At 73.3% G+C, this 54,857-nt stretch carries 61 protein-coding genes and 1 riboswitch (2 of these 62 cut by a window edge); of the genes, 45 read left to right on the top strand and 16 right to left on the bottom strand.

Annotation, left to right across the window (positions count from 1 at the left end):
- The 25 genes from HUT06_RS25010 to HUT06_RS24890 form a co-directional block, all read left to right on the top strand.
- A protein-coding gene (locus tag HUT06_RS25010; protein ID WP_176197957.1) for a xanthine dehydrogenase family protein subunit M crosses the window boundary here: on the top strand, nt 1-7 show its end. It extends 794 nt beyond the left edge of the window; the window shows 7 of its 801 coding nt (coding positions 795-801); the start codon falls outside the window, past its left edge; it ends in the stop codon at nt 5-7.
- 23 nt (nt 8-30) lie between these two features.
- Nucleotides 31-603, top strand: a complete 573-nt coding sequence (locus tag HUT06_RS25005) for a (2Fe-2S)-binding protein (protein ID WP_176197956.1) — start codon at nt 31-33, stop codon at nt 601-603.
- Entirely contained in the window at nt 603-1,988 is a 1,386-nt protein-coding gene (locus HUT06_RS25000; RefSeq protein WP_176197955.1) for a xanthine dehydrogenase family protein molybdopterin-binding subunit, read from the top strand. The genes HUT06_RS25005 and HUT06_RS25000 overlap by 1 nt, the downstream gene beginning before the upstream one ends.
- A complete protein-coding gene (locus tag HUT06_RS24995; protein WP_176197954.1) occupies nt 1,985-3,001 on the top strand; it encodes a xanthine dehydrogenase family protein molybdopterin-binding subunit in 1,017 nt (338 codons plus the stop codon). The genes HUT06_RS25000 and HUT06_RS24995 overlap by 4 nt, the downstream gene beginning before the upstream one ends.
- A complete protein-coding gene (locus HUT06_RS24990; protein WP_176197953.1) occupies nt 3,001-3,867 on the top strand; it encodes a MoxR family ATPase in 867 nt (288 codons plus the stop codon). The genes HUT06_RS24995 and HUT06_RS24990 overlap by 1 nt, the downstream gene beginning before the upstream one ends.
- Nucleotides 3,854-5,062 (top strand): VWA domain-containing protein, encoded by a 1,209-nt coding sequence (locus HUT06_RS24985; RefSeq protein WP_176197952.1) that lies wholly within the window; start codon nt 3,854-3,856, stop codon nt 5,060-5,062. The genes HUT06_RS24990 and HUT06_RS24985 overlap by 14 nt, the downstream gene beginning before the upstream one ends.
- A complete protein-coding gene (locus HUT06_RS24980) occupies nt 5,055-5,981 on the top strand; it encodes an amidohydrolase (RefSeq protein ID WP_176197951.1) in 927 nt (308 codons plus the stop codon). The genes HUT06_RS24985 and HUT06_RS24980 overlap by 8 nt, the downstream gene beginning before the upstream one ends.
- Nucleotides 5,974-7,077 carry an XdhC family protein gene (locus HUT06_RS24975; RefSeq protein ID WP_217711434.1) on the top strand — a complete coding sequence of 368 codons (1,104 nt, stop codon included), beginning with the start codon at nt 5,974-5,976 and terminating at the stop codon, nt 7,075-7,077. The genes HUT06_RS24980 and HUT06_RS24975 overlap by 8 nt, the downstream gene beginning before the upstream one ends.
- 23 nt (nt 7,078-7,100) lie before the next feature.
- Complete coding sequence (locus HUT06_RS24970) at nt 7,101-7,946, top strand: fumarylacetoacetate hydrolase family protein (RefSeq protein WP_176197950.1); 846 nt, start codon at nt 7,101-7,103, stop codon at nt 7,944-7,946.
- A gap of 67 nt (nt 7,947-8,013) precedes the next feature.
- Nucleotides 8,014-8,289, top strand: coding sequence for a YciI family protein (locus tag HUT06_RS24965; RefSeq protein ID WP_176197949.1), 276 nt, complete (start codon nt 8,014-8,016; stop codon nt 8,287-8,289).
- 97 nt (nt 8,290-8,386) lie between these two features.
- Complete coding sequence (locus tag HUT06_RS24960; protein WP_254715368.1) at nt 8,387-10,006, top strand: GAF domain-containing SpoIIE family protein phosphatase; 1,620 nt, start codon at nt 8,387-8,389, stop codon at nt 10,004-10,006.
- Nucleotides 10,003-11,094, top strand: coding sequence for a B12-binding domain-containing protein (locus HUT06_RS24955; protein WP_176197948.1), 1,092 nt, complete (start codon nt 10,003-10,005; stop codon nt 11,092-11,094). Before HUT06_RS24960 ends, HUT06_RS24955 begins: the two co-directional genes overlap by 4 nt.
- 71 nt (nt 11,095-11,165) lie before the next feature.
- Nucleotides 11,166-11,369 carry a hypothetical protein gene (locus tag HUT06_RS24950; RefSeq protein WP_176197947.1) on the top strand — a complete coding sequence of 68 codons (204 nt, stop codon included), beginning with the start codon at nt 11,166-11,168 and terminating at the stop codon, nt 11,367-11,369.
- A 59-nt stretch (nt 11,370-11,428) separates the two neighbouring features.
- Complete coding sequence (locus HUT06_RS24945; protein WP_176197946.1) at nt 11,429-12,547, top strand: Ldh family oxidoreductase; 1,119 nt, start codon at nt 11,429-11,431, stop codon at nt 12,545-12,547.
- Nucleotides 12,544-13,272, top strand: a complete 729-nt coding sequence (locus HUT06_RS24940) for an SDR family NAD(P)-dependent oxidoreductase (protein ID WP_176197945.1) — start codon at nt 12,544-12,546, stop codon at nt 13,270-13,272. The genes HUT06_RS24945 and HUT06_RS24940 overlap by 4 nt, the downstream gene beginning before the upstream one ends.
- Nucleotides 13,273-13,279: 7 nt before the next feature.
- Nucleotides 13,280-14,896: an FAD-dependent monooxygenase gene (locus HUT06_RS24935; protein ID WP_176197944.1), complete on the top strand. Its 1,617-nt coding sequence runs from the start codon at nt 13,280-13,282 to the stop codon at nt 14,894-14,896.
- 4 nt (nt 14,897-14,900) lie between these two features.
- Nucleotides 14,901-15,254 (top strand): hypothetical protein, encoded by a 354-nt coding sequence (locus HUT06_RS24930; protein ID WP_176197943.1) that lies wholly within the window; start codon nt 14,901-14,903, stop codon nt 15,252-15,254.
- Entirely contained in the window at nt 15,247-15,762 is a 516-nt protein-coding gene (locus HUT06_RS24925; RefSeq protein ID WP_217711433.1) for a cupin domain-containing protein, read from the top strand. Before HUT06_RS24930 ends, HUT06_RS24925 begins: the two co-directional genes overlap by 8 nt.
- A 34-nt stretch (nt 15,763-15,796) precedes the next feature.
- Nucleotides 15,797-16,204, top strand: a complete 408-nt coding sequence (locus HUT06_RS24920; RefSeq protein ID WP_138635098.1) for a RidA family protein — start codon at nt 15,797-15,799, stop codon at nt 16,202-16,204.
- 1 nt (nt 16,205) lies between these two features.
- Nucleotides 16,206-17,090, top strand: coding sequence for a fumarylacetoacetate hydrolase family protein (locus HUT06_RS24915; protein WP_176197942.1), 885 nt, complete (start codon nt 16,206-16,208; stop codon nt 17,088-17,090).
- Between the two features lie 54 nt (nt 17,091-17,144).
- The gene (locus HUT06_RS24910) at nt 17,145-18,131 is read left to right on the top strand and encodes an amidohydrolase family protein (protein ID WP_176197941.1); all 987 of its coding nucleotides are present in this window, start codon (nt 17,145-17,147) and stop codon (nt 18,129-18,131) included.
- Between the two features lie 42 nt (nt 18,132-18,173).
- Nucleotides 18,174-19,178, top strand: a complete 1,005-nt coding sequence (locus tag HUT06_RS24905) for an ABC transporter substrate-binding protein (protein ID WP_176197940.1) — start codon at nt 18,174-18,176, stop codon at nt 19,176-19,178.
- Nucleotides 19,179-19,187: 9 nt separating this feature from the next.
- Complete coding sequence (locus HUT06_RS24900) at nt 19,188-19,961, top strand: ABC transporter ATP-binding protein (protein WP_176197939.1); 774 nt, start codon at nt 19,188-19,190, stop codon at nt 19,959-19,961.
- Nucleotides 19,958-20,773 carry an ABC transporter permease gene (locus HUT06_RS24895; protein ID WP_176197938.1) on the top strand — a complete coding sequence of 272 codons (816 nt, stop codon included), beginning with the start codon at nt 19,958-19,960 and terminating at the stop codon, nt 20,771-20,773. Before HUT06_RS24900 ends, HUT06_RS24895 begins: the two co-directional genes overlap by 4 nt.
- Complete coding sequence (locus HUT06_RS24890; RefSeq protein WP_217711432.1) at nt 20,770-21,468, top strand: GntR family transcriptional regulator; 699 nt, start codon at nt 20,770-20,772, stop codon at nt 21,466-21,468. The genes HUT06_RS24895 and HUT06_RS24890 overlap by 4 nt, the downstream gene beginning before the upstream one ends.
- A 77-nt stretch (nt 21,469-21,545) precedes the next feature.
- Here HUT06_RS24890 and HUT06_RS24885 read toward each other — a convergent pair whose 3' ends face one another.
- From HUT06_RS24885 to HUT06_RS24875, 3 genes are read right to left on the bottom strand one after another with little or no spacing between them, the layout of a single operon-like run.
- Entirely contained in the window at nt 21,546-22,481 is a 936-nt protein-coding gene (locus tag HUT06_RS24885) for a hypothetical protein (RefSeq protein ID WP_176197937.1), read from the bottom strand.
- Complete coding sequence (locus HUT06_RS24880; protein ID WP_176197936.1) at nt 22,478-22,963, bottom strand: hypothetical protein; 486 nt, start codon at nt 22,961-22,963, stop codon at nt 22,478-22,480. The genes HUT06_RS24885 and HUT06_RS24880 overlap by 4 nt, the downstream gene beginning before the upstream one ends.
- A gap of 3 nt (nt 22,964-22,966) precedes the next feature.
- Nucleotides 22,967-24,196, bottom strand: coding sequence for a macrolide family glycosyltransferase (locus tag HUT06_RS24875; protein WP_217711431.1), 1,230 nt, complete (start codon nt 24,194-24,196; stop codon nt 22,967-22,969).
- Between the two features lie 183 nt (nt 24,197-24,379).
- On the opposite strand from HUT06_RS24875, the gene HUT06_RS24870 reads away from it, so the two are divergent.
- Nucleotides 24,380-25,615: an amidohydrolase family protein gene (locus HUT06_RS24870; RefSeq protein ID WP_176197935.1), complete on the top strand. Its 1,236-nt coding sequence runs from the start codon at nt 24,380-24,382 to the stop codon at nt 25,613-25,615.
- A 6-nt stretch (nt 25,616-25,621) separates the two neighbouring features.
- Here the strand turns inward: HUT06_RS24870 and panB are convergent, their stop codons facing one another.
- The 5 genes from panB to HUT06_RS24845 form a co-directional block, all read right to left on the bottom strand.
- Nucleotides 25,622-26,458 (bottom strand): 3-methyl-2-oxobutanoate hydroxymethyltransferase, encoded by an 837-nt coding sequence (panB, locus tag HUT06_RS24865; RefSeq protein ID WP_176197934.1) that lies wholly within the window; start codon nt 26,456-26,458, stop codon nt 25,622-25,624.
- A 296-nt stretch (nt 26,459-26,754) separates the two neighbouring features.
- Entirely contained in the window at nt 26,755-27,054 is a 300-nt protein-coding gene (locus tag HUT06_RS24860) for a hypothetical protein (RefSeq protein ID WP_176197933.1), read from the bottom strand.
- 295 nt (nt 27,055-27,349) lie between these two features.
- Nucleotides 27,350-28,138: an ABC transporter ATP-binding protein gene (locus tag HUT06_RS24855; protein WP_176197932.1), complete on the bottom strand. Its 789-nt coding sequence runs from the start codon at nt 28,136-28,138 to the stop codon at nt 27,350-27,352.
- Nucleotides 28,135-29,214 (bottom strand): iron ABC transporter permease, encoded by a 1,080-nt coding sequence (locus HUT06_RS24850; RefSeq protein ID WP_176197931.1) that lies wholly within the window; start codon nt 29,212-29,214, stop codon nt 28,135-28,137. The genes HUT06_RS24855 and HUT06_RS24850 overlap by 4 nt, the downstream gene beginning before the upstream one ends.
- A gap of 5 nt (nt 29,215-29,219) precedes the next feature.
- Nucleotides 29,220-30,209, bottom strand: coding sequence for an ABC transporter substrate-binding protein (locus HUT06_RS24845; protein WP_254715367.1), 990 nt, complete (start codon nt 30,207-30,209; stop codon nt 29,220-29,222).
- Nucleotides 30,210-30,337: 128 nt separating this feature from the next.
- A riboswitch (cobalamin riboswitch) is annotated at nt 30,338-30,468 on the bottom strand.
- Between the two features lie 132 nt (nt 30,469-30,600).
- On the opposite strand from HUT06_RS24845, the gene HUT06_RS24840 reads away from it, so the two are divergent.
- The 7 genes from HUT06_RS24840 to HUT06_RS24815 all read left to right on the top strand — a co-directional run bounded on the left by HUT06_RS24840 (nt 30,601) and on the right by HUT06_RS24815 (nt 36,056).
- Nucleotides 30,601-31,707: an iron ABC transporter permease gene (locus HUT06_RS24840; RefSeq protein ID WP_176197930.1), complete on the top strand. Its 1,107-nt coding sequence runs from the start codon at nt 30,601-30,603 to the stop codon at nt 31,705-31,707.
- A 7-nt stretch (nt 31,708-31,714) separates the two neighbouring features.
- Entirely contained in the window at nt 31,715-32,494 is a 780-nt protein-coding gene (locus HUT06_RS24835) for an ABC transporter ATP-binding protein (RefSeq protein WP_176197929.1), read from the top strand.
- Nucleotides 32,495-32,533: 39 nt separating this feature from the next.
- A complete protein-coding gene (locus HUT06_RS24830; RefSeq protein ID WP_176197928.1) occupies nt 32,534-33,520 on the top strand; it encodes an ABC transporter substrate-binding protein in 987 nt (328 codons plus the stop codon).
- A gap of 5 nt (nt 33,521-33,525) precedes the next feature.
- Entirely contained in the window at nt 33,526-34,272 is a 747-nt protein-coding gene (locus HUT06_RS43980) for a class I SAM-dependent methyltransferase (RefSeq protein WP_217711430.1), read from the top strand.
- Between the two features lie 35 nt (nt 34,273-34,307).
- Nucleotides 34,308-34,850 carry an SDR family oxidoreductase gene (locus HUT06_RS24825; protein WP_217711807.1) on the top strand — a complete coding sequence of 181 codons (543 nt, stop codon included), beginning with the start codon at nt 34,308-34,310 and terminating at the stop codon, nt 34,848-34,850.
- 69 nt (nt 34,851-34,919) lie between these two features.
- A complete protein-coding gene (locus HUT06_RS24820) occupies nt 34,920-35,288 on the top strand; it encodes a VOC family protein (protein WP_176197927.1) in 369 nt (122 codons plus the stop codon).
- 204 nt (nt 35,289-35,492) lie between these two features.
- The gene (locus tag HUT06_RS24815; RefSeq protein WP_176197926.1) at nt 35,493-36,056 is read left to right on the top strand and encodes a DoxX family membrane protein; all 564 of its coding nucleotides are present in this window, start codon (nt 35,493-35,495) and stop codon (nt 36,054-36,056) included.
- Here HUT06_RS24815 and HUT06_RS24810 read toward each other — a convergent pair.
- Complete coding sequence (locus HUT06_RS24810) at nt 35,945-36,547, bottom strand: MerR family transcriptional regulator (RefSeq protein ID WP_254715366.1); 603 nt, start codon at nt 36,545-36,547, stop codon at nt 35,945-35,947. The genes HUT06_RS24815 and HUT06_RS24810 overlap by 112 nt on opposite strands.
- A 44-nt stretch (nt 36,548-36,591) precedes the next feature.
- Between HUT06_RS24810 and HUT06_RS24805 the strand changes: the two genes are divergently transcribed.
- Nucleotides 36,592-37,614, top strand: a complete 1,023-nt coding sequence (locus HUT06_RS24805) for a TIGR03617 family F420-dependent LLM class oxidoreductase (protein WP_176197925.1) — start codon at nt 36,592-36,594, stop codon at nt 37,612-37,614.
- A 16-nt stretch (nt 37,615-37,630) separates the two neighbouring features.
- Here HUT06_RS24805 and HUT06_RS24800 read toward each other — a convergent pair whose 3' ends face one another.
- Nucleotides 37,631-38,536 carry a helix-turn-helix domain-containing protein gene (locus HUT06_RS24800; RefSeq protein WP_176201593.1) on the bottom strand — a complete coding sequence of 302 codons (906 nt, stop codon included), beginning with the start codon at nt 38,534-38,536 and terminating at the stop codon, nt 37,631-37,633.
- A gap of 256 nt (nt 38,537-38,792) precedes the next feature.
- Here HUT06_RS24800 and HUT06_RS24795 point away from each other — a divergent pair, with 256 nt between their 5' ends.
- The 6 genes from HUT06_RS24795 (at nt 38,793) to HUT06_RS24770 (ending at nt 44,603) form a co-directional block, all read left to right on the top strand.
- On the top strand, nt 38,793-40,913 hold the full coding sequence (locus HUT06_RS24795) for an Imm49 family immunity protein (protein WP_176197924.1): 2,121 nt from the start codon (nt 38,793-38,795) through the stop codon (nt 40,911-40,913).
- An 86-nt stretch (nt 40,914-40,999) separates the two neighbouring features.
- A complete protein-coding gene (locus tag HUT06_RS24790) occupies nt 41,000-41,824 on the top strand; it encodes an MOSC domain-containing protein (RefSeq protein ID WP_176201592.1) in 825 nt (274 codons plus the stop codon).
- Nucleotides 41,825-41,918: 94 nt separating this feature from the next.
- Nucleotides 41,919-42,500, top strand: coding sequence for a helix-turn-helix domain-containing protein (locus HUT06_RS24785; protein WP_176197923.1), 582 nt, complete (start codon nt 41,919-41,921; stop codon nt 42,498-42,500).
- A 29-nt stretch (nt 42,501-42,529) separates the two neighbouring features.
- Nucleotides 42,530-42,901: a hypothetical protein gene (locus tag HUT06_RS24780; protein ID WP_176197922.1), complete on the top strand. Its 372-nt coding sequence runs from the start codon at nt 42,530-42,532 to the stop codon at nt 42,899-42,901.
- The gene (locus HUT06_RS24775; protein ID WP_176197921.1) at nt 42,898-43,806 is read left to right on the top strand and encodes an ABC transporter ATP-binding protein; all 909 of its coding nucleotides are present in this window, start codon (nt 42,898-42,900) and stop codon (nt 43,804-43,806) included. The genes HUT06_RS24780 and HUT06_RS24775 overlap by 4 nt, the downstream gene beginning before the upstream one ends.
- Nucleotides 43,806-44,603, top strand: coding sequence for an ABC transporter permease (locus HUT06_RS24770; protein WP_176197920.1), 798 nt, complete (start codon nt 43,806-43,808; stop codon nt 44,601-44,603). Before HUT06_RS24775 ends, HUT06_RS24770 begins: the two co-directional genes overlap by 1 nt.
- A 48-nt stretch (nt 44,604-44,651) precedes the next feature.
- Here the strand turns inward: HUT06_RS24770 and HUT06_RS24765 are convergent, their stop codons facing one another.
- Nucleotides 44,652-45,317: a PaaI family thioesterase gene (locus HUT06_RS24765; RefSeq protein ID WP_176197919.1), complete on the bottom strand. Its 666-nt coding sequence runs from the start codon at nt 45,315-45,317 to the stop codon at nt 44,652-44,654.
- 114 nt (nt 45,318-45,431) lie between these two features.
- On the opposite strand from HUT06_RS24765, the gene HUT06_RS24760 reads away from it, so the two are divergent.
- Complete coding sequence (locus tag HUT06_RS24760) at nt 45,432-46,106, top strand: TetR/AcrR family transcriptional regulator (protein ID WP_176197918.1); 675 nt, start codon at nt 45,432-45,434, stop codon at nt 46,104-46,106.
- Nucleotides 46,107-46,177: 71 nt separating this feature from the next.
- Here the strand turns inward: HUT06_RS24760 and HUT06_RS24755 are convergent, their stop codons facing one another.
- Together HUT06_RS24755 and HUT06_RS24750 are read right to left on the bottom strand one after the other, a co-directional pair.
- Nucleotides 46,178-47,383 (bottom strand): glycoside hydrolase family 6 protein, encoded by a 1,206-nt coding sequence (locus HUT06_RS24755; RefSeq protein WP_176197917.1) that lies wholly within the window; start codon nt 47,381-47,383, stop codon nt 46,178-46,180.
- 190 nt (nt 47,384-47,573) lie between these two features.
- A complete protein-coding gene (locus tag HUT06_RS24750; RefSeq protein WP_176197916.1) occupies nt 47,574-48,158 on the bottom strand; it encodes a TIGR03086 family metal-binding protein in 585 nt (194 codons plus the stop codon).
- A gap of 76 nt (nt 48,159-48,234) precedes the next feature.
- Here HUT06_RS24750 and HUT06_RS24745 point away from each other — a divergent pair, with 76 nt between their 5' ends.
- Complete coding sequence (locus HUT06_RS24745; protein ID WP_176201591.1) at nt 48,235-49,005, top strand: helix-turn-helix domain-containing protein; 771 nt, start codon at nt 48,235-48,237, stop codon at nt 49,003-49,005.
- Here HUT06_RS24745 and HUT06_RS24740 read toward each other — a convergent pair.
- A complete protein-coding gene (locus HUT06_RS24740) occupies nt 49,000-49,710 on the bottom strand; it encodes a DUF4386 domain-containing protein (protein WP_217711428.1) in 711 nt (236 codons plus the stop codon). The genes HUT06_RS24745 and HUT06_RS24740 overlap by 6 nt on opposite strands.
- Before the next feature lie 256 nt (nt 49,711-49,966).
- Between HUT06_RS24740 and HUT06_RS24735 the strand changes: the two genes are divergently transcribed.
- Together HUT06_RS24735 and HUT06_RS24730 are read left to right on the top strand one after the other, a co-directional pair.
- Nucleotides 49,967-51,589, top strand: coding sequence for a GMC family oxidoreductase (locus HUT06_RS24735; RefSeq protein WP_176197915.1), 1,623 nt, complete (start codon nt 49,967-49,969; stop codon nt 51,587-51,589).
- Nucleotides 51,586-52,386, top strand: coding sequence for an enoyl-CoA hydratase/isomerase family protein (locus HUT06_RS24730; protein ID WP_217711427.1), 801 nt, complete (start codon nt 51,586-51,588; stop codon nt 52,384-52,386). The genes HUT06_RS24735 and HUT06_RS24730 overlap by 4 nt, the downstream gene beginning before the upstream one ends.
- A gap of 502 nt (nt 52,387-52,888) precedes the next feature.
- Here HUT06_RS24730 and lexA read toward each other — a convergent pair.
- Both lexA and HUT06_RS24720 read right to left on the bottom strand, forming a co-directional pair.
- The gene (gene lexA, locus HUT06_RS24725; protein WP_176197914.1) at nt 52,889-53,551 is read right to left on the bottom strand and encodes a transcriptional repressor LexA; all 663 of its coding nucleotides are present in this window, start codon (nt 53,549-53,551) and stop codon (nt 52,889-52,891) included.
- A gap of 72 nt (nt 53,552-53,623) precedes the next feature.
- Nucleotides 53,624-54,379: an SDR family NAD(P)-dependent oxidoreductase gene (locus tag HUT06_RS24720; protein WP_176197913.1), complete on the bottom strand. Its 756-nt coding sequence runs from the start codon at nt 54,377-54,379 to the stop codon at nt 53,624-53,626.
- Between the two features lie 91 nt (nt 54,380-54,470).
- On the opposite strand from HUT06_RS24720, the gene ligA reads away from it, so the two are divergent.
- Nucleotides 54,471-54,857: the beginning of an NAD-dependent DNA ligase LigA gene (gene ligA, locus HUT06_RS24715; protein WP_217711426.1), read on the top strand. 1,605 nt of this gene lie beyond the right edge of the window; only the first 387 of its 1,992 coding nucleotides appear in the window; the start codon lies at nt 54,471-54,473; the stop codon falls past the right edge of the window.

Genomic DNA, 54,857 nt, shown 5'->3' with positions numbered 1-54,857 from the left:
CCACTGACGGCGAACGAGGACGGAGCCGCCATGACGGTCAAGATCGTGAACCTGAAGGTCAACGGCGTCGACAAGGCGCTGATGGCCGAGCCCGGAACGACCCTGCTCCTCGCCCTGCGCGAGCACCTCGGCCTGATGGGGGCCAAGCGCGGCTGCGCCCAAGGGGCGTGCGGGTCGTGCACCGTCCTGCTGGACGGAGACCCCGTGGTGTCGTGCCTGGTCCCCGCCGTCACCGTCGACGGCGCCGAGGTGGGGACGGTCGAGGGGCTCGCCGACGGCCGGAAGCTCAGCGACGTCCAGCGGGCGTTCGTCGACGGGTTCGCCACCCAGTGCGGCTTCTGCACGCCGGGAATGATCATGTCGGCGGAGGCCCTGCTCGACCGGAACCCCGACCCGACCGACGACGAGATCAACGAGGCGATCAGCGGCAACGTCTGCCGGTGCACCGGATACGAGCCGATCGTCAGCGCCATCCGGGACGCCGCGGCGGCCCGGCGCCGCGCGTCGGCGGACACGGCATCGGCGGACACGGCATCGGCGGACACGGCGTCGGCGAGCACGGCGTCGGCGAACACCGGGGCCGGGCAGGAGGCGCAGGTCTGATGGCGCGCATCAACCCCATCGACGAAGAGTTCTTCAAGGACGAGCGCAAGTCCGACTTCACCGTCATCGGAACCACGGTCCAGCGCTCCGACGCGCTGGGGCACGTGACCGGCCGGACGGAGTTCTTCGAGGACCGCACCTTCCCGGACCTCGCCCACGTCAAGATCCACCGCTCCGTCCACCACCATGCGCTCATCGACGACGTCGACTACTCCGAGGCGCTGAAGGTGCCGGGGGTGCTCCGCGTCATCACCCACAAGGACGTCCCGTCCAACTGGTACACCGTGCTGCGGCTCATCGGGATCGAGCCCAATGACGAGCCCGTGCTCGCCGAGGACCGCGTCATCTACGCGGGGGAGCCGATCGTGGCCGTGGTGGCCGAGTCCGAGGCCGCCGCGATCGAGGGCGCCGGCCGGGTGAAGGTCCGCTACACCGAGCTGCCCGCGGTCTTCGACGTCGAGGAGGCGATGTCCCCGGACGCGCCGGTCATCAAGAAGGCCGGCACGAACTACTTCGTCTACGAGGGCCACCACGCCCGGCGCATCCGCTTCGGCGACGTCGAGGAGGGCTTCGCCCGGGCCGACCGCGTCTTCGAGTGGCGCTACAGCTCGGCGCCGATCGAGCACGCGCCGACCGAGACCACCGGCTGCGTCGTCGTCCCGCAGGCCGGCGGCCGGCTCGTCATCCACACCAACACCCAGGCCGCGTTCTTCACCCTCGACAACACCGCGCTGATCCTCGACCGCCCGTTCACCGACCTGCGGGTCAAGGGCGGGACGGTCGGCGGCGGCTTCGGCGGCAAGGTCGACGTCATGGTCGAACCGCTCGCCTGCGTCGCGGCGATGCTGACCAACAGGCCCGTGAAGTTCGTCTACACGCGCGAGGAGGAGATGCAGGTCTCGTCGCCGCGGGCGGCGGAGCGCATCTACATCAAGGACGGCGTCATGAACGACGGCCGCATCGTCGCGCGCAAGATCATGCTCTACGTCGACGCCGGCGCCTACTCCCGCCACTCGCCCTACGGGACGACGAAGGCCGCCGCGCACCTGCCCGGTCCCTACACGATCCCGAACGTCCACGCGGACTGCCACTGCGTCTACACCAACCGGACGCCGTCGAGCGCGATGCGCGGATTCGGCGTCACCATCGCCGACTTCGCCATCGAGTCCCAGATGGACCGGATCGCCCGCGCGCTCGACATCGATCCGCTGCAGTTCCGGCTCAGGAACGCCTACCGCGACGGGGATCTGAAGGCGCACCGCAAGGTCGCCTCCGGCACCGCCCTCATCGAGGTGATCCAGCGGGCGGCCGCCCTCGTCAGGCACGAGCTGCCCGAGGAGTACCTGGCCATGTCGTCGTCCACCCGGGGAGAAGCCCGCTCATGACCCTCCGCTACGGCCGCGGATACGCCTCCGTCAACTACCCCACCGGCATGAACCTGGGCGGCGACCCCTCCCAGGCCCTCGTCCACGCGACCACCACGGGGGGCTTCGTCGTCACCCTCTCGTCGGTGGACCTCGGGCAGGGGCTCAAGACCGTCGCCGCCCAGTGCGCCGCGGAGACCCTCGGCATCCCGATGGGGAACGTCATCGTCGACACCGCGGACACCGACACCGGCCCGCACTGCATGGGCACCTTCGCCAGCCGCGGCACCCACCGCGTCGGCAACGCCGTCATCATGGCCGCCCGCGAGGCCCGGGAGGTGATGCTCCAGGTGGCGGCCGACGAGCTGGAGGTCGACGCCGGCGACCTGGAGACCGACGGCACCGGATACGTGCGCCTCAAGGGCAGCCCCGACCGGAGGATCCATGTCGAGGACATCGCCATGGCGGCCCACTTCAAGCAGGGCAGGACCATCTCCGGACGGGGGATCTTCCTCAAGGAGCGGAGCTACCCCGTCCCGGAGACCGGCGAGATGGACCCGGACTCCTGCCAGGCCCACGCCTGCACCGTCGCCGAGGTGGAGGTCGACGACGAGACCGGCGTGGTCACCGTCCTGACCCTGCACAACGCCTACGAGATCGGCCGGGCCCTCAACCCCGCGATGGCGACCCAGCAGGTCGAGGGCGGCGCGTGGATGGGGGTGTCGCACGCCGTCTTCGAGTCGACCGAGCCCTACTACCCGGCCTCGCGGGCGCACGGGCCGATCGACTTCTGCGAGTACCTCATGCCCGGCCCCGCCGAGATCCCGGTGCAGACCAGCGTGATCCTCGAACGGCCCGCCGACACCGGGCCGTTCGGCGCCAAGGGCATCGGGGAGATGACCGCCAACGCCCCGATCCCGGCGATCGCCAACGCGATCTTCGATGCCTGCGGCGTCCGGCTGACCACGATGCCCTTCACCCCCGAGTCGGTCCTGCGGGGGCTGGACGCGCTGCGCGACGAGGGCCGGGGCTGATGCTGATCGACCACGACTCCTTCAGCCGCGACCTGAGGGACCGGAGGTACTTCGCGGACGAGGGCCTGCTGACCGCGGTCCGGCTGGCGATGGGCCTCGGCCGCCCCCTGCTGCTGGAGGGTGAGCCGGGAGTCGGCAAGACGCAGGTCGCGCACGTCCTCGCCGAGGTCCTGCGACGTGAGTTCGTCCGGCTCCAGTGCTACGAGGGGATCGACGTCTCCCAGGCGCTGTACGAGTGGGACTACCCGAAGCAGCTGCTGAGCCTCCGGTCCGCCGAGGCCGGGGGCACGCCGGCCGGCGACCTCTACACGGCCGAGTTCATCCTCGAACGGCCGCTGCTCCGCTCGCTGCGGTCCGCCGCCGGCGCGGTGCTGCTCATCGACGAGATCGACCGGGCCGACAGCGAGTTCGAGGCGTTCCTCCTGGAGTACCTCGACGGCTTCCAGATCACGATCCCCGAGATGGGCACCGTCGCCGCGGCCGTGCCGCCGGTGGTGGTCCTCACCTCCAACCGGACGCGCGAACTGCACGACGCCCTCAAGCGGCGCTGCCTCTACCACTGGATACCGTTCCCCGAACCCGAGCGCGAACGGATGATCGTGGAGGCGCAGGCTCCCGGGCTCAGTGCCCGGAGCGCGGCGCAGCTGGTGCGTTCGGTCAACGTCATCCGCTCCCTGGGGCCGATGAAGCGCCCCGGCATCGCCGAGACCATCGCCTGGGCGCAGGGCTCGCTCGCGCTCGCGGACGAGGGCGCCGACTGGGGCGATGCCCTGCGGGCGTCCCTCGGGCTGGTGCTGAAGAACGAGGAGGACGGGGCGCTGATCGCGGCCCATGCCAGCGAGGTCTTCGCCGATGACGGCCGATGACCCCGGTACCGGGTCCGCGCGACCGGACGTCCGGCTGGTCGCGCGGGCTCAGGACCACCTGTTCCTGTTCCTGCGCGCGTTGCGCGCGGAGGGCGTCGGCGTCCCGGCCAACAAGCAGCTCGACTTCCTGGCGGGCATCGAACTGCTCGCGCCGTCGACCCCCGGCCGGCTCTACTGGGTGGGCGCCGCCACCCTCGTCAGCGCGGAGGCGGACCGGCACGTCTACGACGAGGTCTTCCAGCGCTTCTTCGGGACGGCCGCCGACGCGTTCCTCATGACCGGCGAACCCGCCGCCGAGGCGGAGGACGAGGAGGACGACCAGGACGACGAGTCGGCGACCGCCGGCGGAGCGGACGACGACGCCGCTCCCGTCCTCGACCAGGCGGGAGGGACCGGCCTGGAGGCGAGCCGGGTGAGCCCCGAAGCCGCGCGGCACTTCGCCGCCACCGGCCCGGAGGCCCGGGAGACCATGCGGCGGATCTGCCGCGAGCTGCCCGGGGCCGTCCCCGCGGTCCGGTCCCGCCGGTGCCGTCCCAGCGGCCGCCGGAACCGCCTCGACCTGCGCGCGGTCTACCTCGCCTCCCGGCGCACGCACGGCGAGTTCGTCCGGCTGCGCTGGAGGGACCGGCCGCACCGCCGGCGGCGCGTCCTGCTCCTCATCGACGTGTCCGGGTCGATGAAGCAGTACAGCCCGGACTACCTGCGGTTCGCGCACACGGTGGTCGCCGCGTGCGACCGGGCGGAGGTGTTCACGTTCGGCACGCGCCTCACCCGGGTGACCGCCGTCCTCCGCGACCCCGACGTCGACGCCGCCCTCGCCGCGCTGGCGCGGGTGGTCCTGGACGCCGACGGCGGCACCATGATCGGGAGCAGCCTGGAGACGTTCCTCGGCAACGCCCGCTTCGCGACGATGGCCAGGGGAGCGCTGGTCCTCGTCCTCTCCGACGGCCTCGAGCGCGGGGACTGCGCGGCCATGGCCGCGGCCACGCGGCGCCTCGCGCGCCTCGGCCACCGGCTGAGCTGGTGGTCCCCGCTCGCCTGCCACCCCGAGTACCGGCCGCTGACCCGCGGGATGTCGCTGGTCCTGCCCGACATCGACGCGCTCACCGGCGTCCAGGACCTCGACACGGCCCTCGTCGCGGTCCGCGAGAGGTTCGCCCCCACCCCGAGGACCGGAAGGGAAGCCCATGTCTGAGAGCCCGCTCTACTCGGGCGACATCGTCGACTCGCACCACCATGTCTGGCGGAAGGCGGACATGCCCTGGCTGTCCGGCCCGATGGTGCCGCGGATCTTCGGACCCTACGCACCCATCCAGCGGGACTACCTGATCGAGGAGTACCGGGACGACGCCGCCTCGGCCGGCATCGCCGCCTCGGTGTACGTCCAGCCGAACTGGCCGCTGGACCGCGTCGTCGACGAGGTGCGCTGGATCGCCGGGCTGCATGAGCGGACCGGCTGGCCGATGGCCATGGTCGGGTGCGCGGACCTGTTCTCCGAGGACGCGATCGAGGTCATGCGGACCCAGCAGGAGCTCAGCCCGCTCGTCGTCGGCACCCGGCTGCAACTGCACTGGCACGAGCGGCCGGAGTTCCGCTTCGCGGACGGACCCGACCGCATGAAGGACCCGGTCTTCCGGCGCAACATCGCCGCGCTCGCGGAGCTGGGATGGCTGTTCGAGCTGCAGGTCTTCGCCGGGCAGATGCACGACGCGGCGGCGCTCGTGGCGGACAACCCCGGCGTGCGGTTCGTGCTGGTGCACGCGGGGATGCTCACCGATCCCGGCGATCCGGCCACCGTCGCCGAATGGCGGGCCGGCATGCGGGAACTGGCCGCCTGCCCGAACGTCGTCGTCAAGCTGACCGGCCAGGGGACCTTCGTCCACCGGGTCGACGACGGGCTCCTGCGGTTCGTGGCGGACGAGGTGCTCGACGGGTTCGGGTCGTCCCGGGCCATGTTCGGGACCAACCTGCCGGTCGAGCGGCTGTGGACGTCCGCCGCCGAGCTGACCACCGCGTGGCGGCGCGCGCTGGGCCACCGGACCGGCCAGGAGCAGGCGGACGTCTTCTCCCGCACGGCCCGCCGGGTCTACGGGCTCGGAGACGCCGGTGCGTGACATCCTCGCCTCGCTCCAGGAGTGGATGGACGGCGGTGACGACTTCGCGATCGGGACGGTCGTCGGCACCTGGGGTTCGGCGCCCCGGCAGCCCGGCGCCTCCATGGCGGTGCGGGCGGACGCCGAGGTCGTCGGCAGCGTGTCCGGCGGCTGCGTCGAAGGCGCCGTCTACGAGGAGTGCCGCGAGGCGATCGAGACCGGGCAGCCGCGGCTGCGCCGGTACGGCGTGTCCGACGACGACGCGTTCGCGGTCGGCCTCACCTGCGGCGGGATCCTGGACGTCTTCGTCCAGCCGGCGACCGCCGAACGCCGGGCGGCCATCGGCCATGTCGCGGAGGCCGTCGGGGAACGCCGGGCGGTATGCGTCGCGACCGTGGTCTCCGGCCCCGGCACCGGCCGGCACGTCGTCGTCACCCCCGACGACGTGATCGGCGACCTCGGGGACGACCGGCTCACCCGCGCCGTGGCCGACGACAGCCGGGGACTGCTCGCGCGGGGCATCAGCACCACGATCGACCTCGGCGCGAACGGCGAACGCCGGAGGGACGACCTGACGGTCTTCGTCGAGTCGTTCGCTCCGCCGCCGCGGCTGATCGTCTTCGGCGCGATCGACTTCGCCTCGGCGGTCGCCCGCATCGGCAAGTTCCTCGGCTACCACGTCGTCGTCTGCGACGCCCGGCCCGTCTTCGCGACGGCCACGCGCTTCCCGGAGGCCGACGAGATCGTCGTCGAGTGGCCGCACCGGTACCTGGAGCGGGCCGGCGTGGACGCCTCGACGTCGCTGTGCGTCCTCACCCACGATCCGAAGTTCGACGTCCCGCTGCTGGTGGCCGCGTTGGAGACGCCGGCCGCCTACATCGGCGCGATGGGCAGCCGCCGCACCCATGAGGACCGGCTCGGGCGCCTGCGGGAGGCCGGGGTCGCCCCCGAGGCCCTCGCCCGCCTGCGGTCGCCCATCGGACTCGACCTGGGAGCGCGCACTCCCGAGGAGACCGCGGTCTCCATCGCCGCCGAGCTGATCGCGAACGCCTGGGGCGGTACCGGCCGGCCGCTCACGACCACCACGGCACCCATCCATTCCCCCGCCACGACCTGACGACGAACTAGGAGACGACGAGCATGGAACTCCTGCGACTGGGCCCGCCCGGCGCCGAGACGCCGGCGCTGCGCGCCGCCGGGAAGACCTACGACCTGAGCCCCGTCGCCGGCGACATCGACCCGGACTTCTTCGCCGCGGGAGGGATCGGGAAGGCGCGCGACGCCCACCGCGAGGGGCGGCTGCGCGAGCTCTCCGGAGCGGCGGACCTGCGGGTCGGCGTCCCCGTCGCGCGGCCGGGCGCCGTGCTGTGCATCGGCCAGAACTACGCGGCCCACGCCGCCGAGTCGGGAAGCGAGCCGCCACGGGAGCCGATCCTCTTCTTCAAGCACCCGAGCTGCCTCGTCGGCGCGTACGACGACGTGGTCCTCCCTCCGGGCAGCGTCCAAGCGGACTGGGAGGCCGAACTCGTGGTCGTCATCGGGAGGCAGGCCGACCGGCTCGCCTCGCCCGCGGACGCGCCCGCGGTCATCGCCGGCTACACGATCGGCAACGACGTCTCCGAGCGCGCCTGGCAGCTCGGGAAGGACGGCGGCCAGTGGTCGCAGGGCAAGTGCTTCCCGACGTTCGGCCCGCTCGGCCCCTCCGTCGCCATCGGCCCGGTCGACCCGACCGGTCTCGGGATCAGGTCCCGGATCAACGGCGAGGCCCGCCAGGACTCGGTCACCAAGGACATGATCTTCGCCGTCGACCACCTCGTCTGGTACCTGTCGCAGGCGATGACGCTCCGCCCGGGCGACCTGGTCTTCACCGGCACCCCGGAGGGCGTCGCGCTCTCCGGGCGCTTCCCCTACCTCCGGGCCGGCGACGTCATCGAGATCGAGATCGACGGCCTCGGGCGGCAGCGCCAGCGGGTCACCGCGGGCTGACCGGCCCTCTGGAACCCTCCCCGGCCGGCAGGCCGCGGGACCAACCCGACACGAAAGGACAGGCCACATGGCCCACTTCATTCTGACCTACGGCTACAACGACACCCCGCTGCGCGCTGAACGCCGCCCCGAGCACCTGGAGCACCTCGGCAAGCTGGAGGCGGCCGGCTCGCTCGTCCTCGCCGGGCCGCTCGCCGACCTGAGCGGAGGCATCATCGTCCTCGCCGCCGACGACCTGGAGGCGGCGCAGGCGCTCGTCGAGCAGGACCCCTACACCCGGCTCAACGTGACGAAGGACCGAGAGCTGAAGGAGTGGAAGATCACCGCCGGGCTCAAGGGCTAGCCCGCGACCGGGCAGGTCGGGCGCGGACCGGGGAGATCGCTCATCTCGCGGGTACGGGGTGAGGAGGCAGTGGAGCGATCTTCTCGGGGGCCATGGCGTGACGGAACCGACCCAGGGCGAAGGCGGCGGCGCGCGGGACGTGCTCGATCCGGTGCTGCGCGCCGCTCCCTGCGCGGTCCTGTCCGTCGACCGGGCCGGGGTCGTCGTCCAGGCCAACGACGCGGCGCGGCTGCTGCTGGGCGTCCCGCCCGGTGGGGCGGCGGCCGTGGCCGTCCCGGAATGGCTGGCCCGTGCCCGGCGGCCGATCGGCGGACGAGCCGGTCCGGTCGCGCGCGGGCCGATCGGCGGCCGGGTGGTCGAGGCCCACCCGGTACGGGAGGGCGGGACGCCGGAGGACCCGGCGGGGGCGGCCTGGTGGCTGGTGGACGTCACCGAGCGGGAGCGCACGGCGTTCCTGATCGAGATGTCCGAGGAGCTGCCCGAGTCGCTCAACCTGGAACGGTGCATGGAGGTGACGGCGCGGCTGGCCGCCCGGCACCTGGCCGACGCGGCGGTGGTGATCGTCCCGCGGTCCGCGCGGGGCCATCCCGTCGCCTGCTCCGGGCCCGGCGGGCGGGTCGAGCACCGGGAACTGCCGATCGACCCGGCGGAGGTCGAGGGCCTGGCGGACGCGCTGCGGGGCTTCCCGCCGGTTCCGCCGCGCTGGATCGATCCGCGGACCGCTCCCGCCTGGCTCGCGCGCCTCGCGCCGGGAAGGCCGGCGGCGATCGCGGTCATCTCGCTCCCCGGCCACGGCGTTCCGGCCGGCGCGCTGGTGCTGCTGCGCCTGGCGGGCCCGGAGGCGTTCTCGGCGGGGGAGGAGCCGACCGTCCGCCTCTTCGCCGGCCGTGCGGGCGCGATGCTGTCGGCCGCGCGCCTCTACGCCGAGCAGGCGTCCATCACCGCGACCCTGATGCGCGAACTGCTGCCGCCTCGCACGGACGAGCTGGAGGGGGTGGAGCTGGCGGCGCGGTACCGGCCGTCCGGTGACGAGGACCTGGTCGGAGGCGACTTCTACGACGTGTTCCCCGCGGGCGCGGCCGACTCGCGGGCCGAGTCGCTGGTGGTCCTGGGGGACGTGTGCGGCAAGGGCCTGGAGGCCGCGGTCCTGACCGGCAAGATCCGCACCACGCTGCGGGCGCTGCTGCCGATGGCGGGCGACCACCGGCGCGTGCTGGAACTGCTCAACGGGGCCCTGCTGCTGGACGATCCGGCGCGGTTCGTCACGCTGGTGCTGGCCTCGGCCCGCCGGGAGGGCGCGCGGGTGCGGCTGCGGCTGACCAGCGCGGGCCACCCCGCCCCGCTGCTCGTCCGGGCCGGCGGGGCGGTCGAGACGGCGCGGACCGGTGGCTCGCTGATCGGCGTGCTCGAGGAGATCGACTCGACGACCGCGGAGGCGACGCTCGGTCCCGGGGACACCTGCCTGCTGTACACCGACGGCATCACCGAGGCCATGGGCGGACCGCGGGGCGGCGAGATGTTCGGCGACGAGCGGCTGCGCGCCGAGCTGGCCGAATGCGGCGGCATGCCCCCGGAAGCGCTGGTGGAGCGGGTGCACATGCTCGCCGCCGAATGGGTCGGGACGGGCCGGCACGACGACATGGCGGTGATCGCGATCACCGCTCCCGGGCGCGCCGGGGCGGGCGCCGCCCCGGAACCGGAAGGGGGACCGCCATGACGCGCTCGGCGCGGCCGTCCGGCGGGACGGCGGGGGCGGACGCGCTCTGGACGGCCGTCATCGACGGGGACGAGTACGCCGCCACCGACATCGTGATGGCGGCCCTGGACGACGGGATGGATCCCGAGGACCTGCTGCTGGACGTCATCGCGCCACTGCAGGCCCGCGTCGGGCGGGAGTGGGCGGCCAACCGGATCACCGTCGCGCAGGAGCACACCGCCACCGCCGTCAACGAGCGCGTGATCGGCGCGGTCGCGCACCATCCGGCCGTCCGGCGGCGGGCGGCGGCGGCCCCCGAGCGGCCCGGCCGGATCGCGGTGGCCTGCATCGACGGCGAGTGGCACGCCCTGCCCGCCCGGCTCCTGGCCGAGGTGCTGCGGCTGCGCGGCCGGCAGGTCGACTACCTCGGCGCCCAGGTGCCGACCCCGCACCTGATCTCCCACCTGCACCGGACCGCCCCGGCCGCGGTGGCGCTGTCGTCCTCGATCGCCACCCGGCTCCCGGCCGCGCACGCGGCCATCACCGCGTGCCAGTCGACCGGCACCCCGGTCATGGCCGGCGGCGCCGCCTTCGGCCCCGGCGGCCGCTACGCCGACCTGCTGGGCGCGGACGCGTGGGCACCCGACGCCCGTGCCGCCGCCGACCGGCTGGCCCGCGGCCCGCTGCCCCGGCCGCACCCCCACCGGGTCGTCGACGACCTGCCGCACCTGGCCGACCATACCTACGCCCATGTCACCAGCACGGCGCCCCGGCTGGTCCGGCACGTCCTGGACGGGCTGCGGTCGCGGATCCCGGCGATGGCCGGCTACACCGACGAGCAGCGGGACCGGGCGGCCGAGGACGTCTCCCACATCGTCGAGTTCGCCGCCACCGCCCTCTACCTGGACGATCCCGGACTCTTCACCGGTTTCATGACGTGGACCATCGACATCCTCGCCGCCCGCGACGTCCCCGCGCGGTTCCTCCTGCCCGTACTCGACCTGCTCGACGAGCAGCTCACCGACTACCCGCGCGCCACAGACCTGCTGTCACGCGCCCGCACCACCGTCCAGGAGCGCATCGCGAACACGCCACCCGGCGGCGCTTGACCCGCGAAGCGCGCCGCCGCGTCCCGTGACCGCGCCCGCGGGTCGACGGGCGTGGTGGCGTTGAGCCCCGGATGCACGAGGTTCTCGGGCAGCTCGTTGATCCGGTCGGCCGGTTCCTCGACGGGATGAGGGCGGCGCCGGACATGTGCCCGGCAAGGTACCCGGCCGCGGGGCCGCACGTCCAGTACCACCACGTCACCCACCACGGCCGGACGCCCGGACCGGCCTTCCCGCTCACTGTGCCGTTCCTGCCCGTTCACGGCGGCGAGTTCTGATAGTTGACATTTGATATGAGATATCGGCAAGCTTCGGTCCGTGATGCGTGGAGAGATACATGAGTGATTCGAGCCAGCGGGGGCGCGTGCCCGTCGACGGGCTGCGGCGCACGGTCGGCGCGGTCTTCCGTGCCGTCGGGTTCAGCGACGCCGCGTCGTCGACGGTGGCGGAGGCCCTGGTCGACGCCGACATGCGCGGCGTGGCCTCGCACGGGAGCATGCTCGTCCCGATGTACGTCGACCGCGTGCGGGCCGGCTCCGTCAGCCGCAAGGAGCGGGCGGACGTCGTGGTGGACCTCGGCGCGATGGCCGTCCTGGACGCGGGGCACGCGCTCGGCCAGCTCACGGGGGACCAGGCGATGGGGATCGCCGTCGCCAAGGCGAAGCGCTTCGGCGTCGGGGCGGTGGCGGTCCGCGACGCCTTCCACTTCGGGGGCGCGTTCCGCTACGTCGAGGCGGCGGCGCGGGAGGGCTGCGTCGGGCTGGCCGCGGCGAACACCCGGCCGCTGATGCCCGCCGTCGGCGGGGCGGCTCCCGTGGTCGGCAACAACCCGCTCGCCGTCGGCGTGCCGATGCCCGACGGGCCTGCCGTCGTGCTGGACATGGCGCTGTCGGAGGCGGCCCTCGGCAAGATCCGCATCGCGGCGGCGGAGGGCCGGGAGATCCCGTCCACCTGGGCCTCGGACGCGGAGGGCCGGCCCACCACCGACCCCCGCGCGGCCCTGGGCGGCATGCTCCTGCCCGCCGCCGGGCACAAGGGCTTCGCGCTGGCGCTGGTCATCGACGTCCTCACCGGGGTGCTGTCCGGCGGAGGGTTCGGGCAGGCCGTGCGGGGGCTCTACAGCGACGTCACGGTCCCCAACAACTGCGCGCACTTCTTCCTGGCCGTGGACGTGGCGGCGTTCGGCGACCCGGCGGACTTCGCGGAGCGGATGGGCCGGCTGGCCGCCGAGGTCACCGGGTCTCCCACCGCGCCCGGCGTGGAGCGGCTGTACCTGCCCGGCCAGATCGAGGCGGAGAACCACGCGGCCGCCCTCGCCGGAGGCGTCCGGATCGAGGGCAGCGTCCTCGAGGCGCTGCGCCGCACGGCCGGCGAGGTCGGCGCCGTCCTGCCCGACTCGCTGGCCCTGGCCGGAGCCGACGTTCCGGTCCGCGCGACGGGAGGCACCACCCGATGAGAGCCAGCTTCGACGCGACCGGGCAGGTCGTCATCGTCACCGGCGGCGCCAACGGGATCGGCGCGGCCCTCGCGCGCGGCGTCGGCGCCGCCGGCGGGACCGCCGTGGTCTTCGACATCGCGCCCGCGGCCGGCCTGGACGCGGCGCCCGGGGTCGAGCAGGTCGCCGTCGACGTGGCCGACCGCGACGCGGTCTTCGCGGCCGTCGAGCAGACCCTCGCCCGGCACGGCCGCGTCGACGGCCTCGTGGCGGGCGCGGCCGTCCAGCCCCGCGCCGAGGTGGCCGGCATGGCGCCCGAGGAGTGGCGCCGTGTCCTCGGCGTGAACCTCGACGGCGTCGTCTGGTGCTGCCAGGCCGTGCTGCCCGCGATGGCCGAGCGCCGGTCCGGGTCGATCGTGGTCTTCAGCTCCGGCCTGGCGCACATGGGCCGGGCCGAGGCGTCCGCCTACGCCGCCAGCAAGGGCGCGCTGGTCTCGTTCGCCAAGTCGCTGGCCGCCGAGGTGGCCGAGCACCGGATCCGGGTGAACGTCCTCGCGCCCGGCGTCATCGACACCCCGCAGTTCCAGGCCGCCAACCCGGCGGGCGGCGAGCGGGAGCACTGGGCGCGCACCACGGGGATCGGCACCCCCGAGGACGTCGTCGGCCCCCTGCTGTTCCTGCTGTCCGACGCGGCGACCATGACCGGCTCGCAGCTCACCCGCGACCGCGCCTACCCGAAGGAGTGACCTCCCAGTGACCGAGACGACGACACCCGAGGGGGAGGTCCTCCCCGTCGCGGTCGTGGGCGCCGGGCCCATCGGCCTGATCACCGCGCTGGGGCTGACCCGCTACGGCGTCCCGGTGGCCGTCTTCGAGGAGGACGACCGGCTCTCGCTGGACACCAAGGCGGGGACCGTCCTCACCCGGACCCTGGAGGTCCTGCACCGGTACGGCGCGCTGCCGGAGGTGCTGCGCGCCTCGCTGCGGATCGACGAGATCGGCGAGATCGACCGGGTCACCAACGAGCCCACGCTGAGCGTCCGCACGGGCGAGCTCACCGAGGACACCCGGTTCCCCTTCGTCATCAACATCCCGCAGCACCACCTGGAGCCGGTGCTGCGCGACAGCTTCACCGGACGCGAGCACGGCACCCTGCACATGGGGCACCGGTTGACCGCGTTCAAGCAGCACGACGACCACGTCGAGCTGACGTTCGACACCCCCGGGGGCGAGCGGCACGTCAAGGCCCGCTACCTGCTGGCCTGCGACGGCGGACGCTCGCAGGTGCGCGAGCAGCTCGGCATCACCGTGGAGGGGCGCACGCTCGACGAACGCTACATGCTCGTCGACCTCAAGGCGGACCTGGACGTCGCCAACCCGCGCGACTACCCCTACCTCGCCTACTTCTCCGACCCCTCGGAGTGGATGATCCTCGTCCGCCAGCCGCACTGCTGGCGCTTCCTCTACCCGCTGGCCAAGGGGGCGGGGGAGCCGACGCACGACGAACTGCGCGACAAGGCGCTGCGGTTCATCGGCGAGGTCGAGGGCATCGAGGTGCTCGGCACCAACGTCTACACCGTCCACCACCGGGTGGCGGAGCAGTGGCGCGACGGCCGCGTGTTCCTGATGGGCGACGCCGCGCACCTGATCACGCCGATGTGGGCGCTCGGCCTCAACACCGGGGTGCTGGACGCCTCCAACCTGCCGTGGCGGCTCGCCTGGGTGCTGCGCGGCTGGGCCGACGACTCCCTGCTCGGCGGCTACGAGGTGGAGCAGGCGCCGGTCGCGGTCAAGGGCTCGGGCCAGATGGCCGAGGCCGCCCGCACCTACATGAGCGGGCAGGGCGGGGCCGTGGACGCGATGACCGACGGGAACTGGGGCAACGCGTTCACCCGCGGCCTGCTCGGAGTGCGGCTCGACGTCGACGACACCGGCGACTGGTCGATGGTCAAGACGGGCTCGGGGCCGCTGCCGGTGCGCACCGGCGACCGCGCCCCCGACCTGCCGCTGTTCGGCCCGGAGGGCTCCGTCCACCTGCACGACCTGGCCGCCGAGTCCTTCGTGGCGCTCTACTTCACCGACACCAGGCGGCGGCCGCGGATCCCCGCCGAGGCCGGCCCGGCGCTGCGCCGCTTCGCGGTGTCGCGCTGGGACGCGCCGCACGACTCGGGCCTGCGCGACCGGGCCCTGTTCGACCCCGGCGACCGGGTGCGCCGCCGGTTCGGCGTGGACGGCGACACCGTCGTGCTGATCCGGCCGGACGCCCATGTCGCGGCGATCCTTCCGTTCGACCCCGCCTCCGGACAGGACCCGGCGGCGGCCGTGTACCAGCGCATCTGCGGACGCGCTCCGATCACCGCACAGGAGTAAGGGCATGACCGATGGCAAGACCGCGACCGGACCGGACGGGCGGCCCGTGGAGCTCGGCCCCGTCGGCCAGGAGATCGTGTTCGAGAACGAGCAGATCCGGGTCTGGGAGATCGAGCTGGAGCCGGGCAGGGCACAGCCCTGGCACCACCACCAGAACCCGTACGTGGTGATCGCGCTGGAGGCGGCCGACAACCGCATCGACTCGCTCAAGGGCGGCGAACCGCGCCTGGTGCACGAGCCGGTCGGCGGCGTCGTCTACCGCGAGCCCGGCGAGATCCACATGCTCACCAACCGGGGCGAGAGCCGCTACCGCTGCCGTCTCGTCGAGCTGAAGTGCCTGGGAGAGAACCTTGTCTGAGCAGCCGTGCCCTCCGGGCGTCCCGGAGGAGGAGTGGGAGAACAACCTCTCCGAGCCCGCCGCCTACAGCGGGGAGGCTCCGGACCGTTCCCGCGAGCAGGACGTCGCGGGCCCCGACGGCGAGGTCATGGGCCGATTCCGGGAGATCCTCCTCAACACCGGCGACCTCGACTGGGTCGACAAGACCCTCGCCGGCCTCTCGCAGAAGATGCTGTGGCGCAACGACGAGACGGGGGCGTCGATCGCCCTGGTCCGCTTCAAGAAGGGCGCGGGCATCCCGTCCCGGCACTCGCACGCCTCCAACCAGTTCATGTTCTGCCTGCAAGGCCGCTACACCTACGTGCCGACCGGGCTGACCCTCACGTCCGGGTCCCTCTACTGGAACCCCAAGGGCAGCCTGCACGGGCCGACGCTCGCCGAGGAGGACACCGTCCTGCTCGAGATCTACGACGGCCCCCACTACCCGACCCAGCCCGACTGGTACGACAGCGCGGCCGACGCCCGCTGACCCGCGCCGCCCACCCGACATCAGAGGAGGACCCATGCCCAAGCAAGAGATCAGGACCGCCGAGCTGGCTCCGCCCAACGGCCACTTCGCGCAGGCGACCATGGCCGAGGCCCGCGGCCGCCTGGTCTTCATCTCCGGAATGACCGCGCGCAACAAGGACGGCGGTGTCACCGGGGTCGGCGACGTCTCCGCCCAGACGCACCAGGTGTGCCAGAACCTCAAGGCCGCGGTCGAGGCCGCCGGCGGCACCCTCGACGACATCGCCCGGGTCGACGTCTACGTCCGCAACATGGAGGACTTCGCCGCGATCCACGAGGTCCGCAGGCAGTACTTCACCGGGGTGTCGCCCGCGTCGACGCTGGTCGAGGTGGCGAAGTTCGTCAACAAGGACTACCTCATCGAGATCAACGCGATCGCCGTGGTCGCGGACGGGGACGGCTGAGATGCGGCTGGCCGCGATCCGCTTCGAGGGCGGGATCCGCACCGCCGTCGTGGAGGGCGACCACGCCGCGGTGCTGCCCGCCACGGCGCCCACCCCCGACGACGTCGTGCGCGGCGGCGCCGAAGCCCGCGAGGCCGTCTCCGCGGCCGCGCAGGTCGCGCCCCGGGAGCCGCTGGACGGCCTGGACCTGCTCGCGCCGCTGCGCAGGTTCAACCGCGACGTGCTGTGCACCGGCTGGAACTACTGGGACCACTACGAGGAGTCCATGGGGAAGCGGGAGGGGCAGGACCCCGAGCAGCCCCCGTCCCACCCGACCTTCTTCACCAAGGGCCCCGACACGGTGATCGGCCCGCGCGACGCCATCGCGTGGGACCCGGAGCTGTCCGCGAAGTGGGACTACGAGGCGGAGGTGGCGCTGGTCATCGGCCGCGACGGCAGGTCGATCCCGGAGGAGCGGGCGCTCGACCACGTGGCGGGCTACCTGGTCGCCAACGACGTCTCGCAGCGCGACCTGCAGCGGGCGCACGGCGGCCAGTGGCTGAAGGGCAAGAGCATCGACCGCACGATGCCGCTCGGGCCGTGGCTCACCACCGCCGACGAGGTCCCCGACCCGCACGACCTGGCGATCACGTTCGACCTGAACGGCAGGCGCCTGCAGCAGGCGAGCACGGCGCAGACCGCCTTCTCGTTCGCCCGGATCATCGCCGAGCTGAGCTGGGGGATGACGCTGCGCGCCGGTGACGTCGTGCTGACCGGCACGCCCAGCGGGATCGGCAACGCGCGCGAGCCGCAGATCTTCCTCGCCGAGGGGGACGAGCTGCTCACCCGCGTCGAGGGGCTCGGGGAACTGCGCAACCGCGTGGCCCGCGTGTCCCTCACGTCCTAGCCGACCCGGCACCCCCCAGTCCGACGACCACTCCGAAGGAGGCCGGCCTCACCGATGGGCGGCATCGATCTGCACACCCACCTCGCGCCCGTCCTGACCGGGCCCGAGATCGCCGGGCTGCCCGGCGTCTCCCTCGACGGCGGACGCCTCGCGGTGGACGGCTCGCACGGCGGTCCACCGCGGCTCGGCCGGCCGCACGCCCTGGAGGCGTGGCTGGGTGAGCGGTCCCTGGACGCCGCGGTGGTCTCCGCGCCGCCGCCGTTCTTCCGCCAGCACCTGCCCGGCGACGAGGCCGCGCGCTGGGTGCGGGCGCTGAACGGCGGCATGCGGCGGGCCGTGGCGGGGCGGCCGGCCCTGCTGCCGATGGCCTACCTCCCGCTGGAGCACCCGCAGGTCGCGGTGGCGGAACTCGGCCGCCTCCTCGCGGAGGACGGCTGGGCCGGGTTCGCCGCCGCGGCCGGCGGGCGGTCGGTCAGCCTCGCCGACCCGTCGCTGGAACCGCTCTGGCGGCTCCTGGCGGAGGACGGTCGCCCGGTCATGCTGCACCCGGGGCACAGCCCCGATGACCGGCTGGGCGAGTTCTACCTGGCCAACCTGCTGGGCAACCCGTCCGAGACCGCGGTCGCGGTCGCGCAGCTGCTGTTCGGCGAGGTCGTCGACCGGCACCCGGGGCTGCGGTTCCTGCTGGTGCACGGCGGCGGATGCGTGCCCGCGGTCCTCGGGCGCTGGCAGCGGGGCGCCGACACCGGGCGGCCGGGCGTGCCCGCGCTCGCCCGGCCGCTGCGCGAGGTGCTGCGCGGCAGCTTCTATACGGATTGCCTGACCCACGATCCCGACGTCGCCGACCTCGCGGTGCGCGTGTTCGGCGCGGACCGCGTGGTCCTCGGGAGCGACTGGCCGTTCCCGATGGGCAGCGACGACCCCGCCGCGCTGCTCTCGCACCGCGACGCCGGCCTCGTCCGGCGGGTCGGCGAGGACAACGCCAGGACCCTTCTCGGAAAGTCCGGACACGCGGCCGCGGGGTCCGAGCCGCGGCCATGAGTGCGCTGCCATGAGTGCGCAGAGCACGGATAAGGAGTAGCTATGAAGGTCACCTGGTTCGCCAGGAGCGTCGCGGTCGGCGGCGTCGTGCTCATGGCCGCCGCGTGCGGCGGCGGAGGCGACGGCGAGGGCGGCGGGTCCACCGACACCGTCCACTACCTGACGTCGTTCAACACCTTCGGCCGGGACGCCTTCGCCTACGTCGCCGAGGAGAAGGGGTACTTCGAGGAGGCGGGCCTCGACGTCGACATCAAGCCGGGGAGCGGCACGGTCGACGTCATGAAGCTGCTGGCGGGCGGCCGCGCCGACTTCGGCGCCGGCGACTTCACCACCGCGCTGATCACCATCGCCAAGCAGAAGCTGCCGGTGACCGCGGTCGGCATGGTGCACCAGAAGTCGCTGGCCGCGGTCGTCGCGCTGGAGGGCGGCGGCATCGCGACGCCGAAGGACCTGGAGGGCAAGACCGTCGGCGACCAGCCGGGGTCCACCAACCAGGTGACGTTCCCGGTCTACGCCAAGGCGGCCGGGATCGACGCGGGCAAGGTCAAGTTCGTCCCGTCGGCCCCGCCCGCCCTGCCGCAGCTGCTCGCGACCGGCAAGGTCGACGCGATCGGGCAGTTCGTCGTGGGCAAGCCGCTCGTCGAGAAGGCGGCGCAGGGCAAGAAGGCCGTCGTGCTGCCCTACGGGGACGTCCTGCCCGACCTGTACGGCAACGCGCTGCTGGCCTCCAGCAAGATCGCCGAGGAGAAGCCGGAGCTGGTGAAGAAGTTCTCCGCCGCGCTGTTCAAGGGCCTGCGGTACTCCATCGCCCACCCGGAGGAGACCGGCGAGATCCTCAAGAAGCGCCAGCCCACCCAGGACGCGGCCGTCGCCGCCGCGGAGGTCCGCGCGATGGCGCCCTACGTGGCGCCCGAGGGAGCCGCGGTTGGCGCGGTCGACAAGGCCCGGGTCGAGGAGAACATCCGGCTGCTCGGCGAGGCCGGCGCGATCTCCTCGAAGCCGGCCCCCGAACAGGTCGTCGACTTCGGCGCGGCCGCACAGGGTTGAGGAGGGGATGTGATCGAGCTCAAGCACGTCTCGCAGGTCTTCGCCGGACGCAAAGGCGAGGTCCACGCGCTGGACGACATCAATCTCGAGGTCCGCCGCAACGAGTTCGTGACCCTGGTCGGGCGCTCGGGCTGCGGCAAGTCGACCATGCTCCGGATGATCGCCGGACTGCTGCGCCCGACGTCGGGGACCGTGACGGTCGCGGGCGACCCGGTGACCCGGCCCCGGCAGGACGTCAGCTTCATGTTCCAGCGCTCGGCGCTGCTCCCGTGGCGCACCGTCCTGGACAACATCATGCTGCCGGCGGAGATCCTGCGCCTGGACAAGCAGGCCATGCGCGAGCGGGCGCACGAACTGCTCGGCCTGGCCGGGCTCGCCGGCTTCGAGAAGCGGCTGCCGCACGAGCTGTCGGGCGGCATGCAGCAGCGCGTCTCGCTGTGCCGCTCGCTGATCCAGAACCCGAAGGTCCTGCTCATGGACGAGCCGTTCTCCGCGCTCGACGCGCTGACCCGCGAAGAGCTGTCCATCGAGCTGCAGCGCATCAAGATGGAGCAGGAGACGACCATCATCTTCGTCACCCACTCCATCGAGGAGGCGGTGCTGCTCGCCGACCGCGTCGTGGTGCTCAGCCCCCGGCCCGGGCGGCTCCGCAAGATCGTCGACGTCGACATCCCGCGTCCGCGCACGCTCGGGCGCAACGCGCACGCGGACCGGGTCGCCGAGGTCAGCGCGGAACTGCACGAGCTGCTGATGCCGACGCCCGCCGCCGAGGGGGCCGCATGACCGCCGCGTCCACGGGCCGCCGCCAGGTCCGCCGCGCCCGTCCCGCCGCCCGGCTCAACGGGCGGGCGGCCGACTGGGGCCTGCCCGTCCTCGGGCTGGTCGCCGTGGTCGCCCTCTGGTGGCTGGCGACGATCGTCTTCTCGATCGAGAAGCTGCTGGTGCCCACGCCGAAGGACGTCTTCGACTCCTTCACCGCGCAGTCCGGGTACCTCATGGAGCAGACCTGGGTGACCCTGCTGGAGACGGTCGAGGGCTTCGCGGTCGCGGTCGTCGTCGGCATCCCGATCGCGATGCTGATCGCCGGGTCGCGGCTGCTGGAAAAGATGATCTATCCGCTGCTGCTCGCGGTGAACGCGGTCCCGAAAATCGCGATCGCGCCGATCCTGGTGGTCTGGATGGGCTTCGGGCAGCTCCCGAAGGTCGTCATGGTCTTCCTGCTATGCTTTTTCCCCGTCGTGATCTCCACCGCCGTCGGGCTGAAATCCACTCCAAGCGAGCTGACCGAGCTGATCCGCTCTTACGATGCAGGTCACATGCAGGCATTCTTCAAGGTCCGGTTCCCCTACGCGCTGCCGCAGGTGATGGTCGGGCTCAAGACGGCGATCTCGCTGGCGGTCATCGGGGCGGTCATCGCCGAGTTCGTCGGCGCGGACTCCGGTCTCGGGTTCGTCATCGTCCAGTCGGGATCGAGCGCCGACACCCCGCTCGCCTTCGCCGCGATGGTGCTGCTCGGCATCATCAGCATCGTCCTCTTCTACGGGCTCGTCGCGCTGGAGAAGGTCCTCCTCCCCTGGGCAGAGGCGAACCAGTGAGCCAGGGCGGACGCGGCATCTTCGAACTCTCCCCGGACAAACCCGGCTCGCGGCGCACCCTCGCCGACACGGCCGCGGCCGAGCTGCACCGGATGATCCTGGCCGGCGAGCTGCCGGCCGGGTCGCCGCTGCGGCTCACCGATCTCGCCGGGCAGCTCGACATGAGCCCGATGCCGGTGCGCGACGCGATGCGCCGGCTGGAGGCGCTGGGCCTGGTGGAGATCATCCCGCACAAGGGGGCGAAGGTGCGGGAGCTCAGTGAGGCCGACCTCCGCGACACCTACGAGGTCCGCGTCGAGCTGGAGTCCCTGGCGGTGGGACGGGCGGCGCTGCATTTCGACGCGGAGGCGGCCGGCCGCGCGGAGCGCGCGCTCGAAGAGCACGAGTCATTGCTGGCCAATGGCGATGTCGAGGGCGCACGGCGGGCGCACACCGAATTCCACTTCACCATTTACCACGCGTCCGGTTCGCGCTGGCTGCCGAGGGCGATCGAGCCGGTGTGGCAGAACAACGAACGGTACCGTTTCGCCTCCAAACCGGATGCCGAGCGGCGCCGCCTCAGCCACGCGGAGCATCGCGCCATTCTGGACGCGTGCATCGCGGGCGACCCCGACCGCGCCACCGCCGCCCTGCGCGACCATCTGGAAGGGGCCATGAGGCGGATCCTCGCGGGCATGGCCCGCTCGACCCCCTGAACACCAAGGCGACCGATGGGGTCCCGCCCGCCGTCTCCGGCCGGGCGGGACCCCGTCCTCGTGCCCGTAACGGGCGCTCAGGGCAGCGGGTCCGTGGCCGTGGACGTGCTGTAGCGGGCGCGGATGAGCGCGACCACGGTGTCGGCGGTGCGGTCGAGGTGGGTGCGGCCGTCGGGCAGCCGGGTCTTCGGGCTGATGTAGCCGCGCGGCCCGACGTGGGTCGCCGGGTCGAGCCGGTGCACGGTGATCTTCCCGGCGCGGCGGGCCCGGTTCCATCCGCTGCCGCGGTACAGCGGCCAGCGCTGCGGGAAGATCCAGGTGCCGACGCGCTCGATCCGGTCGCGCGCGCTGGTGAGCCGGTACAGGTGCTGGGCCCGGCCGAGGTCGCCGGTGCCGTTGTGGAACCCGCCGAGCGTGATCAGCAGGAGCGGCGCGTGCAACCGGGCGTCCAGTTCGCCGACCGCGCCGATGGCGACCTGGGCGCCGCCGCTGTAGCTGAGCAGCACCACGGGGACGCCGCTGCCGGGCCGGTGGCCGGCGAGCCGGAGCTGGGCGGCGATCTGCGAGCCGACGGCCCGGGAGTACAGCGGGCGGTATCGGTGGTCGGCGGCCACGAAGGTCTGCATGACGTTGTGCAGGAACAGCGGCAGCCCCACCCGGCGGCGCACCCACGCCCACACCGGCCGGCCGGCGAGCGGTTCGGCCAGTGGCGAGTAGGGCTGCACCTGTCCCAGTACCCGCAGCTCGGGTGCCCTGTCGAGCAGGGCCCGGACCAGCCGGCCGCCGTCCCGGCTGTCGCGGAAGCGGAACTTCCCGATGCCGTCCAGGTACACCAGGTAGGCGTCCGGAGGACGGTCCGGGTCGGCGCCCCGGGCGTAGGGCACGCCCTCCGGCAGCTTCGTGGCGGAGGCCCGCCACCCGGCGCCGTAGGCCAGCAGCTCGTGGCGGGCCAGCAGGGCCTCGGCGATCAGGGCCAGCCCCAGCCCGCCGATCCAGAACAGCAGGTCGTTCATGCGGCCGGCCTCGGTGCCCCGATCGCACTGATCGCCATGACCAGGCGCCGGACGGCCTCGACGGCGGCACCCAGCCCGACACCGGCGAGGGCGACGCAGCCCGCGGCGGTCCACCAGCCGATCCCGGCCGCGGCGGCGAGCGGTTCGGCGAGGCCGGCCCCGACCCCGATGAGGAGCAGCAGGTGGAACAGCGGGCCGAGCAGCGGGAACGCGAGCACGGCGGAGAGCGCCAGCGGGGCGGCCAGGCCCGGTGTCCAGGCCAGGCCGGTGCCCGGCGGCGGATCGGCCGCCACCAGCTCGGCGAGGGTCCACGCGGTCAGCGGCCACAGCGCGAACACGGCGCCGTCGACGAAGGCGCCGAGCAGCAGCAGCCCGGCCACGTAGCCGCGCGGCGCGCCGGGGCGGCGGGCCGCCAGGGGCAGCACGCGTCCGGCGGCCTCCGAGAGCCCGGCGACCAGCAGCAGGACGACGACGGGTGACATCGGTCAGCCCCGCCGTGACGGATCCGCGGGCACCGAGGGACTGGCCGGGCCGGTGGGCCGCAGGTACCGCTCGAGTTCGTCGGCGGCCCGCCCGGGCCCGCCCGCCTCGCGCTGGGCGCGCTGAAGGGTGGCCGCGGCGGCGCGGAACCGGGGGTCGTCGAGCAGCCGCCGGGCGAGGGTGTGGACGGGTCCCTCGTCGACGTCCTGGGGACGGAGCGACAGGCCGTTGCCGAGTTCGACGACGCGGCGGGCCACCGCCGGCTGGTCGGCGCCCTGCGGGACCACCAGCATCGGGACCCCGGCGTACATGGCCTCGTTGGCGCTGTTCATCCCGCCGTGGGTGACGAACAGCGCCGCGCGGGCCAGCACCTCCGGCTGCGGCACGGAGCGGCGGGCGATCACGTTGGCGGGCAGCGGTCCCAGCGCGGCGGGATCGGTGCGTCCGGTGGAGACGACCACGGTGCCGCCCAGCGTGGCGAGCCCGATCGCGAAGGCGCGCAGCAGCCGCGGGCCGCCCGTGAAGATCGTGCCGAGCGAGGCGTACAGCACCGGGTCGCGCAGCCGGCCGGCCGGGAACGACGGGTCGGCCGGGCGGGCCCCGATGCTCGGGCCGACGAACCGGTAGGACTCGTCGAACTCCTCGACGGACGGCTGGAACGCCCGGGAGGTGAAGACCAGGTTGAGCGGCTGGCGGATGTTCCCCAGGTCGATCGCCGGCAGTCCGCGCGTGTCGAAGCGGCGGCGCAGCTCCCGGCGCGACCGCGGGTAGCTCCGGAGGACGGAGGGCGAAGCCGCCGCCGCGGCCAGCAGGCCCAGTGAGCCGCGGGTGGGGCTGGGGACGTGCCGGTTGAACGCGAACGTGGTGAACGACGACGCCGCCGGCACCTGGAGTTCGCGGCCGGCGACCGCGCCCCACGGGCAGGCGGAGTCGTGGACGATCAGGTCGGGCCCGATGCGGCGCAGGTCGCTGAGCACGCCGGGCAGCAGGCGGACGGCGGCGGCCGCGAGCCCGTCCACCAGCGTGGCCGGCGTCGGCCGGTCGGGGAGCCGCTGGTCGCCCCCGGGGTAGAGGTGCACGGCCGCTCCGGCGGCTTCGATCTCCGCGCCGAACGCGGGCGAGGTGTGGTAGGTGACGGAGTGGCCGCGCCGCACCAGCTCGGCCACGACCGGCAGCGTCGGGTTGACGCGCCCGTGCATGGCGATGTTGAGGAACGCGATGGTGGTGCCTGGCATAACGCCTCCTTGATCGGTTCAAGTGCCGCTACGGCCGACACCTCGAACTCTGACCGGACGCGCCCTCCGCCGAATCAGGGAGGCCCACGTGCGAGCCCACGGGCGTGCCCCCGGGATGCGATTTGGGGCGTTGTTTGCCGGTGATCGGGCGTTGTGCCGGACGGCTTCGGGCAGGCACATCGAATGCCATCGACCTTGCTCAGCGGCGCGCGGGTGTGGGACGGGCTCGCCGATGAGCCGGCGGGCCCGCAGGACGTGCTGGTGCAGGACGACCGGATCCGGCAGATCGCGACGCGCATCGAGGCGCCGCCGGGCGCCGAGGTGGTCGACCTGGCCGGGCACACTCTGACGCCGGGCTTCATGGACTGCCACACCCACGTCACCATCACGCCCGACATCATGTCCGTGTTCACCGGGTCGCCCACGGCGATGGCGCTGCGGTCGCTCTCGGTCCTGCGGACCCTGCTGATGAACGGGTTCACCACCGTCCGGGACCTGATGTGCGCCGATGTCGGGTACGGCATCGTCGACCTGCGCGACGCGGTCGAAGCGGGCTGGATCACCGGGCCGCGCATGCGGGTGGCCCCGCACCTGATCTCGGCACGCGGCGGGCACGGCGACTTCAGCACGGTGCTGGCCGGCCAGTTCCAGGGCTCCCCGCCGCCGCTGGAGCTGGCGGCCGCGGACGGCCCCGACGAGATCCGCACCCGGGTGCGGCAGGAGGTCCGCGCGGGCGCCGACTGGGTCAAGTTCGCCGCGACCGGCGGCTTCTCCAGCCCCGGCGACGATCCCGGGCGGACCACCTACTCCGCGGAGGAGATGGCCGCCCTGGTCGCGGCGGCGGCCGACCTCGGCGTCCCGGCCACGCCGCACTGCTACGGCGACGAGGGGGCCAGGCGGGCCGTGCGGGCGGGCGTCCGCAGCATCGAGCACGCCAACCTGGCCTCGGCGGAGACGCTGAAGATGATCGAGGACGCCGGCGTCTTCGTCGTCCCGACCCAGTACACGATCATCACCGACGCCCGGAACGCCTTCAACGAGGGGCACTGGAGGGGCGCGCCCGCCTTCAAGCCCCGCAAGTTCCAGACCTACCAGCAGGCGCTGCTCGACGGCGCGGAGAACCTCGCCGCGAGCGAGATCAAGATCGCCTTCGGCACCGACGCCGGCATGTTCCCGCACGGCGACAACTGGCGGGAGTTCCCGATGATGGTGTCCAACGGCATCACCCCCGCCCGCGCGCTGAAGGCCGCGACCAGCGTCGCCGCCGAGCTTCTCGGGCTCGACGACCTCGGCGTCCTCGCCGAGGGCAGGACCGCCGACATCATCGCCATGCCCGGCGACCCGTTCGCCGACATCCAGGCCACCGGGCAGGTCGACTTCGTCATGAAGGACGGCGAGATCCACAAGCGCCCCGCATGAGGCGCGTCACCGGTAAGTGTGCTCCGGGGCGGGGAAGGCGCCGGTGGCCACGTCCTGGGCGTAGGCCCGCGCGACGTCGCGGAGGCTCCGGCGGACGTCGGCGTACCGCTTGACGAAGCGCGGCGCGTGTCCTTCGGTCATCCCGGCGGCGTCGGTCCACACCAGCACCTGGGCGTCGCAGCCCGGGCCCGCGCCGATCCCGACCGTGGGGATGTCCAGCGCCGCGGTGACCTCGGCTGCCAGCGTTGCCGGCACCGCCTCCAGGACGACCGCGAACGCGCCCGCGTCCTGCACCGCCCTGGCGTCCCGGAGCAGTTGCCGTGCCGCGGTCTCGCCGCGCCCCTGGACCCGGTGGCCGAGCATGTTCACCGACTGGGGCGTCAGCCCCACGTGCCCCATGACGGGGATGCCCGCGCCGGCCATCAGCGCGATCTGCGGCGCGCTGCGCTCCCCGCCCTCCAGCTTGACCGCGCCGACCCCGGCCTCCTTGACGAGCCGCGTCGCGCTGCGCAGCGCCTGGGCGGCGTCCCGCTGGTAGCTGCCGAACGGCAGGTCGCCGACGATCAGCGCGCGCCCGGTGCCGCGCACGACGGCCGCCGCGAGGAAGAGGACCTCCTCCAGGGTGACCGGGACGGTCGAGTCGTACCCCAGGTGGTTGTCGCCCATCGTGTCGCCGACCAGGATCACGGGGATCCCCGCCTGGTCGAAGGCCGACGCGGTCATCGCGTCGTAGGCGGTGAGCATGGGCCACTTCTCGCCCCGCCGCTTGGCGGCGGCGATGTCCCGTACCGTCACCCGGCCGCCGGGCGTCGCCGGTTCGAGGGCAGGCCGAAGAGATGTCATGACGACTCCGTTCACCGTCTCGAGGCGCCCCGACGGCGTCCCCGGACTCCCGATCATCGTGACACGGCCCCGAGGGCCTGTACAGCCGCGCCGAGGCCCGGCTTCGCGTCACCGAAGCCGGGCCATGGCGTGGGCCGCGGGCCGTGAGAAAAGGCTTCGTGAAAGGCCGCGCCGGCTCTCTGCTCATTACCTGCGATGTGCGCGGATAATATGCCCGACGTGAGTCACGCGGCCGTAGTTTTAGCGTCGTCGTGCAGCTCGTTCCAGGCTTTGTCCGTGCCGGAAAGAGTGCTCGCTCAGCAGGAGATGACCGTCCAGGTCTCGGGGTGGTCGTCGGTCGGGATGATCCAGCCGACGGCCTTGCCGGCGTACACGGTCTTGCAGCTTCCCAAACTGCCGTAGAGAGCGCTGAAGGGCTTGCGCTTCTGGGTCTTGCTCGTGCAGTTGTGGTAGTGCAGCGACAGCGTGCCGCCGCTCTGCCCGGCGTAGGAGACTCCGCACGGGAAGGTGGGGTCGGCGTGGGCGGGGGGCGTCGCCACGAGGCCGGCGGCCGCGGCCAGCCCCGCGACCAGCACGGAGGCGGTGGTCTTCTTCATCGCTCTTCCTTTCGCTGCCGGATGGGACGGCGGCGGTCGGCGATGCTCAATTGACCGGGCGGCCGAATGAGTAACCGCCGAGCGGTGATTGAGTCATCGTATTTCCGTGGCCGTCCCTTCCGTGGGAACATTCAGCAATGTAACACCTCCCCTCACTCATGACTAGATCAACTACGGCGGAAAGCCGCTATTGGGCAATTCCATCTTGATCTCCGCTGGTCACATCGTGTACTGCACATCGTGTACTGCGGCGGGCTTACCGGAGTGGACGTCATGTCGCGCGGCCGAGGGCGCGTCACTCGGGGAGGACGGTGATCTGCGTGAGGCCGGTGCGGGGGTGGGCGCGGACGTCGGCGTCGACGCGGTAGACCTCGGCGAGCAGGCCGGGGGTGAGCACTTCGGCTGGGGTTCCGGACGCGACCAGGCGTCCGGCGTCCAGGACGCAGAGGCGGTCGCAGTGCGCGGCGGCGAGGTTGAGGTCGTGCAGCGCGATGACGGCGGTGACGCCCAGGCGGCGGACGAGGCGCAGCGCGTCGATCTGGTGGCGGAGGTCGAGGTGGTTGGTGGGCTCGTCCAGCACGAGCGTCCCGGCGCGCTGGGCGAGCGCGCGGGCTATCAGGACGCGCTGCTTCTCACCGCCCGACAGCCGGTCGAAGGGCACGCCGGCGAGGTGTGCCGCCTCCAGTTCGGCCAGCGCCCCGGTGATGACGGCGCGGTCGGTGGCGTCGTCGCCCTGGAAGGCGCGCTTGTGCGGGGTGCGTCCCATCGCCACGACGTCGTGGACGGTCAGCTCGAAGTCGCCGGGGGCCTCCTGGAGGACGGCGGCCAGCCGCCTGGCCAGGTGCTTGCCGGGCATCCGCCAGATGTCGTCGCCGTCCAGCAGGACCCGTCCCGAGGTGGGACGCCGCGCGCGGTAGAAGGTGCGCAGCAGTGTCGACTTGCCGGCGCCGTTCGGGCCGACCAGTCCCACGACCTCGCCGGGGGCGGCCGTCAGGGAGACCCGGTCGACCAGGGGGCGCCCGCCGACGACGACGGAGACGCCCTCGGCGCGCAGACTCGCGGGGCCGGGGCCCGCCGGGGTCACCGGGCCGCCTTCCGGCGCATCAGGTAGAGGAAGAACGGTCCGCCGACTAGGGCGGTGAGGATCCCGACGGGGATCTCCTCGGGGCTGATCAGGGTCCGCGCGGCCAGGTCGGCGGCGATGAGGAAGGCCGCGCCGAGCAGCGCCGCGGCGGGCAGCGCGCGGCGGTGGTCGGTGCCGGCCAGCAGCCGGACGGCATGCGGCATGAGCAGGCCGACGAAGCCGATCGAGCCGCTGACCGCGACGACCGTGCCGATCATCAGCGCGACCAGCACGAACGCGGCCGCGCGGAAGCGGTGCACGTCCAGGCCGAGGGACGCGGCCGCCTCCTCCCCGGCCAGCAGCAGGTTGAGCGGCCGCGACAGCCCGAGCAGCACCGCGGTCCCGGCGAGGACCGCGGCCGCCGGGATCCACAGGACGGTCCAGGTGGTGCCGGCCAGCCCGCCGAGCGTCCAGCGCAGCGCCGCCTCGGCGCCGCGCGGGTCGTCGGACGTGATGATCAGGTAGCTGGCGACCGCCGACAGCACCTCGGCGGTCGCGACGCCGGCCAGCACCAGCCGCAGGGTGGGCATCCGCCCGCCGGAGCGGGCCAGGAAGTACACCAGGACCAGCGCGAGCAGCGCGCCGCCGAACGCGGCCAGCGGCAGCGAGAACATCCCGAACCAGGCCGCGTGCAGCACCACGACCATGACCGCCCCGACCGTCGCGCCGGACGACACCCCGAGCAGCATCGGGTCGGCGAGCGGGTTGCGCACCAGCGCCTGCAGCGCCATCCCGCACACCGACAGGCCCGCGCCGACCACCCCGCACAGCAGCACGCGGGGGAGCCGGACGTCCAGCACGATCGTCTCGCGGACGGGCGGCCAGTCCGGGGCGGCCAGCGCCGGATGCAGGCGGTGCAGCAGGATGCCCCAGACCTGCTCGGGCGGCAGCCGGACCGAGCCCGCCGAGATCCCCGCCGTGGCCGCCGCCAGCACCAGCGCACCCAGCAGCGCCAGGACCAGCGGGTAGGGGAGCCGGCGGCGCGGAGCGGGCGCGGCCGCCGCCGTCCGGGCGCCGGAGCCGCGGGCTTCGGTCACGCCGGTCACGCGAAGCGGTCCGGGTGCAGTTGCCGGGCCAGCGAGGCCACCGCGTCCGCGACCCTCACGCCGGTCACCGTGGACGACAGCGGCAGCACCGCGAACCGCCGGTCCCTGATGGCGGGGACGTCCTTGAGCGCGGGATTGCTCAGCAGGAACTTCTTCTTGTCCTCGGCGGACTGCTCGCCGTAGTCGTAGATGAGGACGACGTCCGGTGCGCGCTCGGCGAACTGCTCGAAGGAGACGTTCCCGTAGGGCTTGTCCACGTCGGCGAACAGGTTGGTCCCGCCCGCCAGCCGGATCATCTCGTTGCCGATCCCGGCGCCGCCCGCGGTGAAGGCGGTCTTGTCCCCGCTGTCGTAGACGGCCACCTTGACCGGCGCGGCGCCCGACAGCGCGCGCTTCACCCCGTCCAGGACGGCGCGCATCAAGGCGATCCGCCGCTCGGCCCGGTCCGGGACACCGAAGACCTCGGCGACGGCCCGGATCTCCTCCTCGGCGGTGGCCGCGGTCACCGGCCCCGCCGGGCATTCCTCGATGTTGAGACGGGTGTCGATGCCCGCCTTCCGCAACGCGGCCCGGCCGCGGCCCGCCTTCTCGTCGAAGGCGCTCTTCCAGCCCCCGTACACGAAGTCGGGCTCGGCCGCCAGCAGCGTCTCGAACGAGGGGTACTCCCTGGAGATGACCTTCACCCGGTCGTAGGCCCGCCGGAACTCCGGCAGCACCTCGTCGTCCAGGTAGCCGGTCCCCACCATCGACTTCTCCAGGCCGAGCGCCAGCATCACCTCGGTCGCGTGCTGGTTGAGCGAGACCGCCCGCCGCGGCGGCCGCTGGTACGTGGTCGTCACCCCGCAGTTGGCGACCGTCACCGGGAACCCGTCCGGCGGCGAACCGGACGTCCCGCCCGTGACGCGCTCCGCGCCGCCGCAGCCGGCCGACAGCAGCACGAGCATCGCCAGGACGGCCAGCGCCCGCCCGCCGCGCACGCCGGTCACCAAGAGCGCCTTCGAGCGTGAGATGTGCGCCGCCGTCCGGCGCGGTGCCGGGCATGCCGAACCCATGGGCATACAGCCCCTCCTCTCTGGGGAGATCCGCCCCAGTCCGATCGAGGAGGCGACCGCGTGAGTCTCCTGGCTCTCGGGTCAACGCTCGTCCCGGCCTTCCCACCCGCGTGCGCGGGCAGTGGCATGGTTCGGGATCCGCTCGCCGATCACAGTGGCGGGACCGCGCCGGATTCGCACCGGCTTCCTCGTTCCGCCGTCGCCTACTCCGCACATCGTGACACATCCGGCAGGTGAGCGCCGCGTCACATGATGATCTCCCTTGACAGGACACTCCTGCATGTCATTAGTTACTGCATATAGCTCGCAATAACTGAGGGGATGCATGGTCTCGTCATCGGCGGTCCCGTCCGTCGCGCTGCCGGACTCCGGCGGCGACGACCTGGGGGCGTCCTCCCGGCGGCGCCGGTACCTGCTGCTCCTGCTCGGGCTCGTGGCGGTCCTGCTCGCCACGGTCGTCGCCGCGGTCGCGATGGGCGCGGTGGCGGTGCCGCCCACGACCGTCCTCGACGTGGTCGGCCACCACCTGGTCGGCAGCCCGGCCGAGGTCACCTGGCGTCCGGCGCACGACTCGATCGTGTGGCGGGTCCGGTTGCCGCGCGTGCTGCTGGGGGCGGCGGTCGGCGCCGGGCTCGCCGTCACCGGCATGGCGCTGCAGGCGATGGTGCGCAACATGCTCGCCGACCCGTACCTGCTGGGCGTCAACTCCGGCGGCTCGGCGGGCGCGGCCGCCGCGATCCTGTTCGGGTTCGGCGCGGGGTGGGGCGAGCACGCGCTGCAGATCGCCGCGTTCCTGGGCGCGCTGGCCGCGTCGCTGCTGGTGTTCGTGATCGCCCGGACGGCCGGGCGGATCACCTCGACCCGGCTGCTGATGACCGGGGTGGCCGTCGGGTACGCGCTCTACGCGCTGACCAGCTTCCTGATCTTCGCGTCCGATTCGGCCGAGGGGTCGCGGTCGGTGCTGTTCTGGCTGCTGGGCACGCTGGCACTCGCGCACTGGTCGGCGCCCCTGTTCGTGGTCGTGGCGGCAGTCGTGCTGGTGACCGTCCTGCTCACGCTGTGGGGACGCCGGCTGGACGCGCTCGCGATCGGCGACGAGACCGCGCACACCCTGGGCGTCTCGCCGGCGGGGTTCCGCCTGGTGCTGCTGGTCCTGGTGTCCCTGGCGGTGGGGGTGCTGGTGGCCTCCTCGGGCAGCATCGGCTTCGTCGGGCTGGTGATCCCGCATCTGGCCCGGCGCGTCGTGGGGGCCACGCACCGCCGGGCCGTGCCCGTCGCCGCGCTCATCGGCGCGACGTTCCTGCTGTGGGCCGACCTGGCCGCACGCATGGTCCTCAGCCCGCAGGAACTGCCGATCGGCATCATCACCGCGCTGGTCGGCGCGCCGTTCCTGCTCATCCTGGTCCGCCGCCCGCACGCCGGAAGCGAGTGAGACAGCCATGATCGAAGGACGCGGGCTCAGCTACGCCTACGGCGCGGCGACCGTGGTGCGCGACGTCGACGTGCGGGCCGGGACCGGCCGGATCCTCGGGCTGCTCGGCCCCAACGGCAGCGGCAAGACGACGGTGGTCCGGATGCTCACCGGGATCGTGCCGCCCCGCAGCGGGCAGGTCCTGATCGACGGGCGCCCGCTGGACTCCCTGCCCCACCGCGAACTCGCCCGGCGGGTCGCCGTCGTGCTGCAGGAGTCGGCGGGCGACCTGCCGCTGACCGTGGCCGACATGGTCATGCTCGGCCGGGCGCCGCACCAGTCGACGTTCTCCCGCAACGGCGCCGGCGACCACCGGATCGCGGCGGCCGCGCTGCGCAGGGTCGGCGCCCGGCACCTGGCGGACCGGGTCTTCGTCCGGCTGTCCGGCGGCGAGAAACAGCGCGTGATGATCGCCCGCGCGCTGGCGCAGCAGCCCGCGCACCTGGTGCTCGACGAGCCGACCAACCACCTCGACATCCGGTTCCAGCACGAGCTGCTCACCATGATCCGCGGGCTCGGCATCACCACGGTCATCGTGCTCCACGACCTCAACCTGGCCGCCCGCTACTGCGACGACGTCCTCGTCCTCCAGCGGGGCGGCGTCGTCGCGCACGGCCCGTGCGCCGACGTGCTGACGCCCGGACTCCTCGAAGGCGTCTACGGCGTCGGTGTCGAGCGCTTGGAGACCTCCCGCGGCATCCAGTTCCTCTTCCACCCGCTCGACGCCGCGCCCGCGAGCACCGGCTGACCGGACGCCGGACGACCACCGCAAGGAGCGATGCGCCAGATGAAGCGATACCTCGCCTGGTTCGGGGCCGGGCTGCTGGCCGCCGCGCTGGCCGGATGCGGCCCGGCGGGCCGAGAGGCGGGCGGCCAGAGCGGTACGACGGTGCGCTACCCCCTCACCGTCGAGAACTGCGGGGTGGACGTCAGGGTGGGCGAGGCGCCCTCCCGCGCCATGATCGTCAACAGCGCCCCGCTGCAGTACCTGTCCTCGCTCGGCGTGCTGGACCGGCTGGGCTCGCGCGCCGGGAAGTTCCCCCCGGAGTACTACTCCGAGCAGACCCTCGCGGCGGTCGGCAGGGTGCCGTCCCTCACCGACCGGCTCGGCTCCGACGGGCACCTGAAGATCTCCACCGAGGCGATCATCGCCCGGGAGCCCGACCTGCTGCTCGGCCTGCCGGAGGGCGTCACGCGGGAGTCGCTCGCCGCGGCCGGGATCCCCGTGCTCCTCGAACCGAGCTTCTGCCCGGACGGCATCAAGGACCCCGGCTACGAGACGATCTTCAGCCAGATGCGGCTGTACGGCGAGGTCTTCGACCGGCGGGCCCGGGCCGAGCAGGCGGTGGCGGACCTGCGGAAGCGCATCAAGACCGTCGAAGCGGGACTGACCGGCCGGCAGGGCCGCAAGGTGGCGGTCCTGTGGCCCTACCGGGGCGAGGGGACCGTCGGGGCCTACGGCAGCCGGAGCATGGCCACCCCCCAGCTCGAGACGCTCGGCGCCCGCAACGTGTTCGCCGACGTCGACAAGCGCGTCTTCGAAGTCTCCATGGAGGAGCTGCTGAGACGCGACCCCGACACCATCGTCCTGCTGCACACCGACGGCACCGATGAGGAGATCAAGCAGGCCCTGCTCGACATCCCCGGTGCCAAGGACCTCCGCGCCGTCAGGAACGGCGCGGTCACGGTGCAGTTGTTCAACTTCACCGAACCGCCCACGCCCCTCGTCCTCGACGGCCTGGAACGCCTCGCCGCCTACCTCAAGGGAAAGTGAACGCCATGCCCTCGCACTCGCCGATCCAGGACCGGATCACCTGGTACTGGGACCAGCAGGCCCCCGACTACCAGCAGTTCCAGGAGCAGCGCCTGGCCCACCCCGACTACAGCGCCGCCTGGACCCGCGTCTGGCGGGACGCGCTGCCCGGCGACGCCGAGACCGTGCTCGACGTGGGCACCGGCACCGGTCACGCCGCACTGACCATCGCCGCGCTTGGCCGCCAGGTGACCGGCATCGACATCGCGCCCGCCATGCTGGACTTCGCCCGCGGCAACGCCCGTCGCCGCGGGCTCGACATCACCTTCGTCCAGGGCGACGCGGTCGAGCCCGAAGCGCCGGGCGCCCCGTTCGACGCGCTCGTCAGCCGCTACCTCCTCTGGACGCTGCCCGAGGTCGACACCGCGCTGGGCAACTGGCGCCGCCTGCTCCGCCCCGGCGGCCGCCTGGCCGTCGTGGACGCCCCCTGGCACGCCGGCGGGATGCGCCACTCCGACACCGACCCGAGAGCCCGCGCCTACGACGACGAGGCCCGCCGCGCACTGGTGCTGGCCGAGGCGGAGACCATCACCGCCTGGCAGGACCGGATCACCGCCGCCGGCTTCGTGGACGTCCGGGCCGCACCGCTGGCGGAACTCTACGACCTCGACGGCGTCCACGGCGTCGCGGCCGACCACCGCCGCACCCTGCAGCACCTGATCACCGCACGGAACCCCGAGACGGACGCGACCCGCTCCCGAGACGGGAGCTAGAGGGGCCGGTCGCGCAGGGCGGCGTCGGCCATCGCCTGGAGCTCGTCGCGGCCGACCGGGGACGGGGGCTGGACGTCCTGTTCGCCAACGCCGCCATCACCGAGTTCGCGACGCTCGAGCAGGTCACCGAGGAGCATTTCGACGCCCACTTCGGCATCAACGTCCGGGGCCTGCCGTTCACCGTCCAGAAGGCGCCGCCGCTGCTCGACCACGGCGCCTCGATCATCCTGAACGGCTCCACCGACGCGGAGGCCGGCGATGAGGCGTTCGGCGTGTACGCGGCGAGAAAGGCCGCCGTCCGGTCGTTCTCCCGGACCCGGGCCGGCAAGCTCAAGGGACGCGGCATCCGGGCCAACACCATCACGCCCGGCCCAACCGACACCCCCGGCATGTGGGGGCTCGCTCCCGACGCGGAGCAGGCCGCCGACCTCAGGCGGCAAATGGAGTCGGAGGTGCCGCTGGGCCGACTCGCGCACCCGGCGGAGAACGCCGCCGCCGTGGCCTTCCTCGCCTCCGGGCAGAGCGGCTTCATCCCCGGTTCGAGCCTGGACATCGACGGCGGCCTGAACCAGATGTGAGTGCCGGTGATCGTCACAGGCGCCACGTAGCCTCGCCACGAAGTCCGCACACCATCCGCAGGAGAGAGCATGGACGGCGAAGTTCACTTCGAAGGCGTGGCGCCTGTGATCCCGGTGCAGGACCTGGCCTCCGCGCTCGACCGCTACCGCGCCCTGGGGTTCTCGGCGCGGCAGTCCGACGAGGACTCCCACTACGGGTTCGTCGACTGGGGGCCGGTCTCGCTCCACCTCACCCAGTGGGACGAGCATGACCCCGCCCGCACCGGCGCGGCCGTCTACCTCTACGTCTCAGACGCCGCCGCCCTGCACGCCCAGTGGGCCCGCGCGGGCGTCCCAGGCCGCCTCGGCGAGCCGAACGACACGCCCTACGGACTCCGAGAGTTCGCCTACGTCGACCCCGAAGGAACGCTGCACCGCGTCGGCTCACCGATCCCGTAACCAGCCGTGGCGGTTCAGCCTCCACGGCTCACAGATCAGCCCGAGCGCGCACATCGACCGCCGTCTCGACGTGGCGCCTCGACGAGTCCTGACCGCGGGCCCTTGGTCCCTTCGATCGTGTGACGAACGGACCTACGGCGCGGGCCGCGACGGGGGTTGAGTCAGAGGTGGTGGAACCGGCGATGTGATGGAAGGTGAGAGGCGATGGCACTCTCCGAGCACAAGACCCGTGCGGGTCGGAGCACCCTGATCCGGGTGGTGGCCCCGAGGCCGCTGACCGAGTCGCCCGCGGCCCGTTACGTCTGGGCCGTGGCCCGGCTGGCGCTGGGCTGGGTGTTCGTGTGGGCGTTCCTGGACAAGCTGATCGGCCTCGGCCACGCGACCCCGGCCGGGAAGGGCTGGCTGGACGGCGCCAGCCCGACCGAGGGGTTCCTCGCGCACGCCCCCAAGGGCCCGTTCGCCGGGTTCTACAACGACCTCGCCGGCGCCGCGTGGGCGGACTGGCTGTTCATGATCGGCCTCGCCGGGGTCGGTGCCGCGCTGATGCTGGGCATCGGGATGCGGATCGCCGCCGTGGGCGGCGCGGCGCTGCTGGTCATGATGTGGACGGCCGTGCTGCCTCCGGAGAACAACGTCTTCATGGACGACCACCTGATCTACGCGGTGCTGGTCATCGGACTGGCCCTGGTCAGCGCCGGCGACACCCTGGGCCTGGGCCGCTGGTGGGCCGGCACCGCCCTGGCCAAGCGCTTCCCGGTCCTCAAGTAGCCGACGGCAATCCTCAAGGACGCCCGCCCATCCGGCGGGCGTCCTGCCGTGCGCCATGGCCGGACGTCAGGCCGGGCGGACCGGATGGCCGCCCCGATGTCCGCTTGATCGGCCGCCTTCCGCACCATCACCACCCGGCGGGCGGGTTCGCGCGTGAGCGTCACGTCCGCCTGCGGGAGTCCGTCGCCGAGTACCCGGTCCAGCGCCGCGAGAGTGCGCCTTCGGCGGGCGATGTCGGCCTCCATGCGGGCGCGTACACCGGCGAGCACCCCGTCTTGCCCGGCCAGCACCCGTCCGACCTCCGCAAGAGGTACGTCGGGCGAGCGCAACAGCCCGATCAGCAGCGCCTCGCGGGCTTGCTCCGGCCGGTAGTAGCGGTAGCCGGTGTCCGCGTCGACATGCGCCGGCGCCGGCAGCCCCAGCTCGCCGTAGTGCCTCAGCTGCTTGATGCTGAGCCGGCACAGCCGAGCGAACCGGAAAGCGATGAGCACGGTGGCCAGGAACGCGTGGCCGGAGCGACTGGCACACTGTTCCAGTGAAACTGGATGTGCAGCTGGACGGCAGGCCGGACGAGGCGGCGCGGCGGGCCCGGGCGCTGATCGCCGCCGGAGTGGACGGCCTGTTCACGTTCGAGGGCCCGCACGACGTGTTCCTGCCGCTGGCCGTCGCGGCCGGCTCGGCCGACGTACCGCCGACCGACCTGATGACCAATGTCGCGATCGCGATCCCGCGCAGCCCGATGCACCTGGCCAACACGGCCTACGACCTGCAGTTGCTGAGCGAGGGCCGGTTCCGGCTCGGGCTCGGGTCGCAGATCAGGCCGCACATCGAGAACCGGTACGGCGCGTCCTGGAGCAGGCCGGCGGCCCGGATGCGCGAGACGGTGCTCGCGGTGAAGGCGATCCTGAACTCGTGGCAGGACGGCACCCGGCTCGATTTCCGCGGCGAGTTCACCAAGCACACCCTCATGCCCCCGACGTTCGCTCCAGGGCCGAACCCGTACGGCGTGCCGCCGGTCCTGCTCGGCGCGCTGGGGCCGCTGATGACCCGGACCGCGGCCGAGGTCGCCGACGGGCTGCTGGTGATGCCGTTCCACAGCCGCCGGCACTTCCGCGAGCGCACCCTCCCGGCGGTGGCCGAGGGCCTGGAACTGGCGGGGCGCGAGCGGATCGACCTGTACCCGCAGGCGATCGTCGCGATGGGCGGCACGCCCGCCGAGATCGAGGCCGCGGCCCTCGGCGTGAAGGGACTGCTGGCGTTCTACGGCTCGACTCCGGCGTACCGGCCCGTCCTGGAGATCGAGGGCTGGGGGGATCTGCAGCCCGAGCTGAACGCGCTGTCGAAGACCGGCGACATCATGGCGATGATCGGCCTGATCGACGACACGATGCTGCGGACGCTGGCGGTCGTCGGGACGCCGGCCGAGTGCGCCGCCGAGATCGGGAGCCGGTTCGGCGACGTGGCCGAGCGCGTCTGCGCCTACTTCCCCGGCACGACCCACCCTCCGGAGACCATCACCGCCCTCGCGACCGGACTGCGGGGAGAGGCCGCCGCCTGACCCGCCGGCCGGCCGGTCACGCCGGCCGGCGGTTCGCCCGGCGGTGGTCGCTCGGCGACGCGCCATAGGCCGTGCGGAACGCGCGGGTGAAGGCCGAGTGGTGGGTGAAGCCCCAGCGGGCGCCGATGTCGCGGACCGGAACCGCTCGCTGGGCGGGGTCGGCCAGGTCGCGGCGGGCGCGTTCCAAGCGCTGCCGGCGGATCAGGGCGCCGACGGTGTCGTCCTCGTCCTCGAAGAGGCGATACAGATGGCTGAGCGAGATGTGGTGGGCGGCCGCGACCGCCTGCGGAGTCAGCTCCGGGTCGTGCAGGTTCCTGCGGATGAAGGCGCGGACGCGCAGCACCAGGGTCCGCCGGTGCGCCTCGGGGGACAGGTCCCGGTCGGCGTCGGCGGTGTGGGCGAACAGCGCGGAGGCGAGGTCGGCCAGGACGGCGCCGAGCCGGGGCCCGTCGGTCGTGAGGTAGGTGCCGGTGTCGGCGCAGAGCCGGGTGAGGAAGCCGGCGAGCAGCGCCCCGACGCCCTCGTGCCCGGAGAGCGGCCGGCCGATCGCCCGGTCGGCGCTCTTGCGCGGCAGCGTCAGGAGGTCCTTGGGGATCTCGACTCCGACGGACGTGACCGCCTGGTCGCCGCGGCCCACCCAGACCGTGCACGGCTGCGAGGAGTTCTGGCTGTGCAGGTCGAAGGGCCGGTACTCGGCCTGGTGGCCGTCCCGTTCGGCGCCCGCCGCCCCTTGGAGGATGAGCGTGAGGTTGTAGGTCTCGGGATCGGAGCGCCTGACCAGTCCGGCCGTCCGCCTGGACAGCAGGGGCTGGACGGTCGACGGCCACACGGTCACCTCGCCCAGCAGCAGGGTGCGCGTTCGGCCGCGGAAGTCCGCGGCATGGTCGCTGCTCAAGTCCACGGGGCAGTGGGTGCGCCCCATCCATTCCCGCCAGCGGTCGAATCGGTCCGCCGGTGGAAAATCCTCGGTCCGGTACACCGTCTCGATCAATGGGGCCTCCACGCTCTCAGCGGAGGACACGATACTAAGGGACTTTCTTTTACGGGCGGTTCCGTACGCTCGGCGACCTGCGCGACGACCGGCCGGTGACGCGGAGCCGCCATTCGGGGATCCGGTGTCAAGAAATCTGGGAAGCGGCGTTAAGCGCAACCGAATTGCGCAGGGGAGGGTGGGGCGCGTGTACGAGATCCTCTGTCACCAGGTCGAAAGGCGGCGCATCGACCAGGCGCTCACCGGCATCGAGAACCGGATCTTCTCGCGCTGGCACGCGATGCGCTGGGGGTACGAATTCGATCCCGAAGCGTTCGCGGGGACCTGCGACGAACTCCTGGACCATGTCGCGGCGTGCGCCCGGTCCGACCCGGCGCTGCCGGGGCAGCAGGCGCGTGCCGCACTGCGGACCGCGGCGGAGTGCGCGGCGGCCGTCCTGGACCGCAGGCTCTGGCCGAACGGCGACTTCGAGGTCGGCTTCCCCGTCCTCACCGCCCGGTACGGCACCACGAAGCTCACCAGCCCCGAAACGTCCTACTCCATGGCCGAGCCCCGGACGCCGCCGGTCGCCGAATGGGTCAGGGCGTTCGCGCTGTGCCTGGTCAGCAGTGGCTTCGCGGAGCCGTGGCGCCGGAACCTGGTCCTCAAGTTCGACACCGCGCGCGAGATCCACGCCTCCCGCAGCGAACCGGCGGCCGCGCTGGCCGAGATGGACGCGCTGGCCGGCTACCTCGTCGACGGCGACGACCCTCCGCTGGTCGTCGAACCCGGCCGGCAGGCCCGCGTGCGCGCCGCGCTCCGCCTGGACGCGGCCGGGCCGCTGACCCCTGACCAGCGGCTCCTGCGGGTGCTGCTCGACGACGACCGGTCCGCCTTCCAGCAGGCCCTGGCCGACCGCCTTGAGCGTTACCGCGAAGACATCGGCGACGACCCCGCTCCCCGGACACTGCTGCCCCTCCCCGCCATCGCCCTGGCGCACCTGGCCGTCCTCGCCCACGGATGGCGCCTCGACGTCCGCTCCGGCTACCTGCCCGAAGGGCTGCTCCCCGAGCCCCCGGCGACCGACCCGGCCGGATCCACCGGCATGCCGCGCGATCCCGACGAGCACCTCACCGGCACCCAGCAGCGGGTGCTGCGGCTGATGCCGCTCAACCCCGGACCGCAGATCTCCACCCCCGCGCTCGCCGCCCTGACCGGGCTGCCCGCCGCGGAAGCCTTCGCCACGGTGGAGGCACTGGCCGGGATGCGGCTGGTGGAGGAAGGAGAGCCGTACGGGTGGTGGCGTCCGCGCGACCCGGCCCGGACCTTCGGCACCGCTGAGGCGGGGGAGCGGGACGACGCGCTCGCGCGGCTCCTGGAGCACTACCGGGCCAGTGCCGCCGACGCCGACCGCCGACTCCACCCCACCAGCCGCGATCGCGAGCGGATGTTCACCGGACGAGCCGACGCGCTCGTCTGGCTGGACATCGAGTCGCCCACCCTGATCGCCGCGGCGCGGACCGCCGCCGACACCGGACGCCCCGGCATCACCCGCCACATCGCCCTCGCGTTGGGCGAGTACCTGAACCTGCGGCACCGCACCGCCGACGCGCTCGAAGTGTCCACCCTGGCCTTGCGGGCGGCCCGCCAGTCCGGAGACCGGCACGCCGAGGCCGACGCGCTGAACGGGCTCGGCGTCGCCCTCCGGCGGCTGCGGCGGTTCGAGGAGGCCGTCACCGCGCACACCGATGCCGCCGCCGTCCACCGGCAGGACGACGATCGGCCCGGCGAAGCCAGGACGCTGAACAACCTCGGCAGCGCCCTGCTCATGCTGCGGCGGTACGAAGAGGCCGTCACCGCCTACACCGACGCCGCCGCCATCTACCGCGAGACCGCGCAGCGACGCGGCGAGGGCCTGGCCTTGAACAACCTCGGCAGCGCCTTGCGGGACGCGGGGCGCTTCGAGGAGGCGATCAGCGCGCTCACCGAAGCCGAGCGGATCCTCAGCGAGGCCGGCGACCGGCGCCGCGAAGCGCTGGCCGTCAACAACCTCGGCAGCGTCCTCAAGAAGACGGGGCGCCCGGACGAAGCGGCCACCGCCCACGCCCGCGCCGCGGAGCTCTTCCGCCGGGCCGGCGACCGGCACGGCGAGGCGACGGCGTGGCACGGGCTCGGCCTGGCCCGGCACGCGGCGGGTCGGCCGGACGAAGCCGCGGCGGCGATCGAGAAGGCGGCCGCCGCCTACCGGGACGCCGGCGACCACCACTGGCACCGACGCGCCCTGGACCTGCTGGACCAGATCCGAGCCCGACGGCACGGCGGCGGCTAGGGGACCGCGAGACCGCGGATTCGACCGGCCGGGACGCTGACGTACCGTGTTCGTCGGTTCGATGATCGGGAGGGGACGTGGGAGAGATGGCGGGAACGGCCGTGGCGCTGTGGCGGTATCCGGTCAAGTCGATGCTGGGGGAGGAGCTGTCCTCGGCGGAGGTGGCCGCGACCGGGATCCGCGGTGATCGCGGCTGGGCGCTGCTGGACGCCGGGACCGGGCGGATCGCGAGCGCCAAGAGCCCCCGGCTCTGGCGCGCCCTGCTGACGATGTCGGCGGCGGCCGACGGTGACGGGGTCCGGGTCGTCCTGCCGGACGGCCGGACGGTGCGCGGCGGCGATGCCGGCACCGACGCGGAGCTGTCCGAGGAGCTCGGCCGGGAGGTCGTGCTCACCGACACCCGCCCCGAGGGCGCCACGCTGGCGCGCGCCGTCCCCGACCAGGTGCTCGCGGCGGGGGTCACCGCCGAGGTGGAGGACGAGGAGGTCGTGCTCGGGCAGGGCTCGCCGCCCGGCACGTTCGTCGACTTCGCGCCCGTCCACCTGGTCGGCACCGCGACGCTGGACGCGATCGCCGAGGCGGGGGAGCGCGGCGTGATGGAGGCCGCGCGGTACCGGCCCAACATCGTGCTCGGCACGGACGGGCCCGGCTTCGGCGAGAACGCCTGGGTCGGCCGCGACCTGGCGGTCGGCGAGGCCGTGCTGCGCGTCATGGCGCCGACACCGCGCTGCTCGGTGCCGACGCTGGAGCACGGCGCGCTGCCCCGCGACACCGGCGCGCTGAAGATCCCCGCGCGGCTGAACCTCGTCGAGCCGCTGCCCGGGTTCGGGGAGCGCCCCTGCGCCGGCGTCTACGCGCAGGTCGTGACGCCGGGCAGGGTGAAGGCGGGGGATTCGTTCCGCCTCCTGTGAGAGCGCGGCCGGACGGCGGCCCGTCCCGGGTGCCGTCCGGAGCCGGTCCCGCACGGGTTGTCATTCTCATTATCAAGAATGATAACGTGAGGGTGTGAGCATATCCAAGGAGCGCTGGGCGGAGCTGGCGCTGCACCCGGTGCGGATCCGGATCCTGCGGTCGGTCGCCGGCGGGCGCCGCACCGCGCGCGACGTCGCGAGCCTGCTGCCGGACGTCCCGCAGGCGACGCTGTACCGGCACCTGGCCGCCCTGGTCAAGGGCGGTCTGCTGGACGTGGTGGAGGAGCGCAGGGTCGGCGGCGCGGCCGAGCGCGTCTTCGCCCTGGCCCCCGGCGGCGCGACGCTCGGAGGGGACGCGCTGGCCGCCGCGACGCCCGCCGACCACGAGCGCTACTTCACCGTGTTCGTCTCCAGCCTGCTCGCCGAGTTCGCCCGCTACCTGGCGCGCGAACGGGTCGACCTGGTCGCCGACGGGGTCGGCTACCAGCAGGTCGTGCTGCATCTGGACGACGCCGAGTTCGCCGAGTTCGCCCGCGGCTTCGGCGAACTCCTGCAGCCACTGCTCGGCAACGAGCCGCGCGAGGGGCGGGTGCCGCGGCTGCTGGCGACCGTGCTCCTGCCCCTGGACTCCCCGCCCCCGCCGCCCCCGCCGCCGAACGACAGCGCCGGCCCCTGAACGGCCGGCCGGACAGAAAGGGCCATGCCATGGCAGAAGTGACGATCGCCGAGAACAGCGTCGACATCGAGTTCGACGCCTGGGAGCGGCTCTGGACGCGGCGCGGGCGGGTGAGCGTCCCGCTCGCCGCCATCACCCGGGCCGCGCGCGTCGACGCGCCGCTGCGGGAGGCGCGCGGGTCCCGCCGCGGGCTGGCCGTCTCGGGCTTCGCCAAGATCGGCGTCTGGGGACTGCTGCGCGGCCCCCGGCTGCTCGTCTCGGCACGCCGCGGAGGCCCCGGCCTGCACCTCGCCCTGAACCGCGCGATCAGCGGGGACGAGTTCGACGGCATCGTGCTGTCCCACCCGGACGCGTCCCGGCTCGCCGGCCGCATCCGCGCCGCCACGGGGGTGCGGACGTGACGGGCGGGCTCCGCGTCGAGGCCGCCGGCCTCACCAAGCGGTTCGGCGACGTCACCGCCGTGGACGGGGCCGGCTTCGCCGCCGAACCCGGCCGGATCACCGGGTTCCTCGGCCCGAACGGCGCCGGGAAGACCACGACCATGCGGATGATGGTCGACCACGTCGTCCCCACGTCCGGCTCGGTGACCATCGGCGGCCGGCGCTACCGGGACCTCCCGCGCCCCACGTCGACGGTCGGCGCCGCCTTCGGCGCGGGCTCGTCGCACCCCGGCCACTCGGCCCGCGCGCACCTGCGGGTGTACGCGGCGATGGGCGGCCACCCCGACTCCCGCGTCGACGAGCTCCTCGCCCTCGTCGACCTGGCCGGGGTGGCGCACCGCAGGACGGGCGGCTTCTCGACCGGCATGCGTCAGCGCCTCAACCTGGCGACCGCGCTGCTCGGCGACCCCCGCGTGCTGCTGCTGGACGAACCGGGCAACGGCCTGGACCCCGCGGGCACGGCCTGGCTGCGGTCGTTCCTGCGCCACCTGGCCGGCGAGGGGCGGACGATCCTGGTGTCCAGCCACATGCTCGGCGAGGTCCGGCGGCTGGTCGACGACGTCGTGATGATCAGCGCGGGGCGCGTGGTGGCGGCCGGTCCGCTGGCGGACGTCGCCGGCGCGGCCCCGGCCGTGCTCGTCGAGTCCCCGGACGCCGACGCGCTCGCCGGCGTGCTGGCCGGGGAGCCGCCGGCCGGGCCCGCGCGGCGCGTCGAGCCCGCCGGACCGGGGCGGCTGCGGGTGCACGGCCTGGACGCGGCCCGGGTCGCCGACCTGGCCGCCGCGCACGGGGTCCGCGTCCACGGGCTCGCCGCCGAGGAACCCGACCTGGAACGACTCTTCTTCGAACTGACCGGGGGCGCGTGATGGCAGGGCTGGTCAAGGGCGAGTTCCGCAAGCTGCTGGCGACCCGGGCGTGGCTGCTCGTCCTGCTGGCGGGCGGCCTCCTCGGCGGCGGGCTCGTCGGGACGATGACCCTCGTCGGGCCGGAGAACTTCGACCCCCCGATGCCGGGACTGGACACCGAGGAGGGCGTCCGGGGGATTCTCGGCATCCTCGGCTACACCGCGTTCGTCCCCGCCGCGATCGGGACGCTCGCCATGACGTCGGAGTACCGGCACCGGACGGCCGGCGTCACCTTCCTCTTCGAGCCGCGCCGCTGGCGGGTGCTCGCCGCGAAGCTGCTGGCCCACGGCGTCGCCGGCGCCGCCTACGGGGTCGTCCTCGCCGGTACCGCCGCCGCGGCCTTCTTCGGCGCCTCGGCCGCGCGCGGCCTGACGCTGGGGATGCCCGCCGCCGACATCGCCGGCATCCTCGCCCGCATCGGGGTGGCGATGGTGGCCTACATGCTGCTCGGCACCGGCATGGGCGCGCTGATCCGCAACCAGGCCGCCGCGCTCGTCGTGGTGATCGGCTACCTGTACGCGGGGGAGATGGCGCTGCTGGTGATCCCGGGCGTCCGGGAGCTGTACCCGTGGCTGCCCGGCGGCGCGACCGCCGCGCTGACCGATTTCACGGCCGTCACCGACGCGATGTCCGAGCAGCTGTCCGCCGACCCGGTGCACCTGCTCTCGCCGGCCTCGGGCGCGCTGCTGCTGCTCGCGTACACCGCGCTGGCCGCGACCGCCGCGATCGTCCGCCCGATGCGCCGCGACATCACCTGAGCGACGGGCATAGCGGGCTCTATGTGTTTCGAAGCCCTCGCGGGGGCGTCAGCCGGCCGCGCTCGGCGCTCCCGCGGGCTCGATGAACACCCCTTCGGCCTCGACGGTCACGCCGTCGGCGTCGGAGATCGACGCGACCACGAACACCTTGCGCCCCTCTTCGCGGACGATGCTCGCCTCCAAGCGGAGAGGGCCGAGGGGAGTGCCGCGCCGGTAGCGCATGGTGAGCGTTCCGGTGAAGGTCGTCCGGTGCGTCGCGGACGCCGTCACGCCCATGATGTGGTCGAGGAGCATGGCGGAGACTCCGCCGTGCACCAGCCCGGGAGGCCCCTCGTACGCCGCGCCGAGGACGACGTCGGCGTGGCACCCCGACGGGCCGTGGACGACGTCCAGCGGCGGGGCGACCGCGTTCGCCGCGCCGACGACCGCATTGCCCCAGTTCCAGGCGCGCAGCTCGGAGTTGTACCGGACGCCGGCGGGACCGGGCAGCCGCGCGGCGCGCAGCCGGTCGACGAGCAGGGCGAGCTCGTCGCGGACCCGGTGCACCTCGTCGTCGGCGACCGTCGTGCGGATCGTGGCGTCGACCAGCTCGCGGACGGTTCCGGCGAGCGAGGCCAGCACCGCTTCCCGGCGGTCCACCTCGGGGGTCGGCGTCTCGTCGCGGACGAACCCGCCCACGCCCACCGCGCCTGCATCGGGAAAACGGCTCGTCATGCGCCGACCGTATACCGGAAGGACCGGTGCCGCCAATCATCACATAGAGGTCTCTATGTATAAAACGAGCGCTGCGGACGCCCTCTCCCGGGGCGCCGGATCTACAATCGGCCCGTGACCGAGCCCTCGACCGGCCGGGGCGCGGCGGGCTCCGGCGGCACCGGCACCCCGCTGAACGCGCGGGGCGCCCGGCTCAACCGGCGCGGTCTGGAGACGCGCGCCCGGGTGATCGGGACCGCCGCCGCCATGCTCGCCGACGGCGGGCACGGCGGTGAGATCAGCGCCAACCTCGTCGCGAAGCGCGCCGGAGTCACCTGGGGCACGGTCCAGCACCAGTTCGGGGACGTCGACGGGCTCTGGGCGGCCGTCCTGGAGGAACTGGGAAACCAGGGCGACATGCTGCCGTGGAAGGAGATGGACGACGGGTCCGTCACCGAGCGGATGACCCGGATCGTCGACGCGCTCTGGGCGGGGCTCGACTCGCCTCCCGGACGGGCGGTGGCGACCCTGCGCGGCCTGCTGCCCCGCGACACGGCCGAGTTCGCCGCGACCTACCCGCGCACGGCCGAGCAGCTCAACCGGTGGGACCGCCGCTGGCGGCGCGCCTACGCGCGGGCGTTCCGCGGGCTCGTCGTCGACGCCTACCGGCTGGAGCGCGTGCGCCACCTCCTGCCGGCCGCCGTCCACGGCCTCTACATGGAGCAGCGGCTGAGCACGTGGACCGACATCGACGAGGCGCGCGCCGTGCTGGCCGAATCGGTCGCCGGCTACCTGGAGTCCCGGCGGTGACGACGCGGGACGTTCCGGCGCCGCCGTCGCGGGCGGCGGCGCCGGAACGTCCGGATGCGGCCCGTGTCCGGTCAGCGGAGGGGAGGGACGGCGCGCTGGGAGAGGCCCAGGGCGTACTCGGCCCACCAGGCGCCGGCCGCCGGGTCGACCGCGCCGTACTCGGGATCCTCGGGCCCGGCGGTGCCGCGGGTGCACTGGCCGTCGGACTCGCCGGGGCGCTTGACCCAGAGGAAGGCGTCGACCAGGGGGTCGCCGGTGCGGGTCGAGGGCCGCTCGCCCAGGCCGCGGCCCGGCGGGTTGCACCAGACCTGCGGGTCGGAGTACTCGCCCGCGGGAGGCGTCCACGGCCCCCGGCCGTTGCGGCTGGTGTCCAGGACGAAGTGCGTGAGCCTGCGCGGGTCCTCCGGGACGGTGGCCAGGGCGGCGTCGGAGCAACTGGCCGCGCCCGTCGTCCGGCGGAGGCGCAGGCACTTGGACAGCCGGGTGCCGTACGCGACCAGTTCATCGGTACTGCGGTAGTTCGAGACGTTCAGCGCGAAGCCGTCGGCCTTGGCGATGCCGCCCTTCAGCAGGCGGCTCGCCATGCCGAGCTGGGCGCGCGGTTCGCCGTACCCGGCGTCGTAGTCGTCGAGCGGCTGCCAGTCGGAGTGCCCGGAGTCCACGTAGACGCCGGTGCGCGGCAGCCGCTGCAGGGCGCCGATCGCGTAGTTGATCTCGCGGAAGCGCTCGTCGACCCGGGCGGGGTCCTCGGGGGTGCCGGTGGTGCCGCCGCCGCCCTCGTTGCACCACGGCTCGCTGGACAGCAGCGCCAGCCCGTCCGGCTCGACGATCACCACGGCCCGGCCGCCGCCGACGCCCCTCGCGAACGCGTCGATCCAGGCGCGGTAGGCGGCCTCGTTCGCGGCGCCGCCCGCCGAGTACTGCGAGCAGTCACGGCCCGGCACGTAGTAGGCCACGAGCACGGGGACGGCGCGCTGCCGGGCGGCGCTGACCATCGTCCGCCGCACCGCCGTCCGCACCTCGGCGGGAGTGCCGCCGGTGAACCAGATCGCCTGCGAGACCTTGGACAGGGCCCGCATGTGCGCGGCGTCGTCACCGCGCCCCTCGGCCGCCCAGATCTCGGCCTGCCGCGCGGCGTTGCCGTCGGGCTCGACATAGAACGTGGCCTTCCGCGCCAGTGGATCGTCGTGCCCTAACGCCTGCGCCGGCGCAGGCGCCGTGAGAACCGCGACGATGCCCGCCGCGGCGGCGGCGAGCATCCCGATGCGTCGTCTCATCCGGTAACTCCAGAGTCTGAGGGGGTGGGGGAGGCGCCGGTATGCATGGGAGCGCTCCCATGCTCGGAGTCTGATCACCCTCTGGAGATCCGTCAAGGCCCAACATCAGGACCCGGCCCCGCGTCCGCGCGCGGCCCCGCGTCGGAGCACTTCGCAGCGGACGCGAGGCCGCGCCGGACGGTGCAAAGGTTCAGGCCGGGGGCGTCCAGCCGGGGTCGCGACCGGAGAGCGCGACCGCCCGCCGGAACGCCCCGGCGTCCGCGCCCACCGGGACCGGGTCGGCGAACCCCTCGTACCGCCGGTACATTTCGGCCTGCGCCTCGACGACCCCCAGCAGGAACTCGCCGGCCTCGGCCGAGACGCCGAACTCCTGCCCCGTCGCGGCCGCCACGTCGAAGCCGTGCAGGGCCGTCTCCAGGATGAGCAGCGAGGCGATCTCGGACGCGGGCGACGCCGCCGGGCCCGACCCGATCTCGCCCTCCCACACGGCGGGGTCGGCCCAGGCCGCCACCGCCCGGTCGAGTTGGGCGGCGTACTCCTCCGCCCAGGACGGGTCGGCGGTGAAGTCGCGTTCGACGAGTTCCTGTGGAAGCTCCTCGCGCAGCGCGCGGTGCTCAAGCCCGTGCGAGGTGTAGACCACCCAGTGGTTCACCAGCGCCCGCAGGTCGAACTCCGCGCACGGGGTCGGGCCCGCCATCCCCTCCCGGTCCACGCCGCGGGCGATGCGGGCGGCCTCGGCGGCGCATTCCTTCATGTATGCGTGCAGTTCGTTCATGGTCTCCACGCTAGGGAGACCCGCGGGTGCGGGTCTTGGAGGAACGCGCCAAAGTACCCTGGTGCCCGTGGGAGAGATGGGGCGCGGCGTGCTGTTTCCGCACCTGAACGCGTCCGTCGCCGAGCTCGACCGCCGTCCGCCGGGCCCCGCTCTGGCCCGGTCCGTGGAGCTCTACTGGCGCGTCCGCTGGCACACGGCCGAGCCGTACGAGACCAAGGTGCTCGCCCATCCCAATGTGCACCTCGTCTTCGAAGAGCCCCGCGCGCTCGTGTACGGGGTCGACCGCGGCCTGTTCGTGCGGCGCCTCGAAGGGCGGGGCCAGGTCCTGGGGGTGAAGTTCCGGCCCGGAGGCTTCCGGCCGTTCGTCGACGGGCCGGTCAGCGCCCTGGCCGACCGCAGGATCCCGGCCGCGGAGCTGCTCGGCCCGGCCGTCGACGAGGTCAACCGGGCCGTGCTCGGCGGCGCCGGCACGACCGAGATGGTCCGCCTGGCGGAGGCTTTCCTGGAGCCCCTGCTCCCCGAGCCGGACCCCGCCGCCGAAGAGGCCGCGGCCATGGTCGGACGCATCACCGCGGACCCCGGGCTGTTCCGCGTCGACCAGGCCGCCGAGCAGCTGCACGTGTCCGTCCGGACCCTGCAGCGGCTCTTCGCCGAGTACGTGGGGGCGAGCCCGAAGTGGGTGCTGCGCCGGGCCCGCCTCCACGAGGCGGCCACGCGCGCCGACGAGGGCGCACGCATCGACTGGAGGGCGCTGGCGGGCGATCTCGGCTACTACGACCAGGCCCACCTGACCCGCGACTTCACCGCAGCGGTAGGCGTCTCCCCGGCCCGCTACGCGCGCTCATAGCGCGGCCGACGGGCGGAACCCCTTGGCGAGGAGCCAGATGCCCAGCGACAGCTCCCAGGCGATCTCCGGCGCGGTGAACAGGAAGTTCACCGGGGACTGCTGCTCGTAGGCGCCGAGCAGGACGGCGGTCGCGGTCGCGCAGGCGATGGGGCCGCCGATGAGCCCGATCAGCGCCATGGGGCGCGGCACCAGACCCGACCGGTACATCAGGTAGCCCAGCAGCAGCCCGTTGCCGAAGCCCGCGCAGAAGGCGGGGCCGAGCAGGAACGTCTGGTCCTTGAACGCCACCAGCGACCGGCCGAGCAGCACCGCGTCGGCGCCGCCCTCGCCGGCCAGGTCCTGCCGCAGGGTCACCACGGCGAGCACGCAGGCGATGCCCATCACGATCACGGTCGATTCGAGGATCCGCAGGCCGACGTAACCGAGGGCGATGCTCTCGCTCTGCCGCTTCAGGACCGGGAACAGCACGACCGCGGTGGCGACGTTCGCGACGGCGGTCAGGATCTCAAGGAGGGCTCCGAGCTGCACCCGCCCGTCCGCGCCCCCGCCCAGGATGTAGTCCGCGTCGTTGAGGACCGGGTCGTACAGCAGCACCGCCGGGATCGAGAAGACGAAGGTCAGGACGAACCAGACGCCGGCGATCCTGGCGGTGCGTTGAACGGCGTCCACCGGGGTCTCCGGCATCCGGGAACTGGTCGCTTCCACGTGGCTCTCCAAGGCTCGGCCCGGCGCCGCCCGCTTGCCGGGTAGCCGTAGAGAACCACGTCGGACGGGCGCTGTCCCCGCCCGCCGGTGGCCGGTTCCAGCCGCGCGCTCGCCGTGCCGCAAAGGTCGCCGGAGGAGTGCGCGGGGAACTCGGCGTACGGGTGGCGTGGCGCGGAAGGTAGAACGTGTTCTACTCTTGGGCTGGAACGCTGACTGGACAGCTGTCCACTACCCCTTGGTGTGCGCGGAGGTGCTCGTGGTTCGGGCCGATTACGTCGTGGTGGGCGCGGGCAGCGCCGGATGCGCGGTGGCGCGCCGCCTCGCCGAGAGCGGGGCGAGCGTGGCGGTGCTGGAGGCCGGGGGGCGGGACACCGCGCGCGGGGTGAAGAACCTGCTGGAGATCCCCGGCGCGGTCGCGGTGATGCTGTCCACGCCGCAGCTGAAGAAGCTCGTCGACTGGGGCTACAAGTCGGTGCCGCAGACCGCGGCCTGGGGGCGGGTGATCCCGCAGACGCGCGGCAAGGTGCTCGGCGGGTCCAGTTCGGTCAACGGCATGCTGTTCGTGCGCGGCAACCGGCAGAACTTCGACGACTGGGCCGCCGACGGCGCCACCGGCTGGTCGTACGACGACGTGTTGCCGTACTTCAAGCGCCTTGAGGACTGGGAGGACGGCGCCGGCGAGGTGCGCGGGGCCGGCGGGCCAGTCAGGGTGCGGCGGCAGCAGAACCTCACCGACGCGTCCCGCAGCTTCATCGACGCCGCGACCGGCAAGCTCGACGTCCCGTTCCTGGACGACTACAACGGCCCCGAGCAGGAGGGCGTCGGCGTCTTCCAGCTCAGCGCGGACGGCGGCGTCCGCTACTCGGCCGCCCGCGCCTACCTGCGCACCGACCCGCCGGACAACCTGCTCGTCCTCACCGACGCCAGGGCGACCCGGGTCGTGGTCAGCGGCGGCCGGGCCACCGGCGTGGAGGTGATCGGGCCGGACGGGGACCGGCACGTGGTGGCGGCCGACCGGGAGGTGATCGTCTCGGCGGGCGTGTTCGACTCGCCCAAGCTGCTCCAGCTGTCGGGGATCGGCCCGGCGGCGCTCCTGCAGCGGCACGGCATCGAGGTGGTCGCGGACCTGCCGGTGGGCGAGAACCTGCACGACCACCTGTTCGTCCCGGTCTCCTTCCGGATGGACTCCGCGCAGCGGCGCCCGACGCCGGCCTACTTCCTGCGCGGTCTCGCCCAAGCGCGGCTGCGCCGCTCCGGCTGGGCGAGCGGCTCGCAGTTCGAGGCCACCGGGTTCGTCCGCACCTCGCAGGCCGGCGCGATCCCCGACCTGCAGCTGCACGCGCTGTACTGGGTCTACCCGTTCCCCAACCAGGACGGCGACAAGCCGGTGCGCCCGCCCACGAGCAAGCCGGGGTTGAGCGTGTTCCCGACGCTGATCTACCCCGAGAGCCGGGGCACGGTCCGGATCGCCGGGCCGGATCCGGAGCTGGCGCCGCTGATCGACCCGGCGTACCTGTCGGCGGGCAAGGACGCGGAGGTCCTGCTGGAGGGCATGGCGATGGTCCGCGAGGTGATGGACGGGATCGGCGACAACCAGGGCGAGATCGTGCCCGGGCCCGACTACGCCGACCCCGCCGAACTGCGCCGGTTCCTGCCCAACATCGTCCACTCGGTCTACCACCCGGCCGGCACCTGCCGGATCGGATCGGACGAGCGGGCCGTCGTCGACCCGAAGCTGCGGGTCCTGGGCGTGGAGGGCCTGCGGGTCGCCGACGCGTCGGTCATGCCGTCGGTCACCGGCGGCAACACCAACGCGCCGTCGATCATGATCGGCGAGCGCTGCGCGGACCTGGTCCTCGGAACGGAGGCCCGGCGGTGACCGAGGAGACCGAGATCCTGCTCGTCGAGGACGCCGACCGCGTCCGGACGATCACGCTGAACCGGCCCGCCGCGCTCAACGCGTTCAACGAGGCCCTCTACGACGCGCTCACCGAAGCGCTCCACGCCGCGGCCGAGGACCCGGCGGTGGCCGTGGTGCTGCTGACCGGCGGCGGCCGCGCGTTCAGCTCCGGCACCGACCTGGTCGAGATGGCCCAGCGCGTCACCGACCCGGACTTCACGCCCGGGAAGCACGGCTTCATCGGCCTCATCGACGCGCTGGCCGAGTTCGACAAGCCGCTGGTGCTGGCGATCAACGGCCTGGGCCTCGGCATCGGGCTGACGGTCATCGGGTTCGCGGACCTGGTACTGATGTCCGAGGACGCGCGGCTGAAGACCCCGTTCACCAGCCTGGGCGTCGCGCCGGAGGCCGCGTCGAGCTACCTGCTGCCCCGCCTGGTCGGGCGCCAGAACGCCGCCTGGATCCTGCTGTCCGCGGAATGGATCTCGGCGGCCGAGGCCAAGGAGATGGGACTGGTCTGGCGGGTCTGCGCGCCCGCCGGCCTGATGGCGGAGGCGCGGCGGGTCGCGGTCACGCTGGCGGGCCGCCCGGTCTCCAGCCTGCGGGAGGTCAAACGCGATATGACCGCGCCGCTCCGCGAGGAGATCCAGCGGGCGCGGGAGCGGGAGAACGACGGGTTCGCGCGGCTCATGGGCGGTCCGGCGAACGCCGAGGCCCTGGCCGCGTTCGCCGAGGGCCGCGACCCCGACTTCACCTCGCTGCCACCGGGCTGGTGAACCCCGGCGGCCGGGTCAGCGGACGCCGAGTATCAACTCGTGCCCGGCGCCCGGTTCCGGCTGCGCGACGATGCGGACACCGTCCTCCTGGTGCCAGCGGAAAGCCAGGATGACCGCGGCGGCGAGACCGAGGATCCATACGATCGGGCCCCGATGGACAGGACCAGCGGGTCCCCGTAATGGCCCGACTCCAGACGGACGATCTCCCAGGTCCCCGCCGCGATGGCCAGCAGGGCCAGCGCGATCAGGCCCAGCCAGCGGCGCCGTGCCCTCTTGGTGCGCTGAACGGAATGGACGCGCAGTCGAACCACCCTGTCGCACGCCCGGCAGCGCACGTCGCTGACGGCGCTTCCCTCCGAGGGCCGACGGACGTGTATCCGGGAGACCCGGTACTTGACCACGGTCGCGTCGCCGAACCGGCGCGTGTCCACGATGTGGTGCAGCAGCACGGAGTGGTGCCTGCTCACCGCACGCAATTCCCGGCCTCCTGACGTCCGCCGCGTCAGAGGCTGCGGACCACCGAGACGACGATGCCGAGCACGGCCGCCTCGTCGCCGTCGATGACATCGTAGGCGGGATTGCGCGGTTCGAGGAGGACGTGGCCGTTCCGGCGGCGGTACACCTTCACGGTGGCCTCGCCGTCGATCATGGCCGCGACGATCTGCCCGGAGTGGGCCTCCTGCTGCTGCCGGACCACGACGATGTCGCCGTCGCGGATCGCGGCGTCGATCATCGAGTCACCGCGGACGCGCAGGCCGAAGACGGTGCCGCGCCCGGTGATCTCGCGGGGCAGCAGCAGTGCGCCGTCGGCGTGCTCCTCGGCGGAGATGGGCGTGCCGGCGGCGATGTGCCCCACCAGCGGGACGGCCACCGGGCCGTCCGAGGACCCTCCCGCCGGACGCTCCCCGAGGAACACGCGCACGTCGATCGGGCGCGACACCGCCGTGCCGCGCCGCAGGAACCCCTTGTCCTCCAGGCTCGCCAGGTGGCGCGACACCGACGAGGTCGACCGCAGGCCCACGGCGTCCCCGATCTGGCGCGTGCTCGGCGCGTACCCGTACCGGACCGCCCAGTCGCGGATCATGGCCAGTATCCGCTGCTGGCGCGGCGGGAGGGCGGAGGCGTCCAGGTCTCCGAACACGTCGGGATCACGGTAGGCGGTCACCCCGGAATCATAGGGTGCCGGGGCGGGCGGCACCCCCGGCGCGCGCGTCCCCGGCGGCGCCTCGCCGCGGCGTCAGCGCAGCTTGATCGCGCCGCCGTCGGCCATGACGGTCTGGCCGGTCATGTACTGGGCGTCGTCACTGGCGAGGAAGGCGATGATGGGCGCGACATCGCGGTCGGGATCGCCGAAGCGGCCCAGGGGCACCTTGGCGGCGGACTGCGCGTACTGTTCGGGGCGCGCCTCGGCCCACGCCGCCACGCCGGCCGTCAGCGCCATCGGGCAGACCACGTTGACGCGGATGTTGAGCGGTGCCCATTCGTTGGCCACCACCCGGCTCAGGCCGCGGATGGCCTCCTTCGCCGCCGCGTAGGAGGCCTGGTTGCGCTGGCCGTCGAGCCCGGCGCCGGAGCCGAAGTTGATCACGGAGGCGTTGCCGGTCCTCCGCAGCTCCGGCAGGGCCGCGAGCATGAAGTTGCGGGTGGCGTAGAGGCCGGTGTCCATCGCGAGGTCCCAGTCGTCGTCCGTCTGCTCCTCGAACGGCTTCTGGCGCGACGCGCTGGCATTGTTCACCAGCGTGTCGAGCTTCCCGAAGCGCTCGGCGGCCGTCGCGACGGCGCGGTCGGCGACGGCGCGGTCGGAGACGTCGCCGCGCAGGAAGACGACGGCGTCGCCCAGCTCGCGGGCGAGCGCCTCCCCGGCCTCCTGCTGGAGGTCGACGGCGACGACCCGCGCGCCGCGTGCGACGAAGAGCTTCGTGATGGCGCCGCCGATGCCGCTGGCGCCTCCGGTGACGATGGCCGACTTTCCTTGCAGGCTGAGAGAGGTCATGACCTGCATCCTTTCGTGCGCTCTGCGGCGGGCCGGAGTCACCCCCGGCCGGCCGGTGAAGAGTGTCGGTGGCTTCGCGTTTAATCGGGGTGTGGACGTCGAGGAGCGCATCGCTGAGCTGGCCGCCGAGGTCAAGCGGCTGAACGACCTGTACTACGGCGCCGGTGACAGCCCGTTGCCGGACGCCGACTACGACGCGTTGAAGGACGAGCTGGCGGCGCTCGTCGCCGAGCATCCCGAGCTGGAGCCGGCCGACAGCCCGCTCGGCAGGGTCAACGCGCCCGCGGAGCTCGCCGGGCCGACCGTGCGGCACGCGCGTCCGATGCTCTCGCTGGCGAAGGCGACCGGCGAGGAGCAGATCCGCGCATTCTGCGAGCGCTTCGGCGGCCAGGTGTTCCGGGTGTCGGAGAAGCTCGACGGGCTCTCGCTCAGCGTCGTCTACACCGGCGGGAGGCTCGACTACGTCGCCACGCGCGGC

Source organism: Actinomadura sp. NAK00032, from assembly GCF_013364275.1.
Taxonomy (GTDB): Bacteria; Actinomycetota; Actinomycetes; order Streptosporangiales; family Streptosporangiaceae; genus Spirillospora.
This window is presented reverse-complemented; position numbering and strand designations above follow the sequence as displayed.

What these genes read in the sequence shown, in the direction of transcription:
- HUT06_RS24750 (WP_176197916.1), bottom strand. Translation starts at nt 48,158, where the DNA reads ATGAACGAACTGCACGCATACATGAAGGAATGCGCCGCCGAGGCCGCC.
- HUT06_RS24965 (WP_176197949.1), top strand. Translation starts at nt 8,014, where the DNA reads ATGGCCCACTTCATTCTGACCTACGGCTACAACGACACCCCGCTGCGC.
- HUT06_RS24720 (WP_176197913.1), bottom strand. Translation starts at nt 54,379, where the DNA reads ATGACCTCTCTCAGCCTGCAAGGAAAGTCGGCCATCGTCACCGGAGGC.
- HUT06_RS24930 (WP_176197943.1), top strand. Translation starts at nt 14,901, where the DNA reads ATGACCGATGGCAAGACCGCGACCGGACCGGACGGGCGGCCCGTGGAG.
- HUT06_RS24895 (WP_176197938.1), top strand. Translation starts at nt 19,958, where the DNA reads ATGACCGCCGCGTCCACGGGCCGCCGCCAGGTCCGCCGCGCCCGTCCC.
- HUT06_RS24910 (WP_176197941.1), top strand. Translation starts at nt 17,145, where the DNA reads ATGGGCGGCATCGATCTGCACACCCACCTCGCGCCCGTCCTGACCGGG.
- HUT06_RS24860 (WP_176197933.1), bottom strand. Translation starts at nt 27,054, where the DNA reads ATGAAGAAGACCACCGCCTCCGTGCTGGTCGCGGGGCTGGCCGCGGCC.
- HUT06_RS24950 (WP_176197947.1), top strand. Translation starts at nt 11,166, where the DNA reads ATGCACGAGGTTCTCGGGCAGCTCGTTGATCCGGTCGGCCGGTTCCTC.
- HUT06_RS24835 (WP_176197929.1), top strand. Translation starts at nt 31,715, where the DNA reads ATGATCGAAGGACGCGGGCTCAGCTACGCCTACGGCGCGGCGACCGTG.
- HUT06_RS24870 (WP_176197935.1), top strand. Translation starts at nt 24,380, where the DNA reads ATGCCATCGACCTTGCTCAGCGGCGCGCGGGTGTGGGACGGGCTCGCC.
- HUT06_RS24840 (WP_176197930.1), top strand. Translation starts at nt 30,601, where the DNA reads ATGGTCTCGTCATCGGCGGTCCCGTCCGTCGCGCTGCCGGACTCCGGC.
- HUT06_RS24990 (WP_176197953.1), top strand. Translation starts at nt 3,001, where the DNA reads ATGCTGATCGACCACGACTCCTTCAGCCGCGACCTGAGGGACCGGAGG.
- HUT06_RS24765 (WP_176197919.1), bottom strand. Translation starts at nt 45,317, where the DNA reads ATGACGAGCCGTTTTCCCGATGCAGGCGCGGTGGGCGTGGGCGGGTTC.
- HUT06_RS24830 (WP_176197928.1), top strand. Translation starts at nt 32,534, where the DNA reads ATGAAGCGATACCTCGCCTGGTTCGGGGCCGGGCTGCTGGCCGCCGCG.
- HUT06_RS24815 (WP_176197926.1), top strand. Translation starts at nt 35,493, where the DNA reads ATGGCACTCTCCGAGCACAAGACCCGTGCGGGTCGGAGCACCCTGATC.
- HUT06_RS24915 (WP_176197942.1), top strand. Translation starts at nt 16,206, where the DNA reads ATGCGGCTGGCCGCGATCCGCTTCGAGGGCGGGATCCGCACCGCCGTC.
- HUT06_RS24820 (WP_176197927.1), top strand. Translation starts at nt 34,920, where the DNA reads ATGGACGGCGAAGTTCACTTCGAAGGCGTGGCGCCTGTGATCCCGGTG.
- HUT06_RS24875 (WP_217711431.1), bottom strand. Translation starts at nt 24,196, where the DNA reads ATGCCAGGCACCACCATCGCGTTCCTCAACATCGCCATGCACGGGCGC.
- HUT06_RS43980 (WP_217711430.1), top strand. Translation starts at nt 33,526, where the DNA reads ATGCCCTCGCACTCGCCGATCCAGGACCGGATCACCTGGTACTGGGAC.
- HUT06_RS24780 (WP_176197922.1), top strand. Translation starts at nt 42,530, where the DNA reads ATGGCAGAAGTGACGATCGCCGAGAACAGCGTCGACATCGAGTTCGAC.
- HUT06_RS24940 (WP_176197945.1), top strand. Translation starts at nt 12,544, where the DNA reads ATGAGAGCCAGCTTCGACGCGACCGGGCAGGTCGTCATCGTCACCGGC.
- HUT06_RS24955 (WP_176197948.1), top strand. Translation starts at nt 10,003, where the DNA reads ATGACGCGCTCGGCGCGGCCGTCCGGCGGGACGGCGGGGGCGGACGCG.
- HUT06_RS24885 (WP_176197937.1), bottom strand. Translation starts at nt 22,481, where the DNA reads ATGAACGACCTGCTGTTCTGGATCGGCGGGCTGGGGCTGGCCCTGATC.
- HUT06_RS24920 (WP_138635098.1), top strand. Translation starts at nt 15,797, where the DNA reads ATGCCCAAGCAAGAGATCAGGACCGCCGAGCTGGCTCCGCCCAACGGC.
- HUT06_RS24905 (WP_176197940.1), top strand. Translation starts at nt 18,174, where the DNA reads ATGAAGGTCACCTGGTTCGCCAGGAGCGTCGCGGTCGGCGGCGTCGTG.
- HUT06_RS24970 (WP_176197950.1), top strand. Translation starts at nt 7,101, where the DNA reads ATGGAACTCCTGCGACTGGGCCCGCCCGGCGCCGAGACGCCGGCGCTG.
- HUT06_RS24790 (WP_176201592.1), top strand. Translation starts at nt 41,000, where the DNA reads ATGGCGGGAACGGCCGTGGCGCTGTGGCGGTATCCGGTCAAGTCGATG.
- HUT06_RS24800 (WP_176201593.1), bottom strand. Translation starts at nt 38,536, where the DNA reads ATGGGGCGCACCCACTGCCCCGTGGACTTGAGCAGCGACCATGCCGCG.
- HUT06_RS24980 (WP_176197951.1), top strand. Translation starts at nt 5,055, where the DNA reads ATGTCTGAGAGCCCGCTCTACTCGGGCGACATCGTCGACTCGCACCAC.
- HUT06_RS24880 (WP_176197936.1), bottom strand. Translation starts at nt 22,963, where the DNA reads ATGTCACCCGTCGTCGTCCTGCTGCTGGTCGCCGGGCTCTCGGAGGCC.
- HUT06_RS25000 (WP_176197955.1), top strand. Translation starts at nt 603, where the DNA reads ATGGCGCGCATCAACCCCATCGACGAAGAGTTCTTCAAGGACGAGCGC.
- HUT06_RS24770 (WP_176197920.1), top strand. Translation starts at nt 43,806, where the DNA reads ATGGCAGGGCTGGTCAAGGGCGAGTTCCGCAAGCTGCTGGCGACCCGG.
- HUT06_RS24945 (WP_176197946.1), top strand. Translation starts at nt 11,429, where the DNA reads ATGAGTGATTCGAGCCAGCGGGGGCGCGTGCCCGTCGACGGGCTGCGG.
- HUT06_RS24755 (WP_176197917.1), bottom strand. Translation starts at nt 47,383, where the DNA reads ATGAGACGACGCATCGGGATGCTCGCCGCCGCCGCGGCGGGCATCGTC.
- HUT06_RS24985 (WP_176197952.1), top strand. Translation starts at nt 3,854, where the DNA reads ATGACGGCCGATGACCCCGGTACCGGGTCCGCGCGACCGGACGTCCGG.
- panB (WP_176197934.1), bottom strand. Translation starts at nt 26,458, where the DNA reads ATGACATCTCTTCGGCCTGCCCTCGAACCGGCGACGCCCGGCGGCCGG.
- HUT06_RS24745 (WP_176201591.1), top strand. Translation starts at nt 48,235, where the DNA reads ATGGGGCGCGGCGTGCTGTTTCCGCACCTGAACGCGTCCGTCGCCGAG.
- HUT06_RS24995 (WP_176197954.1), top strand. Translation starts at nt 1,985, where the DNA reads ATGACCCTCCGCTACGGCCGCGGATACGCCTCCGTCAACTACCCCACC.
- HUT06_RS25005 (WP_176197956.1), top strand. Translation starts at nt 31, where the DNA reads ATGACGGTCAAGATCGTGAACCTGAAGGTCAACGGCGTCGACAAGGCG.